The 57,671-nt window shown below is 60.1% G+C and carries 46 protein-coding genes (1 of these 46 only partly in view); 21 read left to right on the top strand and 25 right to left on the bottom strand.

The features are described from left to right. Positions 1–166: 166 nt before the first annotated feature. Genes EA797_RS05485 through EA797_RS05475 form a run of 3 tightly spaced genes read left to right on the top strand, consistent with a single transcriptional unit; the run spans position 167 to position 2,799 of the window. Complete coding sequence (locus tag EA797_RS05485) at positions 167–1,606, top strand: cytochrome ubiquinol oxidase subunit I (protein WP_122164130.1); 1,440 nt, start codon at positions 167–169, stop codon at positions 1,604–1,606. Positions 1,607–1,608: 2 nt separating this feature from the next. Next, positions 1,609–2,616 (top strand): cytochrome d ubiquinol oxidase subunit II, encoded by a 1,008-nt coding sequence (gene cydB, locus EA797_RS05480; RefSeq protein WP_122164129.1) that lies wholly within the window; start codon positions 1,609–1,611, stop codon positions 2,614–2,616. 24 nt (positions 2,617–2,640) lie between these two features. Next, positions 2,641–2,799 carry a DUF2474 domain-containing protein gene (locus tag EA797_RS05475; RefSeq protein ID WP_122164128.1) on the top strand — a complete coding sequence of 53 codons (159 nt, stop codon included), beginning with the start codon at positions 2,641–2,643 and terminating at the stop codon, positions 2,797–2,799. A gap of 281 nt (positions 2,800–3,080) precedes the next feature. Here the strand turns inward: EA797_RS05475 and EA797_RS05470 are convergent, their stop codons facing one another. Both EA797_RS05470 and EA797_RS05465 read right to left on the bottom strand, forming a co-directional pair. After that, positions 3,081–4,118: an AraC family transcriptional regulator gene (locus EA797_RS05470; protein WP_122164127.1), complete on the bottom strand. Its 1,038-nt coding sequence runs from the start codon at positions 4,116–4,118 to the stop codon at positions 3,081–3,083. Next, positions 4,115–5,119 (bottom strand): carbon-nitrogen hydrolase family protein, encoded by a 1,005-nt coding sequence (locus tag EA797_RS05465; protein ID WP_122164126.1) that lies wholly within the window; start codon positions 5,117–5,119, stop codon positions 4,115–4,117. Before EA797_RS05465 ends, EA797_RS05470 begins: the two co-directional genes overlap by 4 nt. Before the next feature lie 226 nt (positions 5,120–5,345). Here EA797_RS05465 and EA797_RS05460 point away from each other — a divergent pair, with 226 nt between their 5' ends. The 5 genes from EA797_RS05460 to EA797_RS05440 all read left to right on the top strand — a co-directional run bounded on the left by EA797_RS05460 (position 5,346) and on the right by EA797_RS05440 (position 11,493). After that, the gene (locus tag EA797_RS05460; protein WP_122164125.1) at positions 5,346–7,376 is read left to right on the top strand and encodes an NADPH-dependent 2,4-dienoyl-CoA reductase; all 2,031 of its coding nucleotides are present in this window, start codon (positions 5,346–5,348) and stop codon (positions 7,374–7,376) included. Between the two features lie 50 nt (positions 7,377–7,426). Next, positions 7,427–7,858 (top strand): nuclear transport factor 2 family protein, encoded by a 432-nt coding sequence (locus EA797_RS05455; protein ID WP_122164124.1) that lies wholly within the window; start codon positions 7,427–7,429, stop codon positions 7,856–7,858. Positions 7,859–8,040: 182 nt separating this feature from the next. Then, positions 8,041–9,405: a coiled-coil domain-containing protein gene (locus tag EA797_RS05450; RefSeq protein WP_122164702.1), complete on the top strand. Its 1,365-nt coding sequence runs from the start codon at positions 8,041–8,043 to the stop codon at positions 9,403–9,405. Continuing rightward, complete coding sequence (locus tag EA797_RS05445; RefSeq protein ID WP_122164123.1) at positions 9,402–10,364, top strand: 1-aminocyclopropane-1-carboxylate deaminase/D-cysteine desulfhydrase; 963 nt, start codon at positions 9,402–9,404, stop codon at positions 10,362–10,364. Before EA797_RS05450 ends, EA797_RS05445 begins: the two co-directional genes overlap by 4 nt. A gap of 25 nt (positions 10,365–10,389) precedes the next feature. Then, positions 10,390–11,493 carry a cyclic nucleotide-binding domain-containing protein gene (locus EA797_RS05440; protein ID WP_122164122.1) on the top strand — a complete coding sequence of 368 codons (1,104 nt, stop codon included), beginning with the start codon at positions 10,390–10,392 and terminating at the stop codon, positions 11,491–11,493. A 23-nt stretch (positions 11,494–11,516) separates the two neighbouring features. Here EA797_RS05440 and chrA read toward each other — a convergent pair whose 3' ends face one another. Both chrA and EA797_RS05430 read right to left on the bottom strand, forming a co-directional pair. Further along, entirely contained in the window at positions 11,517–12,737 is a 1,221-nt protein-coding gene (gene chrA, locus EA797_RS05435) for a chromate efflux transporter (RefSeq protein WP_122164121.1), read from the bottom strand. An 85-nt stretch (positions 12,738–12,822) separates the two neighbouring features. Next, on the bottom strand, positions 12,823–13,749 hold the full coding sequence (locus EA797_RS05430; protein WP_122164120.1) for a DUF1853 family protein: 927 nt from the start codon (positions 13,747–13,749) through the stop codon (positions 12,823–12,825). A 204-nt stretch (positions 13,750–13,953) separates the two neighbouring features. Here EA797_RS05430 and EA797_RS05425 point away from each other — a divergent pair, with 204 nt between their 5' ends. From EA797_RS05425 to EA797_RS05390, 8 genes are all read left to right on the top strand, one after another. Next, complete coding sequence (locus EA797_RS05425) at positions 13,954–14,841, top strand: NAD(+) kinase (RefSeq protein ID WP_122164119.1); 888 nt, start codon at positions 13,954–13,956, stop codon at positions 14,839–14,841. Next, complete coding sequence (locus EA797_RS05420; protein ID WP_122164118.1) at positions 14,842–15,801, top strand: metallophosphoesterase; 960 nt, start codon at positions 14,842–14,844, stop codon at positions 15,799–15,801. Beyond that, positions 15,802–16,668, top strand: coding sequence for a rhomboid family intramembrane serine protease (locus tag EA797_RS05415; RefSeq protein WP_122164117.1), 867 nt, complete (start codon positions 15,802–15,804; stop codon positions 16,666–16,668). It abuts the gene before it with no gap. Between the two features lie 79 nt (positions 16,669–16,747). Continuing rightward, on the top strand, positions 16,748–17,023 hold the full coding sequence (locus tag EA797_RS05410) for a YeaC family protein (protein ID WP_122164116.1): 276 nt from the start codon (positions 16,748–16,750) through the stop codon (positions 17,021–17,023). Then, complete coding sequence (locus EA797_RS05405) at positions 17,023–17,856, top strand: DUF2797 domain-containing protein (protein WP_122164115.1); 834 nt, start codon at positions 17,023–17,025, stop codon at positions 17,854–17,856. Before EA797_RS05410 ends, EA797_RS05405 begins: the two co-directional genes overlap by 1 nt. Positions 17,857–17,944: 88 nt before the next feature. Further along, positions 17,945–20,602, top strand: coding sequence for an aminopeptidase N (pepN, locus tag EA797_RS05400; RefSeq protein WP_122164114.1), 2,658 nt, complete (start codon positions 17,945–17,947; stop codon positions 20,600–20,602). Positions 20,603–20,873: 271 nt separating this feature from the next. Next, positions 20,874–21,965, top strand: coding sequence for a WD40/YVTN/BNR-like repeat-containing protein (locus EA797_RS05395; RefSeq protein ID WP_122164113.1), 1,092 nt, complete (start codon positions 20,874–20,876; stop codon positions 21,963–21,965). Between the two features lie 12 nt (positions 21,966–21,977). Further along, positions 21,978–24,332 (top strand): efflux RND transporter permease subunit, encoded by a 2,355-nt coding sequence (locus EA797_RS05390; RefSeq protein WP_122164112.1) that lies wholly within the window; start codon positions 21,978–21,980, stop codon positions 24,330–24,332. Between the two features lie 210 nt (positions 24,333–24,542). Here the strand turns inward: EA797_RS05390 and cobA are convergent, their stop codons facing one another. From cobA to nirB, 4 genes are all read right to left on the bottom strand, one after another. After that, positions 24,543–25,280 carry a uroporphyrinogen-III C-methyltransferase gene (cobA, locus tag EA797_RS05385; RefSeq protein WP_122164701.1) on the bottom strand — a complete coding sequence of 246 codons (738 nt, stop codon included), beginning with the start codon at positions 25,278–25,280 and terminating at the stop codon, positions 24,543–24,545. Positions 25,281–25,348: 68 nt separating this feature from the next. After that, positions 25,349–28,045: a nitrate reductase gene (locus tag EA797_RS05380; protein ID WP_122164700.1), complete on the bottom strand. Its 2,697-nt coding sequence runs from the start codon at positions 28,043–28,045 to the stop codon at positions 25,349–25,351. A 47-nt stretch (positions 28,046–28,092) separates the two neighbouring features. Further along, positions 28,093–28,419: a nitrite reductase small subunit NirD gene (gene nirD, locus EA797_RS05375; RefSeq protein ID WP_122164111.1), complete on the bottom strand. Its 327-nt coding sequence runs from the start codon at positions 28,417–28,419 to the stop codon at positions 28,093–28,095. A 64-nt stretch (positions 28,420–28,483) separates the two neighbouring features. Continuing rightward, entirely contained in the window at positions 28,484–30,934 is a 2,451-nt protein-coding gene (gene nirB, locus EA797_RS05370; protein ID WP_122164110.1) for a nitrite reductase large subunit NirB, read from the bottom strand. A gap of 485 nt (positions 30,935–31,419) precedes the next feature. Here nirB and EA797_RS05365 point away from each other — a divergent pair, with 485 nt between their 5' ends. After that, positions 31,420–31,740: a class I SAM-dependent methyltransferase gene (locus tag EA797_RS05365; protein WP_122164109.1), complete on the top strand. Its 321-nt coding sequence runs from the start codon at positions 31,420–31,422 to the stop codon at positions 31,738–31,740. A gap of 14 nt (positions 31,741–31,754) precedes the next feature. Here EA797_RS05365 and EA797_RS05360 read toward each other — a convergent pair whose 3' ends face one another. The 15 genes from EA797_RS05360 to EA797_RS05290 all read right to left on the bottom strand — a co-directional run bounded on the left by EA797_RS05360 (position 31,755) and on the right by EA797_RS05290 (position 48,956). Then, positions 31,755–33,428 carry a bifunctional protein-serine/threonine kinase/phosphatase gene (locus EA797_RS05360; RefSeq protein ID WP_122164108.1) on the bottom strand — a complete coding sequence of 558 codons (1,674 nt, stop codon included), beginning with the start codon at positions 33,426–33,428 and terminating at the stop codon, positions 31,755–31,757. A gap of 88 nt (positions 33,429–33,516) precedes the next feature. Continuing rightward, complete coding sequence (locus EA797_RS05355) at positions 33,517–34,728, bottom strand: nitrate/nitrite transporter (protein WP_122164107.1); 1,212 nt, start codon at positions 34,726–34,728, stop codon at positions 33,517–33,519. A 337-nt stretch (positions 34,729–35,065) separates the two neighbouring features. Then, a complete protein-coding gene (locus EA797_RS05350; protein ID WP_122164106.1) occupies positions 35,066–35,509 on the bottom strand; it encodes a thioesterase family protein in 444 nt (147 codons plus the stop codon). 129 nt (positions 35,510–35,638) lie between these two features. Continuing rightward, positions 35,639–36,334 (bottom strand): hypothetical protein, encoded by a 696-nt coding sequence (locus tag EA797_RS05345; RefSeq protein WP_122164105.1) that lies wholly within the window; start codon positions 36,332–36,334, stop codon positions 35,639–35,641. A 79-nt stretch (positions 36,335–36,413) separates the two neighbouring features. Next, positions 36,414–37,208 carry an ABC transporter ATP-binding protein gene (locus tag EA797_RS05340; protein WP_122164104.1) on the bottom strand — a complete coding sequence of 265 codons (795 nt, stop codon included), beginning with the start codon at positions 37,206–37,208 and terminating at the stop codon, positions 36,414–36,416. Positions 37,209–37,218: 10 nt separating this feature from the next. Further along, positions 37,219–38,208 carry an ABC transporter permease gene (locus EA797_RS05335; RefSeq protein WP_122164103.1) on the bottom strand — a complete coding sequence of 330 codons (990 nt, stop codon included), beginning with the start codon at positions 38,206–38,208 and terminating at the stop codon, positions 37,219–37,221. 52 nt (positions 38,209–38,260) lie between these two features. Further along, positions 38,261–39,634, bottom strand: coding sequence for a CmpA/NrtA family ABC transporter substrate-binding protein (locus EA797_RS05330; RefSeq protein ID WP_122164102.1), 1,374 nt, complete (start codon positions 39,632–39,634; stop codon positions 38,261–38,263). Positions 39,635–40,196: 562 nt separating this feature from the next. Further along, the gene (locus EA797_RS05325; protein ID WP_122164101.1) at positions 40,197–40,775 is read right to left on the bottom strand and encodes an ANTAR domain-containing response regulator; all 579 of its coding nucleotides are present in this window, start codon (positions 40,773–40,775) and stop codon (positions 40,197–40,199) included. Between the two features lie 11 nt (positions 40,776–40,786). Then, the gene (locus EA797_RS05320) at positions 40,787–42,010 is read right to left on the bottom strand and encodes a CmpA/NrtA family ABC transporter substrate-binding protein (RefSeq protein ID WP_122164100.1); all 1,224 of its coding nucleotides are present in this window, start codon (positions 42,008–42,010) and stop codon (positions 40,787–40,789) included. Positions 42,011–42,179: 169 nt separating this feature from the next. Beyond that, entirely contained in the window at positions 42,180–43,802 is a 1,623-nt protein-coding gene (locus EA797_RS05315) for a BatD family protein (protein ID WP_122164099.1), read from the bottom strand. Beyond that, complete coding sequence (locus EA797_RS05310) at positions 43,799–45,529, bottom strand: vWA domain-containing protein (RefSeq protein ID WP_122164098.1); 1,731 nt, start codon at positions 45,527–45,529, stop codon at positions 43,799–43,801. Before EA797_RS05310 ends, EA797_RS05315 begins: the two co-directional genes overlap by 4 nt. Continuing rightward, positions 45,526–46,542: a vWA domain-containing protein gene (locus EA797_RS05305; RefSeq protein WP_122164097.1), complete on the bottom strand. Its 1,017-nt coding sequence runs from the start codon at positions 46,540–46,542 to the stop codon at positions 45,526–45,528. The genes EA797_RS05310 and EA797_RS05305 overlap by 4 nt, the downstream gene beginning before the upstream one ends. Beyond that, entirely contained in the window at positions 46,535–47,032 is a 498-nt protein-coding gene (locus EA797_RS05300; RefSeq protein ID WP_122164096.1) for a DUF4381 domain-containing protein, read from the bottom strand. Before EA797_RS05300 ends, EA797_RS05305 begins: the two co-directional genes overlap by 8 nt. Further along, entirely contained in the window at positions 47,029–47,997 is a 969-nt protein-coding gene (locus tag EA797_RS05295) for a DUF58 domain-containing protein (RefSeq protein WP_122164095.1), read from the bottom strand. Before EA797_RS05295 ends, EA797_RS05300 begins: the two co-directional genes overlap by 4 nt. Further along, entirely contained in the window at positions 47,997–48,956 is a 960-nt protein-coding gene (locus tag EA797_RS05290; protein ID WP_122164094.1) for an AAA family ATPase, read from the bottom strand. Before EA797_RS05290 ends, EA797_RS05295 begins: the two co-directional genes overlap by 1 nt. Positions 48,957–49,359: 403 nt before the next feature. Here EA797_RS05290 and EA797_RS05285 point away from each other — a divergent pair, with 403 nt between their 5' ends. Then, positions 49,360–54,207, top strand: a complete 4,848-nt coding sequence (locus tag EA797_RS05285) for an NAD-glutamate dehydrogenase (RefSeq protein ID WP_122164093.1) — start codon at positions 49,360–49,362, stop codon at positions 54,205–54,207. Between the two features lie 125 nt (positions 54,208–54,332). Here EA797_RS05285 and EA797_RS05280 read toward each other — a convergent pair whose 3' ends face one another. After that, the gene (locus EA797_RS05280; protein ID WP_122164092.1) at positions 54,333–55,247 is read right to left on the bottom strand and encodes a DUF6685 family protein; all 915 of its coding nucleotides are present in this window, start codon (positions 55,245–55,247) and stop codon (positions 54,333–54,335) included. 167 nt (positions 55,248–55,414) lie between these two features. On the opposite strand from EA797_RS05280, the gene EA797_RS05275 reads away from it, so the two are divergent. Continuing rightward, complete coding sequence (locus EA797_RS05275; RefSeq protein ID WP_122164091.1) at positions 55,415–55,636, top strand: DUF2835 domain-containing protein; 222 nt, start codon at positions 55,415–55,417, stop codon at positions 55,634–55,636. A gap of 108 nt (positions 55,637–55,744) precedes the next feature. Then, positions 55,745–56,785, top strand: a complete 1,041-nt coding sequence (locus EA797_RS05270; RefSeq protein WP_122164090.1) for a quinone-dependent dihydroorotate dehydrogenase — start codon at positions 55,745–55,747, stop codon at positions 56,783–56,785. Between the two features lie 86 nt (positions 56,786–56,871). Here EA797_RS05270 and rmf read toward each other — a convergent pair whose 3' ends face one another. Next, positions 56,872–57,087 (bottom strand): ribosome modulation factor, encoded by a 216-nt coding sequence (gene rmf, locus EA797_RS05265; RefSeq protein WP_082082129.1) that lies wholly within the window; start codon positions 57,085–57,087, stop codon positions 56,872–56,874. A gap of 351 nt (positions 57,088–57,438) precedes the next feature. Between rmf and rlmKL the strand changes: the two genes are divergently transcribed. Further along, positions 57,439–57,671, top strand: the 5' end (the start) of a protein-coding gene (rlmKL, locus tag EA797_RS05260; protein ID WP_122164089.1) for a bifunctional 23S rRNA (guanine(2069)-N(7))-methyltransferase RlmK/23S rRNA (guanine(2445)-N(2))-methyltransferase RlmL. 1,960 nt of this gene lie beyond the right edge of the window; only the first 233 of its 2,193 coding nucleotides appear in the window; the start codon lies at positions 57,439–57,441; its stop codon lies beyond the right edge, outside the window.

Raw genomic sequence — 57,671 nt, 5'->3', positions numbered from 1 at the left:
CTCTGCCTGCCATCTGTAAGGTTTGCTGCCTGGCCGAAGCGATTTGTTAAAGCTGCCTGCGTCATCCTGTAGCGGCTGCCCGCTGCACCCTTGGGTTATCTTGCTGTCAGTAATGCGTGACTTAATGACAAGCCAGGTGCAGGCGCTAACAGACGAGGGGTTGTTAATGTTCGGTTTGGAAGCTCTCGAGCTTGCGCGGATCCAATTCGCTTTTACCATTTCCTTTCACATCATCTTTCCGGCGATCACCATCGGCCTGGCGAGCTTTCTCGCTGTGCTGGAAGGGTTGTGGCTAAAGACCAAGCGTCAGGTTTATCGCGATCTCTATCACTTCTGGTTGAAGATCTTTGCGGTCAACTTCGGCATGGGTGTGGTCTCCGGAATTGTCATGGCCTACCAGTTCGGTACCAACTGGAGCGCATTTTCCGAGTTTGCGGGCAGCGTGACAGGCCCCCTGCTGGCGTACGAAGTTCTAACCGCCTTCTTCCTTGAGGCCGGTTTTCTGGGCGTCATGTTGTTTGGTTGGAACCGTGTTGGTCCAGGATTGCACTTTTTCTCGACCTTGATGGTGGCAGTCGGAACCTTGATTTCGACGTTCTGGATCCTTGCATCCAACAGCTGGATGCATACGCCACAGGGCCACGAGATCATTGATGGGATTGTGGTGCCGGTCGATTGGTTTGCCATCGTGTTCAACCCATCTTTCCCTTACCGTCTGACTCACATGGCAATTGCTGCCTTCCTCGCGACGGCATTCATGGTCGGCGCTTCAGCTGCTTGGCATTTGCTCCGTGGGAATGACAACCCTGCCGTTCGAAAGATGCTTTCAATGGCGATGTGGATGGCACTGATAGTGGCGCCGCTTCAAGCAGTAGTCGGTGACTTCCACGGCCTGAATACTCTGGAGCATCAGCCTGCAAAGATTGCCGCGATGGAAGGGCATTGGGACAACTCCTCGGGTGAGCCTACGCCGCTGATACTTTTCGGCTGGCCTGACATGGAGCGTGAGGAAACTCGTTACAAGATCGAGATCCCTTACCTTGGAAGTCTTATCCTCAAGCACAGCCTGACTGAGCCCATTCCGGCTCTGAAAGATTTCCCGCCTGAGGACAGGCCCAATTCAACCATCGTGTTCTGGACGTTCCGGATCATGGTTGCGCTTGGATTCCTGATGATTTTTACCGGTCTCTGGAGCCTTTGGCTAAGGCGTGGAGGCAATCTTTTCACTTCGCGACCGTTCCTGAGTCTGGCATTGGTCATGGGGCCTTCGGGCATCATCGCGATTCTGGCAGGCTGGTTCACAACTGAAATCGGCCGTCAGCCTTGGGTGATCTACGGCCTGATGCGCACCTCGGACGCTGTTTCGAATCACGGTGCTGGCCAGCTGGGGCTGACGCTCGCGATGTTCGTACTCATCTACTTCGCGGTGTTTGGCATTGGCTTCGTATACGTGTTGCGGTTGATAGCCAAGGGGCCCGTGATTAACGAGGGTAATGAGAAGGGTGCAGGCGGGCCTGGTGAGAAACGTACGCCCATGCGGCCGCTTTCGGCCGCCGACGAGGCAATGCCCCATGACCATGGCGATCAACTGGGCGAGAGGAATTGAATATGGGTGTTGATCTTTCGCTGATCTGGGCCGTCATCATCATCTTCGGCATCATGATGTACGTCGTAATGGACGGCTTTGACCTGGGTATCGGCATTCTCTTCCCGTTTCTGGCCGATACGTCCGAGCGCGACGTTGCGATGAATACTGTTGCGCCTATCTGGGACGGCAACGAAACCTGGCTGGTGCTGGGGGGGGCGGGTCTTTTTGCCGCCTTCCCATTGGCCTATTCAGTCATTCTGTCTGCCTTGTACTTGCCCATCATCTTCATGTTGATGGGGCTGATCTTCAGAGGCGTAGCGTTCGAGTTCCGCTTCAAGGCCAGCGTTGCGCGTCAGCACATCTGGGATAAAGCCTTCGTCGGCGGTTCGCTAGCCGCGACCTTCTTCCAAGGCGTGGCGCTGGGAGCCTTCATCCACGGATTTCCGGTCGTTGACCGTGCTTACGCCGGCGGACCGCTGGACTGGCTGACGCCGTTCTCGGTCTTCTGCGGGCTCGCCCTGATCGTCGCTTATGCCTTGCTGGGATGCACCTGGCTGATCATGAAAACCGCTGGGGACCTGCAAAAGCGCATGCACGACATCGGCATCCCATTGGTATGGGCAGTGCTGGCGGTGACCGGCATCGTAAGCATCTGGACACCGTTGACGCACCCTGATATTGCCGAGCGCTGGTTCAGCACGCCAAACCTGTTCCTGTTCATGCCGGTACCGATTCTGGTCATCATATGTACTGTTGGCTTGCTCCGGTCGATCGCCCGTTATGCTCACTACTCGCCGTTCCTTTTTACCCTGGCACTGATCTTCCTTGGCTACAGCGGCCTGGGCATCAGTCTATGGCCAAACATCATTCCACCATCGGTCAGTATCTGGGAGGCGGCCGCGCCACCTCAAAGTCAGGGGTTCACTCTGGTCGGGGCACTGCTGATCATTCCACTGATTCTGATGTATACCGCGTGGAGCTATTACGTCTTTCGCGGCAAGGTCAGCGCAGAAGATGGCTACCACTGAGCCGTCTTCGCCATGGAGCCCTTTATGTCTGAAGAGCACGAAAGCAGTGCATCCAATACCAAGCCGCTGTGGAAACGCATGACTTGGCTAGTGTTTATCTGGTCTGCCAGTGTGCTGGCCCTGGGTGTGATCGCCTGGCTTCTTCGCCAGTTCATGACTGCCGCCGGGCTCGCTGCCCCATAGCCTCGGGAGGCCCTGGAATGCAGCACCTGGCACTGCGGCGTTTGGGCGCGTTGTGCTAGATCGAAGCTTGGTTTATCAAGGTTTTATCGCAATTGGCGCAGCGGGTCATGTTTTCTTCATGTGACCGAGTTAGCGTTCTTGGCATGGACCTTGTTTACCCTCGGTAGACCACAACATGAGGTACTTTCCCATGGATGAGTATCAAGACGAAATTCTCGAATGGCATGCCGCCGAACACGACTGCCCAGAACCTGCTGAAGACGCTTTCGAGCTTTAGTCGATCAATCGACCCGGCGCTGCGCTCTTCGATAGTCGCCGGGTGTTGAGTGATTCCAACGTTTGAAGGCGCGTTGAAATGCCTCTGCTGATGAGAAGCCCAGCAGCCAGGCGATTTCACCGAAGGCCAGTTCCGTATCTCGAATGTACGCGGTAGCCAGGTCGCGTCGAGTGTCGTTGAGAATCGTGCGGTAGCTGGTGCCTTCTTCAGTCAACTTGCGGCGCAAAGTCCAGGGAGGCAGCTGCAGTTTTGCAGCAATCTGCGTCAAGTCCGGCTCTTGCCCTTTGAGCAACGGGCCGAGCAGCTGGGTAACGCGCTCGCTTAGCCTATGTGTGCGGGTTCGCTGTTGCAGCTCCGCCTCACACAGTTCCAGCAATTGCCTCCACGTACCGGGACAGTGCTCCGGATTCCGTAGTGCCAGTGTGGCCTGGTTCAGCCTGAGCTGATTGTGCTCGGCGCCGAACTCCGGGGCTCGTTCGAAGACTGTCTCATAGCATGGCGCGTATTCGGGCCGGTCGAACTCGATCTGGACCGTGGCTGGATACAGCGGCTGAGCGGCGATAGCGCTCAACTGGGTGATCCAGCTGGCAAGCACCGTGTCTACTACGAACCGGTTATAGCTGTTGTAGGGGCTGATCGAATAGAACCGCAACCAAGCGCCATGGGCATCTTCAAGAAAGCTCGAGGCACCCCGGTAATTGGTTGCATACAGGGGCTCGAAGCGGATCAGGGTGCGAGCCGCCTCCCGTACTGTAGGGGCTTGGGCGGACGTCACGCCAACCAGACCCATATGGCCGGATTTGCGCAGTCGGCCCATTTCCAAGCCCAAACTTGGTTCGCCCGTCAGTTGGATTGCCGCGTGCCCAAGCCGCATATAGCGAGGTATGGACAGCCTGGCATGCGGCTCTGAAAGCCTAGCGAGATCGAGACCATAGCCTTCCAGAAGCGGGTGCGGGTCGATCTGGCGCTGCAACAGCGCACTGCTCAGGCTATGCACGAACCCAACCGATAGGTCGCCGAGGCGCACCCGCTGTCGAGTCATGGTCGCTCCGGCAACCAAAGGTTGTGCAGTCGAACCGGCGTGGTGTGGTGGTGATGCATCGGCCGGTGTGGCGATCCAATCAGATTCCATGGCAGTCCGAGCGTGCGCACCTCTACCCGCGGCAGACCCGAGACCAGCGTCTCAGCCCCGCATGCACTCGCTGGATCGTCGGGTGCGCCTACGATGGCGAGCAATTCTGCGTCGGGTGGGGGTGTAAGGCGGTAGCCATCACAGCCAATCATCACCGCTAACCGGCCAGCTGGCGTGGCTACCGCCAAAGGAGGCGATTGGATTGGAACGCTATAGCGGCGTTCGTAGTTGTTGAGCGTTGATTTGTAGTGCAGTGATCCAAACGGTTCGCCGCCAGGGCCAAAGCCAAGGCTGATCTGACGGAGAGAACCCTTTCGTGTTTTCAGTCGACCGTCCTCTAGACGAGGCTCGGGTAGAACTATGGTGCCTGCGACAAGCGTGATGCCGTATTCACGAGCGAGGTTGCCAAATATGAGCTGGTAATCCTCAGCCATTTGCTCACCCTTGAACCTCAGAGCCGCCTCTGTACGGCGGTCATCTCCCTTATTGCCCCGTAAAGCCCGTAAATAGTCCCAGGGATTGCTCAGCGCCATCCACTGCATGGCGTCACGGAGTGTGCGTGCCTGCTGGACCTCTGGTTTCTCACCCAGCGCGAAGAGGCCGGTGCCGACGTGCTCCGGCAGCACTACTACAGTGCGTGGGCTTAGCAGACCAGCATCACGGGCCTGATCAAGATATGTGGTGAACTTGAGGCTAAGACGCTCTCGGCTTTGATAATCGGCAGGCATGAGGCGGGTCTCGATAGCGAGCAGATTCCCGTGCTCACCGGCCTCTCCATGCATTTCGATAGGCAGTGTGCGCAGATCTGATAGCAACGGACCGCTTCGACGGTCAGCCGTCCAGTCCAGATATATGAGGAGGGCGGCCAGCGCGATGAGGATCAAGCCGATGTATTTACTATGGGTGCGCATGACCGAAGCGTAAGAGGATGGAGCTCAAAGACTAGCGATGGAGGAATCGCTAGCCAAGGACTTTTGCTCGATAAGGTCATTCAGTTGTAACTTTCGATCATTGAGCGTGCCGGTTAGGCTGTTTATCTTCGCTTCACCACGACCACGACCACAGCCCGCAGAGGCGTGGCGATACTACCGATGGCCGGCGTGTACGTTACACGTAGCGCCCGATTGAGGAACGAACATGACTGCTTTCCCGCATCTGCTTGCCCCGCTGGATCTCGGCTTCACTACCTTGCGCAACCGTACGCTGATGGGTTCCATGCACACCGGTCTGGAAGAAATGCCCAATGGTTTCGAACGCATGGCAGCTTTCTTTGCTGAGCGCGCCCGAGGTGGGGTCGGTCTGATCGTAACCGGGGGGGTAGGGCCGAACGAAGAAGGCTCGGTGCGCGCCGGGGCAGCCAAACTGTCGACCATCGAAGAAGCAGAAGAACACAGGATCGTTACTCAGGCGGTGCATGAAGCAGGTGGCAAGATCTGCATGCAGATCCTCCATGCGGGCCGTTATGCCTACAGCCCACAACTGGTTGCGCCCAGTGCCATCCAAGCTCCGATAAACCCCTTCACGCCGCGCGAGCTTGATGAAGAGGGTATCGAGAAACAGATTCGTGACTTCGTCAACTGCGCCAGCATGGCCCGAAAGGCTGGATATGACGGCGTTGAGATCATGGGCTCCGAAGGCTATTTCATCAACCAGTTCCTGGTGGCCCACACTAACCACCGCAGCGATCGCTGGGGCGGCAGCTACGAAAATCGCATGCGCCTCCCAGTAGAGATCGTTCGGCGGGTAAGAGAAGCGGTGGGGCCGGATTTCATCATCATCTATCGTCTGTCGATGCTCGACCTGATCGAGGGTGGCAGCAGCTGGGATGAGGTCGTGGTGCTGGCAAAGGCCATCGAGCAGGCTGGTGCAACGTTGATCAACACCGGAATCGGCTGGCATGAAGCGCGTATCCCGACGATCGCAACCAAGGTGCCTCGTGCAGCTTTCACCAAAGTCACGGCCAAGCTTCGTGGCGAAGTCGGCATTCCGCTGGTCACAACCAATCGCATCAACACACCTGAGGTTGCAGAGCAGGTTCTGGCAGAAGGCGACGCCGACATGGTGTCCATGGCGCGTCCTTTTCTCGCCGACCCGGACTTCGTCAACAAGGCCGCGGCTGATCGCAGCGATACCATCAATACCTGCATCGGTTGCAACCAAGCCTGCCTGGATCACACCTTCAGCGGTAAGCTGACCACTTGCCTGGTCAACCCTCGTGCCTGCTATGAGACCGAGCTGAATTACATCCCTACCGCTGCGATCAAAAAAATCGCTGTAGTAGGCGCCGGTCCAGCCGGGCTGGCGGCTGCTACCGTGGCGGCCGAGCGTGGACATCAGGTGACTCTTTTCGATTCGGCGAGCGAAATTGGTGGGCAGTTCAATGTCGCGAAACGCGTTCCTGGCAAGGAAGAGTTCTTCGAGACCCTGCGTTATTTCAACAGCAAGCTCAAGAGCACGGGCGTCGAGCTTCGCTTGAATACTCGTGTCAACGCTGCCGATCTTCTGGCCGGCGGTTATGACGAGATCATGTTGGCCACTGGCATCGCACCGCGCACGCCAGACATTCCAGGGATCTCCCATCCAATGGTGATCAGTTACCTCGATGCGATCCTCCAGCGTAAGCCGGTGGGCCAGCGAGTCGCGGTAATCGGCGCCGGTGGCATCGGGTTCGACGTTTCCGAGTTCATCACCCATCAAGGCGAGTCGACGAGTCTTGATCGCGAAGCCTTCTGGAAGGAGTGGGGAATCGACCTCGGTCTTCAGGCTCGTGGCGGAATCGCCGGAATTCAACCGGCACCGCACGCCCCGGCACGTCAGGTCTATCTGCTGCAGCGCAAGAAATCCAAGGTTGGCAATGGACTGGGCAAGACAACCGGGTGGATACATCGCACAGGGCTCAAGAACAAGCACGTACAGATGATCAGTGCCGTTGAGTATCTCAAGGTGGACGACGAGGGCCTGCACATTCGCGTGGCAGAGGGTGAGCCGCAAGTGCTGCCGGTCGATACCGTGATCGTCTGCGCTGGGCAGGACCCGCTGCGCGAACTACAGGCCGATCTGGAGGCAGGGGGTGCCAAGGTGCATCTGATCGGCGGCGCAGACATTGCTGCAGAGCTCGATGCCAAGCGTGCTATCAATCAGGGGTCGCGCCTCGCGGCTGAAATATGACTTGAAGGCCCCGCTTCAGGGGCCGTCTTCTGATTGCAAAGGAGCTGGATATGGAAGATTCCCTTTATTTGGCGCCGAAAGCCGCGGTCACGCTGCTGCATTGGCATCAGATGATTAAAACCCGTGATCTCAGCCGTCTGCCTGAACTTCTGCATACCCATGCGGTTTTTCGCTCACCCATGGCGTTCAAACCGTACGAGGGCGCGCAGGTGGTCAGCCTCATCCTCAGTACTGTGATTGAGGTGTTTGAAGATTTTGCCTACCACCGCGAGTTGGTCAGCGCCGATGGCTCGAACGTCGTACTCGAGTTCAGTGCCCGAGTGGGTGACCGACAGATCAAGGGCATCGACATGATCCGCTTCGATGACGCTGGCAAGATCACCGATTTCGAAGTGATGGTGCGTCCCATGAGCGGGCTGCAAGCACTCGGCGATGAGATGGGCCGGCGTCTGGCGCCTTTGCTTGCCGCGCTTAACTCCTGACCCTGTCACAGTTTCCCGGCTGTATGGCACCCGGAGGTGCAGGGCGGGACTCGCTGCCAACCCAGTCACATCGCCGATTTTGATTTTTCCCCTAAACTTGCGCGAACTACGGGATAGCGGCATGGAATAGGCCTTGAATCCCAAACCATAGATTGGCCGATCAAGCCGTTGAGGGTGCGAGCATGCAGATCAAACCGCAGACGGTGGAAGCCGTGCTGTTCTTCAATGATGGCGGCGTCTGCAAGGAAATGCTCTATCCGGAATTCGAAGCCATGCTCGACGGCGTAGTGAGCATGCCCGAGTTCGCCGATCAGCAGATGCGTGTCGCCTACGTGCTGGTCAACACTCGACTACAGATTCGTGCGGCAGTCTTCTTTTATCTCGACTTCAACGAAGACGGCTCAGCCGATAGCGGATGGAACATTCCGCTGCGCAACCTGGCTGAGCGTACCGGTCGTGGCCCGGATTTGGGTGCAGGGCCCATCCGCCTGGCTTGTCGCAGCCAATGCCCGGTTTCCTGGTATCAGATGCACCTTTGGGATCCAGAACTTGCTCAGGGCAACAATCACTTTGTGATGCTGCGTGACCGGATCAAACGCAATCAGCTTGGGTTGCTGATCGAAGAGGAAGCGCCTCAGGCTGTGCCGGCCGAACGCCTGCAAATGGTGGCTGAAGACACCTGGTACGCACCTGATCCAGCGAAGCAGCCCCCTGCGGCAGAGCCACCGGAGAAAGCGGAACAGGATCAACGCCTCAAGGCAGCGCAGCTGATCAAGCAGCAGCGGCTGCGTATCGCCAGCCTGGAACAGCAGAGGGAAGCGGATATCAGCAGGCTTCGTGAGTTGGCCACCCAGCAGCAGGCCAAGCTGCGCGAAGAGATCGCTCGATTATGCAATGCACTTACGACAAAGGAGCAACAGGTCGCCCAATTGCAGTCAGAGCTGGAGGCGCAGGCTGAGGGCTTTCAGAAGAATCGCGAGGAAATGAGCCGGCAATTGCGAGCGCTCGAACAGAACAGTCGTGTCGAAGCAGAGGCCGCGCGTGCGCAATTCGACGAGGAACTTCAGCGGCAGGTCGCAGCCGCCGTTGAGGAGTACAAGGAGCAGGTATCCATCCGGGACGTCGAGCTGGCCTATCGAAACGAATTGGACAGTCAGCTGCAGGAAGAGATCGAACAGCTGCAGAAACAGCGCGATGTGCTTTCAGAGCAGAGCGGCGAGCGGATGTTGGAGCGCTTGTCAGCACAGGGCATGACCTTCATGGCCTATCATCCGGGTGCCGGTCACTTGACTATTCCACTTTCTGACATGGCACGCTATCAGCAGAATCCGCTTGCTTACGCAGCTGCAAAATGCGGCGTATCGGAAGAGCAATACCAATTGTGGGTTCAGCATTACCGGCAGCCGGTGTGCGTCGCCACACTCACCAGTGGCGAACGATGCAACATGCCATTGGACAAGATCGAAGCGCCTGGCCGTTTTGTCATCGGTGAATCCAACTGCTGCGCCAGGCATAAATCGCAGGATCGGCTGCGTACGGGCAGTTGACGTCCTTGCCTTCGTCTTCGGCATTTTCCCCCGATCTCGCACTGGCTCCGCTGCATGTAGTCGATCTGCCTTGGTTGCGGGCTGCTGCGGTGCAGCTTGCAGTGTTGCGGTTGGATCTGATCGATCCGGCGTTATCTGGCAACAAATGGTTCAAGCTCGCTCATCACCTGGAGGCCGCAAGCGCAGAGCGTGCATCGGGTCTTATCAGTCTCGGCGGCCCCCACTCCAACCACCTTCACGCGCTAGCCGCCGCAGCGGCTCGCTACGGCTTCAGTAGCGTTGGCCTTTTGCGAGGCCATGCTCAGCGTACTCCGACGGTTGATGACCTCGAGTCTTACGGCATGCAGTTGCATTGGCTGGGGTACGGAGGATACCGGGAGCGTCACCAGCTGGGATTCTTCGACACCTGGCGTGAGCGTTATCCCAACCATTACTGCGTGCCTGAGGGGGGCAGTGGGCTTTCCGGGACATTGGGCTGCGCACCTCTAGTAGCGCATGTTCAAGAAAAGCTGGCGACCCTTGGCTGGACCGACCACGACGGCTGGTGGCTAGCCGCCGGGACCGGTACGACACTGGCAGGGCTGGTGATCGGTGAAGCTGGACAGTGCGCTCGGCGGGTTTATGGTGCGCTGGCTGGGCCACCGTCTCATGGCGTCTCGCATGAGGTCGAACGGTTGCTGATTCAGGCCGATATCGCTCATCCCAACTATCAATTGATCGATGCCAGCCGCGCCGGTTTCGGTCGTTTCGATGCAGAGGTTGCAGCATTCATCCTTGAAACCGAAGCGGCCACCGATGTGCCTCTGGACCCTGTCTATACCGCAAAAGCAATGATGGCATTGCGCTTTCACGTAGCGCGAGGGTATTTTCCTCGGGGCGCGCGGCTGGTCTTCGTGCACACCGGCGGTCTGCAAGGTCGGCGGGCTGCCCAGGCGCAGCTGAACGAACTGCTGCGCTGACCGCTCCGTATTCTGGAAACCATGGATGAACAGACCGCTGCTCCCTGCTCAGCTGAGCAGTTTAATCCCGCTCAATGCACTCTCTTCGCGTCGTTTACAAACGCTACGGGACCAGCTGATCCCACGACCCTTGCTCGCCGGTGAGCCGCTTTTTAAGGACGCTGATAGCGCATCCAGCTACTTTCTGCTTGCTGGTGCACTCTTGCTTCGGGCGCCAGATGGAGCACCGCAGCGCTTGGTCGCTGGCTCACCGGAAAGCTGCCATGCGTTCAGCGCCGGTCCCAGGTTCAATGAGGCCTGGGCATTGGAAGATTCCAGCGTGCTGGTAGTCGATAGTTGCCGCCTGGATCGTCTGTTGTCCTGGCAGCAGGCAAACGCCGATCTGCTACTGGAGCTGGCGACTAACGGCGAGCTGACCGACTGGCTCGAGGACCTATTGGAAAATCCGTTGTTCGCCAAGGTACCAACGGAAAATGTTCGCACGATGCTAAGCAGGCTCCAACCCATGGACCTACCCAGCGGCTACGTATTGCTCCGCGAAGGTGAGGCGGGTGACTGCTGTTACTTTCTAAAGAGCGGTCGTGCCGAGGTGATTGTTGGCAGCGACAGCGACCAACAAGTGGTTGCCGAGCTGGATGTGGGCGCCTGCTTCGGGGAAGAGGCTCTGCTCTCGGAGCGACCCCGCAACGCCACGGTCACCTTGATCGAGGACGCCCGTGTTCTGCGTCTGGCTCGGCAGGATTTCGTAACCTTGCTCAGGGCTCCGGTAGTCGATGAGCTGGATTTCGAGCACGCAAAGCAGCTGATCGGCGAAGGCGCGCAATGGCTTGATGTGCGGTTTCTCGACGAGTACCAGCGTGGTCATGCAGCCCAAGCACTGAACATGCCCCTTCATCTTTTACGCCTGAAGTCGCGTCTGCTGAAACCAGATAGGACTTACCTCTGCTATTGCGACAGTGGCAAGCGCAGCGCGAGCGCTGTTTTTCTTCTGACGCAACTGGGCTTTACCACTTTCGCACTGCGCGATGGGCTGGACGCGCTGCCGGCTGATACCTATGCCGGACTGATATCCGAGAAGGGATGCGGCTATCTCGCGCGCTCAGGTGGGCGTACCGAAGTCAGCGGCTGAGCTGAAGGCTAGCGCCGCGGTGATCAAATCAACGCGTCGAGCGCCCAGCCAGCGATGCCGCCCGCCAGCACCACCAGCCAGGGTGGTAGCTTCCACACCATCAGGGCGACAAGCGCGATCAGAGCCAGGGTGAAGTCTGCAGGGCCGAATATGGCGCTGGTCCAGACCGGATCGTAGAGCGCCGCTAGCAGCAGGCCTACCACCGCAGCATTCACCCCGGCCAGTGCCGCTTGGACACGGCTGTTGGTGCGCAGTCGATCCCAGAACGGCATGACTCCAAATACCAGCAAAAACGACGGAGCGAACACTGCGGTGAGGCTCAGGCCTGCACTCACCAGGCTTGCAGCGCCATCATTCATTGATGCGCCTAGAAATGCAGAAAAGGTGAAGAGTGGTCCCGGGACGGCCTGGGCAGCCCCGTACCCTGCGAGAAACGTGTCGTTACTGACCCAGCCGTTCGGTACAACTTCGGCCTGCAGCAGCGGCAACACTACGTGCCCCCCTCCAAATACCAAGGCGCCGGCGCGGTAGAAGGTGTCCAGCAGCGCCAGCCACTGGCTTGAAGAAGTCGCAGCGAGGGTCGGCAGCGCTATTAGCAGCGCGAAGAACGTCATCAGAAAAAAGCTTGCTGTCAGGCGTCTGCTCGGCGCCGTCGAGATGGCCGGGCTCTGCGTGATCGATGAGCGAAAGAGCATCAGCCCGCTCAGGCCAGCCAAAGCGATCACACAAAGCTGAGCCCAAGCGTTTGCCAGCAGCAATACAGCGCAAGCTGCGATCAGCGCAATTGTTATGCGCGTTCCGTCTGTACATAGATTTCGCGCCATCCCCCACACCGCTTGAGCCACCACCGCCACCGCGACGATCTTCAAGCCGTGGAGTAGCCCGCCTGGCACGGCATCGCCCCAACCGGCGATACCCAATGCGAACAAGGTCAGTGCGATGGCCGAAGGGAGGGTAAAGCCGGCCCACGCGGCCAGGGAGCCACCGTAGCCACCACGCATAAGGCCAATGGCAATGCCCACCTGGCTGCTGGCGGGGCCTGGCAGAAACTGACAGAGCGCAACCAGATCGGCAAAACGCCCCTCATCGAGCCAGCGGCGGCGGTTGACGAACTCCTCGCGGAAATATCCCAGGTGCGCCACCGGGCCACCGAAAGAGGTCAAACCCAGGCGAAGGAATACCATGAAGATCGCCCAGACGCTGGAGCGCTGCGGGTGTTCTGGATCGTTTGGTGCTGGGGGCATCTTGTAACCGTGTTGTTTGCCGATGCGCGGCTGACGCCCAAGTGTGCAGCATGATAATGACGGTTTGGTGTGCGGAGCCTATGGATCAACCGGGCCAGCTGTCGGGGACCACGAACATGCGCTCGCGCTCGACCCAGTGGCCACGAATTCCCGGCTCTACGCGTGCCAGTAGCCGTGCGTGTTTTCCGTCGGCTTCGTTGACCCAGCGCGCGACGTCATCGGGCTGCCAGACCTGGCTGCTCTCCAGTTGAGCCGGCGCGAGCCACGCGTCCCGAGGAAGGGGCTGCCAGCGTGTCTCGTTTCGCGGGAAGATGCGTGCCCACGCATGTTGTCGTAGCCATCCCCCACCGAGGTGATGCGGGTTGGCGCCGACAGGCGATTCGCACCCGGATGGCCACGGCTGACATAGATACCCACCGAGCCAGAGTGCGCTGTCGATCTGCCTGCAGGTCAACTCATTCAGAAGCGCCTTGGCGTGATCGGTAGAGGAGAGCTGCAACTGATGTTCACACAGTCGCTTGAGCTTGATGTCCAGCCGGTCATGGCTGCCGGGCCCCAGCCAGTGATCGTGACGGCGCCGGTCGCCGGTTTCCAGCCCAAGGTAAAATTTCACGGCCAGCTCGACGTGGTGTACGCCCTCAGCATCGAGCAATATCAGATCAAGCTCACCTAGCGTATGGCCTCCGTTACGGATCGGCAGATTGGCGACCAGCAGATCGACATCGGGCGCCTGCCCCAGGGCGAACTGCCATAGGCGTTCATAGTAAAGGCCCAGCCGGCGGGTGCTGTGTTGCGTCAGCCATGTCTCGAGCACTGTTGGCTGGCTGTCGTGCGACAGCAACCAGTCGGCCAGTATGCCTGGACGTGATCCCCACTTGCTGGCCGCGAGTGGGTGACGCTGAGGCGACGGCGTTTCGCTCAACATCGGCGGAGATAAAAGAACCCAGGCTAGATCGCGCACTTTAGGGTGCAGCAGTCTGGGCAGCAATTCGGCAAGCAAAGGTAGGGTCATGCAACAAGCATAGACGCGATGGTTTGCTGCTACTTCGGCGTTTCACCCATAATCCGGGCGCTGTACCGCAACGGGATTCCAGGTCGCGTGAGCCATTGAACTCAAACAAGCCCGCGCGACACCAATCTAGTGCCTGCTACGCACCGGCTAGGCTGTGATCCCCGACGCCCGCCCGTTACCAGCCCAAGCTATCAGGGAGCTTCAATGGACCAGTTCCGCAACATCGGCATCATCGGCCGCCTGGGCAGTTCCCAGGTGCTGGATACCATTCGGCGGTTGAAGAAATTCCTCGTAGAGCGCCACTTGCATGTGATCCTCGAGGAAAACATCGCTGAAGTGTTGCCCGGCCATGGCATGCAAACATCATCGCGCCAGCGATTGGGTGATTCGTGCGATCTGGTGATAGTGGTTGGTGGAGACGGCAGCTTGCTGGGTGCGGCGCGTGCGCTGGCCAAGCACCGGGTACCGGTTCTGGGCATCAACCGTGGCAGTTTGGGCTTCCTCACCGACATCCGTCCCGATGAACTGGAGGAAAAGGTCGCCGAGGTGCTCAGCGGCCAGTACACGCTGGAGAACCGCTTTCTCCTCGAGGCGCAGGTGCGCCGCTTCGAAGAATCCATCGGCGAGGGCGACGCACTCAATGACGTGGTGCTGCATCCCGGTAAATCCACACGGATGATCGAGTTCGAGCTGTACATCGATGGCCAGTTCGTCTGTAGCCAGAAGGCTGACGGCCTGATCATCGCGACTCCCACGGGATCGACTGCGTATTCACTGTCCGCGGGCGGACCGATCATGCACCCGCGGCTGGATGCAATCGTGGTCGTGCCAATGTATCCGCATACACTTTCGAGTCGGCCTATCGTGGTTGACGGCAACAGCGAGCTGAAAATCGTTGTCTCACCAAACATGCAGATCTATCCGCAAGTGTCCTGCGACGGCCAGAACCATTTCACCTGCGCGCCAGGCGATACCGTCACGGTGCGCAAAAAGCCGCAGAAGCTCCACCTGATCCACCCGCTCGACCATAACTATTACGAGGTATGCCGCACCAAGCTTGGCTGGGGTAGCCGCCTCGGTGGGGGGGAATAAGTGATCATCGATCCGGAGCGCAGCTACGACCTCATCGGGGACGTGCATGGTTGCGCCCACACACTGACGCGTCTGCTCGATCAGCTCGGCTACAGCCAGCACGGTGAGGTGTGGCGACATCCGCGCCGGCAGGTCATCTTTCTCGGTGACATCATCGACCGCGGACCGCGTATACGGGAGTCGTTGCACCTGGTGCACGCCATGGTGGACGCAGGTCAAGCGCACTGCATCATGGGCAACCACGAATTCAATGCGCTTGGCTGGTACACCCCGGCTCCGCCGGAGAGTGGCAAGGCGTTCGTCCGCGATCACACGCCGCGTTACGCCATGCTGCTGCAACAGACCTTTCAGCAGTTCGAGCAGTATCCGCAGGAATGGCAGGCTTTTCGGGAGTGGCTTATGGAGCTTCCGCTGTTCCTTGAAAACGAGCGATTTCGCGTGGTGCATGCCTGCTGGGACAATGCCGTGATCGACCAACTGCGCCAGCGTTTGACAGATGGCCGTGTCGATGCGGAGTTTCTGCGCGATGCGGCCTTTCCCGATGGCTTCGCGGCGAAGGCGCTGGACCGATTGCTGCGTGGCACCGACATGCCGCTGCCAGAAGGGCTGACGCTGACCAGCGCCGAGGGTTTCACTCGCAGCTTTTTCCGCACCAAGTTCTGGGAAGAAAATCCCCAGACTTACGGCGATATCGTCTTCCAGCCGGATGGCCTGCCCGAAAAAGCAGCCCGCCTGCCGCTCAGCGAGAGCCAGAAGAGCCGGCTATTCCTTTATGGCCCGTCCGATCCGTTGTTGTTCGTCGGCCATTACTGGCGCAGCGGCGAACCTGCACCCATCCGCCACAACCTCGCCTGTCTGGATTACAGCGCAGTTAAATATGGCAAGCTGGTGGCCTATCGGCTTGATCAGGAAACCCGACTCGACCCAGCGAAGTTCGTCTGGGTAAACGTGGAGCGCTAGATGGCCGTTGTTGAGGCGTTACGTCTGCCGTTGTCGGAAGATCTGAGCGGCTTTGTTGCCCTGTTGCGGCGCCTGCAGGTGCCTTGTCGAGTATCGGAGGAGGCTGGCGAGCAGGTCTTGCGGGTGCCGGCGGAAACGGCCGAACAGGTCCGCGAGCTTTACCAGCGTTTCCCCAATGGCGATGGAACCGTGGTCGCCGAGCAGCCTGTGCGCCGCGGAGGTGGGTTCGTCGCCAGCTTGCGTCGTAGCCCGTTAACGGCGGCGGTCTTGTTGCTGACGCTGATCGCAGCGGCCATCACCATGCTGGGCGACAACTTTGAGACCATCCGCTGGTTCAGCTTCAGCGATTTTCGCGTCGATGGCGAATACGCCTATTTCGCTACGCTCGAGCAAACTCTCGCAGCAGGGGAGTGGTGGCGGTTGATAACGCCGATCTTCGTGCACTTCGGGTTTCTACACCTGGCGATGAACTCGATGTGGTACTGGGAGCTTGGTCGGCGCATCGAATATCGTCAGGGTGCACTGATGTTGCTCGGGCTGACGCTGGTGTTCGGCGTGGTGTCCAATGTGGCGCAATACACCTACGGTGGTCCTGGAATATTCGGCGGGCTATCCGGCGTGCTCTATGGGCTGCTTGGTCATTGCTGGCTCTTCCAGAAACTGTCGCCCGACGAGGCGTACCGCCTGCCGTCCGGTGTCGTGGTGTTGATGCTTATATGGCTGGTGATCTGCCTGACAGGCGTGATCGAAATGGTGAGCTTCGGCGCATTGGCGATTGCCAACGCTGCTCACGTGGGTGGGCTGGTGGTCGGCTGCTTGACCGGCATCATCGGTGGGCTGCTGTCGCGCCACAGGGCCTCCGCCTAGCGCCGCGGAAAGGCCGATCGGTTTTCCCTAAAACAGCGCCGCTCGGTAGAATGCGCGCTTGTTTCCCCGGGAGCCGGCCATGTCGTCCTTTATCGAAGCCATCGAAAACATCACCCCCGAAATCTACGAGAACCTGAAAACCGCCGTCGAGCTGGGCAAGTGGAGCGACGGCCGCAAGCTGACGGCCGAGCAGAAAGAAACCTGCCTCGGCGCGATGATCGCCTGGGAGATGAAGAATCTGCCCGAAGAACAACGCACCGGCTACATGGGCGGCCAGGAGTGCGCCTCAAAGAGCAAGAGCAAGGCGCCCATCGACACCAGCCTGTTTTCGCCTGCCTCCGGGACGCGGCACTAATGCTGGAGCTGGGACGCGGCGCCCTTAACAAGATGTCGATTCAGCTGGGTGCGCAGGCACAGTATTCGTTCCGCCTGAATGACCAGCTGGTGCCGGTCAACCCTTTGATCGGCAAGACGTTGCGGCTTGAGTACCTGGGCGCCATCAACTGTACGCACTGCGGCCGCAAGACCAACAAGAGTTTCAGCCAGGGCTACTGCTATCCCTGTTTCAAGAAGCTCCCGCAGTGCGACATCTGCATCATGAGCCCGGAGAAATGCCACCACGATTTCGGCACCTGCCGCGATCCTCAGTGGGGCATGGACTTTTGCATGACCGATCACGTGGTCTACCTGGCCAATTCGTCGGGTATCAAGGTCGGAATCACCCGCGCTACACAACTGCCAACACGTTGGCTCGATCAGGGTGCCAGCCAGGCATTGCCGATCATGCGAGTCGCTACTCGCCAGCAGTCGGGCATGGTTGAAGACCTTCTGCGTAGCCAGGTGGCCGACCGCACCAATTGGCGCGCTCTGCTCAAAGGCGATGCCGAGCCTATCGATCTGATCGCGATGCGCGAGCAGATATTCGACGCCTGCGCCAGTGGCGTGCGAGACCTTCAACAGCGCTATGGCTTGCAGGCGATCCAGCCGATGGCCGACGCCGAGGTGCTGGAGATTCGCTATCCCGTCGAGGCCTACCCGACCAAGGTTGTCAGTCTAGACTTGGAGAAGACCCCCGTCGTAGAAGGCACCCTGCGCGGCATCAAGGGTCAATATCTGATACTCGATACGGGCGTTATCAACATTCGCAAGTTCACGGCTTATCAGGTTGCGGCCAGCTACGCCGCCTAAGCAGCCGTTTACCGAAGCGTCCCGATCATCACCGACAAATCGCAGCTTCAAGCCCGCAGCTTGTCGCTGCCCCCAAGAGGCTTAGCCGATGCGCACCGAACAACCGAAAGTCATTCATCTCAAGGACTATCAGGTCCCGGATTACCTGATCGATGAAACCCACCTGACCTTCGAGCTGTACGAAGACCGCAGCCTTGTCCATGCGCAGCTGGTCATGCGCCGCAACCCGGAAGCCGGTGCCGGTTTGCCTCCTTTGCAGCTGCATGGTCAGGATCTCGAACTGATCTCTCTGGCCCTGAATGATCGCCAGCTCGGCCTGGGTGACTACGAGGTCGCCGAGGAAAGCCTGACCCTGCAACCTGATGCGGCCAGCTTTACCCTCGACAGCACCGTAGTGATCCATCCGGAAAGCAACACGGCGCTGGAAGGTCTCTACAAGTCCGGCAGCATGTTCTGCACCCAGTGCGAGGCGGAAGGCTTTCGCAAGATTACCTATTACCTCGACCGCCCGGACGTGATGAGCAAATTCACCACCACCGTCAGCGCCGAGAAGCATGCCTATCCAATTTTGCTCTCCAACGGCAACCCGATCGCCAGTGGCGAGGAAGACGATGGACGACATTGGACGACTTGGGAAGACCCGTTCAAGAAGCCCGCGTACTTGTTTGCCCTGGTGGCCGGGGATCTCTGGTGTGTCGAGGACAGCTTCACCACGATGAGCGGTCGCGATGTGGCGCTTCGCATTTATGTCGAGCCAGAAAACATCGACAAATGCCAGCACGCCATGGACAGCTTGAAGAAGTCTATGAAATGGGACGAGGACGCCTACGGTCGCGAATACGATCTGGACATCTTCATGATCGTCGCGGTCAACGACTTCAACATGGGTGCCATGGAGAACAAGGGCCTCAACATCTTCAACTCCAGCGCTGTGCTGGCGCGTGCTGAAACCGCCACCGATGCCGCTCACCAGCGCGTCGAGGCGATCGTTGCCCACGAATATTTCCACAACTGGACCGGCAACCGGGTGACGTGCCGCGACTGGTTCCAGCTTTCATTGAAGGAAGGTTTCACCGTCTTCCGCGATGCGCAGTTCAGCGCTGACATGAACTCACCGACCGTCAAGCGCGTCGAGGACGTCTCTTATCTGCGTACGCACCAGTTCGCCGAAGATGCCGGCCCCATGGCTCATTCGGTACGCCCGGAATCCTTCATCGAGATTTCCAACTTTTACACCCTGACGGTGTATGAGAAGGGCGCTGAAGTGGTGCGCATGATCCAGACGCTGCTGGGCGAGGAGGGCTTCCGCAAGGGCAGCGACCTCTACTTCGAGCGGCATGACGGACAGGCGGTGACCGTCGATGATTTCGTCAAAGCCATGGAAGATGCCAATGGTGCCGACCTTACCCAGTTCAAGCGCTGGTACAGCCAGGCGGGCACACCGCGGCTGTCGGTCAGCGAACAGTACGATGCAGCAGCCAAAACCTATAGCCTGACGTTCCGCCAGAGCTGCCCGCCGACGCCTGGGCAGAGCGAGAAGCTGGCCTTCGTGATTCCCGTGTCGATGGGCCTGCTGGATGGGCAGGGCAATGAGATAGCGCTGCGCCTGCAAGGCGAGGATGCGTCTGTCGGCACCACCCGTGTTCTGGCAGTCGATCAGCCTGAGCAGACTTTCACATTCGTGGGCGTGTCGGAGCAGCCATTGCCGTCGCTGCTGCGCGGATTCTCGGCGCCAGTAAAGCTCGAGTTCCCTTACAGCCGTGATCAGCTGATGTTCCTCATGCAACACGATTCCGATGGCTTCAACCGCTGGGAAGCGGGGCAGCAGCTGTCGGTGCAGGTGCTGCAAGACATGATCGGCCAGCATCAGCGCGGCGAAGCGCTGCAGCTTGATCAGCGCCTTGTCGAAGCGCTGCGCAGCCAACTGGAAGACGAAAGCCTCGATCAGGCGATGGTTGCCGAAATGCTTTCGCTGCCGAGCGAGGCGTACCTCACTGAGATCAGCGAAGTGGCGGATGTCGATGCCATTCATCAGGCGCGTGAATTTGCTCGCCAAGGCATCTCCAGCGCTTTGTTCGACCTGTTCTGGAAGCGCTACCAAGCCAACCGTGAGATTTCGCGGCAAACGCCTTATGTCGCTCAAGCGGAACACTTTGCCCGTCGTGCCCTGCAGAACATTGCGCTGTCGTACCTGATGCTCAGCGGCAAGCCCGAAGTGGTCGCAGCCTGTGTCGATCAGTTCGAAGAAGCTGACAACATGACCGAGCGCCTGACCGCGCTCGCGGTGTTGGTCAACTCAGGCTTCGAGGCCGAGCGCGACAAAGCCCTGGCTTCGTTCGCCGAGCACTTCAAGGACAACCCCTTGGTCATGGATCAATGGTTCAGCGTGCAGGCCGGCAACACTCAGCCGGGCGGTCTGGAACGCGTCCAGCAACTGATGCAGCATCCTGCGTTCACGCTAAAGAACCCGAACAAGGTCCGGGCGCTGATCGGTGCCTTCGCCAATCAGAACCTGGTCAACTACCATCGTGCCGATGGGGCAGGTTATCGATTCCTGGCCGATCAGGTCATCGTGCTGAACAAGCTGAACCCGCAGATTGCCTCTCGCCTGCTGGCGCCGCTGACTCGCTGGCGTAAGTACGATGCTGGTCGCCAAGGACTGATGAAAGCCGAGCTGGAGCGAATTCTGGCGTCCGGTGAGCTTTCCAGTGACGTTTACGAGGTGGTCAGCAAAAGCCTTGCTTGAAGCATCGAACGGCGTCCGCTAGGTAACGAGAAAATCCCGCGAATCTTCGCGGGATTTTTCTTTTGCAACGGCCGGATGGTGGGGTCGAGAAGCATGTCACGATAGGGTTCGAATACCCGTGCCATAAGGCGTACCTATCAAGCAACATCAATCAACCATGTTTAACAAAACATAACGTCCAGGCAATTGCCGCCACTTTCGAAAGCCCTATAGCATGGCCTCGCCTGTCTCCATACGCAGGCCCTACCTAATAAGAATAAAGGGGGTATGTATGAGTGAGCCCGTCATGTGGCGCACACCGGTTGGCCGCGCGGAAAAAATGTCCCGTACGCCGATTTTCAGCAGTCAATCGCCGCTGGCAAGAACGCTCTCGCTCTGCAGTGTTCTATCCATTTTTCTTTTCGCAGCCGCTCCAGCTCAGGCCCAAAGCGCTAACGAGCCAGGCGTGCGCCATTCACTCGAATCGCAAAAAGCCGCATCCACCTTGCTCCTCGACATTGCCTACGCAGGCAAGCGTCTGGTTGCCGTTGGCGATCGCGGCCACATCCTTTATTCCGACGATGGCGGCGGCAGCTGGACTCAGGCCAAGGTGCCGACCCGGCAGTTGCTTACGGCGGTGACCTTCGCCGATGACCAGCACGGCTGGGCTGTCGGGCACGACGCGTTGATTCTGGCCACTAGCGACGGTGGTCAAACCTGGACGCAGCAGTACGAGAATCGTGACGGTGAAGTACCGCTGCTCGATGTCTGGTTCGAAGATGCCCAACATGGCTTTGCCACAGGTGCTTACGGCGTGCTGCTGGAAACCACCGACGGCCAGAACTGGGAAGATGTCGCTGACCGTCTCGACAATGAAGATGGCACCCACCTGAATGCCATCACCGAGATCGAAGGTTCCGGCCTGTTCATCGTCGGCGAAATGGGCGGCATATTCCGCTCCGCTGACATGGGCGAGAACTGGGAACGCGTCGAGTCACCCTATCAGGGCTCGTTTTTTGGCGTTGTAGGCGGGGACAAGCCAGGTGTTGTCGTCGCTTTTGGCTTGCGCGGCCATCTGTTCCGCTCCGATGACTTTGGCGACAGCTGGCAGGCGATCGAATTGCTTGACGATGGAGATGCCGTCGAAGCGGGGCTGGCCGACGGCAATCGACTCCCCGATGGGCGCATCGTTGTGGTGGGTCATGGAGGCACGGTGCTCAGCAGCACGGATGACGGGCAGTCGTTCAAGCTGTTCAGCCGTCCCGACCGGCGTTCCCTTTCAGGCGTGGTAGGTAGCGCCGATGGCAATCTGGTGCTGGTGGGGCAAAGCGGCGTCAGGGTCGTTTCGCCAGACGGCGCCAACATGCCCGTACAACAACAATAAGCCGGAGCCAACATGACAAAGCATCAGCAGAAGCCGGCATCCTTTCTGGAGCGCCTGATTTTCAACAATCGACCGGCAGTGATCGTCATCTGCCTGTTGATCAGCGTCTTTCTCTTCTACCAGGCTGCTCAGGTTCGTCCCTCGACCAGCTTTGAAAAGATGATCCCGCTCGGGCATCCCTACATTCAGAACATGCTCCAGCACCGCGATGACCTAGCGAACCTGGGCAACACGGTGCGTATCTCCGTTGCGGCGAAAGACGGCGATATCTTTTCCAAGGAATACATGGAGACGCTGCGTCAGATCCATGACGAGGTCTTCTACATTCAGGGTGTCGATCGCTCCAACATGAAGTCACTGTGGAGTCCGAGTGTTCGCTGGACCGAGGTGACGGAGCAGGGCTTTGCCGGCGGCGAAGTGATTCCGCAGACATACGACGGCTCTCCGGAAAGCCTTGATGACCTGCGCAGCAACATCCTCAAGTCAGGCCAGATTGGCCGTCTGGTGGCCAACGACTTCAAGTCCAGCATCATCGACGTCCCGCTCATGGAGTCCTATTCAGATCCTGAGGACCGTGGCAGGCAGATTACTCTCGACTACCAGAAGTTCTCCCACGAACTGGAAGAGAAAATCCGCGAAAAGTATGAGGCGCAGAACCCGAACGTGGACATCCACATCATCGGGTTTGCCAAGAAAGTGGGTGATCTGATCGATGGCCTGGTCGGCGTCGCGCTGTTCTTCTTCGTGGCGATCGGCATCACTCTGGCTCTGTTGCTGTGGTTTACCCGCTGCATCAAGAGCACTGTCGCCGTCGTCGTTACAACGCTGATTGCAGTGGCCTGGCAGCTAGGGTTGCTGCATACCCTGGGCTTTGGTCTTGATCCCTACTCGATGCTGGTGCCATTTCTGGTCTTCGCCATCGGCATCTCCCATGGCGTGCAGAAGATCAACGGCATCGCCATGGCGTCGGGACACACAGACGACCCGCTGGCTGCGGCACGCATGGCGTTCCGTCAGTTGTTCATCCCCGGGATGGTGGCGTTGGCGTCCGATGCCGTAGGTTTCGTGACCCTGCTGCTGATCGATATCGGCGTGATCCGGGAGCTGGCCATTGGCGCCTCGCTCGGGGTTGCAGTGATCATCCTGACCAACCTGATTCTGTTGCCGGTGGCCATTTCCTACATGGGCATCAGCCAGCGCGCGGTCAAGCAGGCGCGCGAGGAAGCTTCGCGCGATCATCCGTTCTGGCGAGCACTTTCCAACTTCGCCAGCCCGACCGTGGCGCCGATTTCCATCGTCATTGCCTTGCTCGCTGTGGGCGGCGGCCTGTGGTACGGCCAGAACCTGAAGATCGGTGACCTCGACCAGGGCGCGCCGGAGCTGCATCCGGACTCGCGTTACAACCTCGATAATGACTTCGTCATTCGCAACTATTCGACCAGTTCTGACGTACTGGTGGTGATGGTCAAGACGGCCCCGGAAGGCTGCGCCCACTACGACACGCTCGCCGCCATGGACGAGCTGATGTGGAAGATGGAAAACACTGCTGGCGTGCAGTCGGCTGTGTCGATGGTCACCGTGGCACGGCAAAGCATCAAGGGGATGAACGAGGGCAGCCTGAAATGGGAAACGCTGTCGCGTAACCAGTTCGTGCTCAACAGCTCCATCGCCCGCGCCGAGGGCATGTACAACGGCGACTGCTCGCTGGCGCCTGTGCTGGTGTTCCTCAACGACCACAAGGCCGAAACGCTGGAACACGTCGTGGCGGCGGCCCGTGAGTTCGCCGAGGAGAACAACCGTGAAGGGCTGGAGTTCGTCCTCGCTGCCGGTAACGCCGGTATCGAAGCGGCCACCAACGAAGTGATTGCGGCGTCGGAAACCACCATGCTGATCGCTGTTTATGCAGCGGTCAGCTTCATGTGTCTGCTGACTTTCCGCTCACTCACCGCGACCCTGTGCATCGTGCTTCCGCTGGTCTTGACCTCGATACTCGGCAACGCCTTGATGGCTTTCATGGGTATTGGGGTGAAAGTGGCGACGTTGCCAGTGATCGCGCTGGGAGTGGGGATCGGTGTTGACTACGGCATCTATATCTACAGCCGACTCGAGTCTTACCTGCGCCAAGGCTTGACGCTGCAGGAGGCTTACTACCAGACCCTGAAATCCACCGGTAAGGCGGTGATCTTCACCGGCATCTGCCTGGCGATTGGTGTCTTCACCTGGGTGTTCTCGGCAATCAAGTTCCAGGCCGATATGGGCTTGATGCTGACCTTCATGTTCCTCTGGAACATGGTTGGGGCGATCTGGCTGCTGCCTGCGCTGGCGCGCTTCTTGATCAAACCGGAGAAGCTGCGGCAGACGGCGTGACACAACCCACGCACTTAACTCAAAACCCCGCAAAGCGGGGTTTTGAGTTTTTGCGCTAAATACGCGGGTCTGCCATCTCATCGCTCTACACCGTGGGCTTTCTGGTGGGTTGAAGCCCGCCGCTGCCCCGGTAGTACTGTTCGGTAATATGAATTTCTACGCACTGAACGTCAGCACCGGCCCTCGGAACTACGTATCAGCTCCTACCTATCAAGCAATCTGGCTCAGCACCTGCGAACCGGCTTTCGCGGCCACTTCGCCGATCACTAGAATTGCCGGGCTTTTGAGTTGGAACCGAGCGGCGTCGGTGCACATGGCGCCAAGATCGGAGCGGCATTCGCGCTGTTGGGGGAGGGACGCGTTTTCGATCATCGCCACTGGGGTGTTGACCGGTAGGCCGCCCTCCATGAGCCCGGCCTGCACCTGCTGCAAGCTGCTTACACCCATGTAGACGACCAGGGTAGTGCCGGTTTTCGCCAATGCATGCCACTCAGGGCTGCTACCATCCAGAGTATGTGCCGTGACCAGCGTGACGCCCCGTGCCACGCCGCGTTGGGTGAGTGAGATACCGCATTGGGTTGCGCCGGCAAGGCCTGCGGTGATGCCGTTGACCAGCTCTACCTCGATGCCGCGCTCCGCCAGCCATTCAGCTTCCTCGCCCCCGCGGCCGAAGATGCAGGGGTCGCCACCTTTGAGGCGCACCACGCATTTGCCCTGACGTGCATAACGCAGCATCAGCCGATGGATGAATGCCTGAGGGGTAGAGCGGCAGCCGCCGCGCTTGCCCACCGCAATTACCTGTGCATTCGGGCAGTGTTCGAGCACGGCGGGATTGACCAGATCGTCGATCAGCACGACCTGTGCCTCGCCCATGGCGCGCACGGCCTTGAGTGTCAGCAGCTCCGGGTCACCAGGACCTGCACCTACCAGCCAGACTTTTGCGCTCATGTTGCCACCTCTCGTGTTGCTGTAATCAATAGGCAACGCCTTGTGCATTGCCTGCTCACTTGACGGCGTCAGGCCACTGCCGGTTGTTTCACCAGCAATCGCTTGATCTCCGGTACGCAGGAGCCGCAGCTGGTGCCGCAGCCCAATTCCCGCTTCAAGCCATTGAGATCAAGGCCGCGGTCGATGCCTGCGCAGATTGCGTCCTGGCTGACGTTCATGCAGTTGCAGAGAGTCTTGGCTGCACGGACACCTCCACCTGGCGGTGTGCTCAGCGGTGCCAGCAGCCAGCGGCGCAGCGCCTGATCTGCCGTGCCGTCGTGCCAGAGCTGTTTCAGCCAGTCGCGCGCGGCGGTTTCGCCGGACAGGCAAAGGGCAATGATGCGGCCTTCTTCGATGCGTACACGCTTGCCGACACCGCGCCGCGGATCTTCGTAAGCCACCACCGGACCTGTATCCAGCCCAAGCAACAGCTCGATTTGTGCCAGTTGCGTCGCATCCGGAGCCTCGTTACAGGCGGCACGGATGACCAGCGCCGATCGATCTCGCCCGGTCAGGCTGAAGCTCGCATAGGCGAAGCCCTCGAATAATGGCCGCAGTGTCTCGAAGCGCTTCTGCACTTGGCCTTCGACCATGGCGAAGAATTGCCAGGGCAGCTCTACCTTTTCCACCTCGATACCGGCGTGCTTGAGCTCCGGCTGTTTGGATACCGGATCGAAATCGGGCAGGGTTAGCACATTCACGCCCATGCCCTTGAGGAACCGATCACCCCAATGCATCGGCATGAATGCCTGGCCGTGCCGAAGGCTGTCGTCCTTTTGCACTGGTAAAAGCAGCTCGCCGCGGCGACTGCGCAGCTTCACCAGCTGGCCGTCGAGCAGACGGCGACGGCGCATGTCGTCGGCGTTCATGCTGAGCAGCGCTTGCTCGACGTGACCGAACAGCCGCGCTGCCGTACCGGTGCGGCTCATCCCGTGCCAGTGGTCGCGCAGGCGGCCGGTGTTAAGCGTGAGCGGAAAGCGCGCCTCGCGCCTTTCCTTCGGCGCCTGGTACTGCTCGGCAAGGAAACGTGCGCGCCCGTTTTCTGTGGGGAATACCCGATCACCATAGAGGCGCACGGTGCCCTGGGTGCTGCCGGCCGGGAAGGGCCACTGCTGCGGTCCGAGCCGGTCGATCAGCGCATGGCTGAGGCCGGACAGATCGAGGTCGCGGCCGTGGGTCAGCAGCTTGTATTCCTCGAATATTGCGGACGGCGTATCGAATGCGAACAGGCTGGCCTGGCCGGGGCGCATCAGCATTTCCAGCCGCCGGGCGAAGTCGCAGGTGATCGACCAATCGGCCCGTGCTTCGCCCGGGGCGGCGACGGCAGGGCGCACATGGCTGACACGGCGCTCAGAGTTTGTCACGGTGCCTTCCTTTTCCCCCCAGCTGGCAGCGGGCAGAAGGAGGTCGGCGTAGTGGCAGGTTTCGGTGGTAAAGAAAGCTTCCTGCACCACTACGAATGGGCAGGCCGCTAGCGCCTCGTGGATCTTTTGCTGATCAGGCATGGACTGAGCAGGGTTGGTGCAGGCGATCCACAATGCTTTGACCTTACCGCTGCGCACCGCTTCGAACAGCTCGATGGCGGACAAACCTGACGCTTCCGGCAGTGCCTGCACACCCCAGTAGTCCGCCACTTCGGCGCGATGCGCCGCGTTGCCCGCCTCGCGATGACCAGGCAGCAGATTGGACAGGCTGCCGGTTTCGCGCCCGCCCATGGCGTTGGGCTGACCCGTCAGTGAGAAGGGGCCGGCGCCGGGCTTGCCAATCTGACCGGTGGCCAGGTGCAGGTTGATCAGCGCGCTGTTCTTGGCGCTACCGGCGGTGGACTGGTTGATGCCCATGCACCAGAGAGAGAGGAAACTGGTCGACGTACCAATGAGGCGGGCCGTGGTCTGCAATTCATCGATGTCTATGCCGCAGAGGTCCGCCACCATGGCCGGATTGTAGTCGCGCACCATCCGCTTGAGCTCGTCGAAGCCATCGGTGTGGGCCTCGATGAAATCGCGGTCGATCCAGCCTTCCCACAGCAGGATGTGCAGTATCCCGTGGAACAGCGCAACGTCGGTCCCCGGCAGGATCGCCAGGTGCAGATCCGCCAGGTCGCAGGTGTCGGTACGCCGCGGATCGACGACGATAACCTTCATCTCTGGGCGCTTGGCCTTGGCCTCTTCCAGGCGGCGGAATAGCACCGGATGGGCATAGGCCATGTTGCTGCCAACGATCAGCAGGCAGTCGCTCTGCTCGATGTCCTCGTAGCTGCAGGGCGGGGCATCGGCGCCGAGGCTGCGCTTGTAGCCGACCACGGCGGACGACATGCACAGCCGCGAGTTGGAATCGATGTTGTTGGTGCCGACCAGCGCGCGGGCGAGCTTGTTGAAGGCGTAGTAATCCTCAGTCAGCAACTGGCCGGAGATGTAGAAGGCGACGCTGTCCGGACCGTGCTCGGCGATGGTCTTGGCAAATACGTTGGCGGCGTGGTCCAGCGCAGTGTCCCAATCCGAGCGCGCACGAACCAGGCCCTTGCCCAGCCGCAATTCGGGGTATAGCGCGCGGGCGTCCAGGTCACCGGTCAGGTGCAGGGTCGCGCCCTTGCTGCACAGCTTGCCGAAATTCGCGGGATGATTCGGGTCGCCGGCGACATTGAGGATGCGCTCGCCGTCGTGCTCGATCAGCACCCCGCACCCCACGCCGCAATAGCAGCAGGTCGAAGCGGTTGTCCGGCGCATGGCATCGTCTCCTGGCAATACGTTCATCTGGCTGGCTCTCCGTGCGCTCAGGCGCACTCGGTGGCGTCGATCAGCGAAAGCAACACGCGGCCATTCTCGATCCGCGCTTCGTGCCGATGTGCGCAGCCAACATCCGGCGCCACGGCTTCGCCGCTGTCGAGGTTGATCTGCCAGTTGTGCAGCGGGCAGGCGACCTGCTTGCCGAAGACGATGCCCTGAGAAAGCGGGCCGCCTTTGTGCGGACAGCGGTCGTCCAGCGCGAACACCTGATCGTCCGCAGTGCGAAAGACCGCGATGTCTCCTTTCGGGCCGGCGACGATACGTGCACCGAGTGGGTTGATCTCATCCAGGGAGCAGATATCGAACCATTTCATGGCTTTTTCCTCGTAATTCGGTTGATCGAGCAGCAGTTCCGTTGGGGCGAATTCACCCTACAGGTCACGCAGGCTCGATCTGGGCCAGCTGGATGGTTTCGTATTCTTTCTTCCGTGACTGCTCGGCAATGACTCGCTTCCAGCCGTCACCCTCAAAGCTCAGGGAGAACATCAGGCGCTGGGCCAGCGCCTTGCGCCGGGCTTCGTCTTCCAGAACGATTTTCTTGATGTAGTCCAGGCCGACGCGCTGCATGTAGTGCACGGTGCGTTCGAGGTAGAAGGCTTCTTCGCGATAGAGCTGGAGAAAGGCGAAGCTGTATTCGGCGACTTCCTCGGCTGTTTTGACCTTGACGAAAAACTCGCCGGCTTCGGTCTTGATGCCGCCGTTGCCACCCACGTAAAGCTCCCACCCGGAATCGACACCGATGATGCCGACGTCCTTGATGCCGGATTCTGCGCAGTTGCGTGGGCAGGCGGAGACGGCCAGCTTGACCTTGTGCGGCGAGTACATGCCGAACAGGGCCTTTTCCAGATCGATGCCCAGGCCGGTCGAGTTCTGAGTGCCAAAACGACAGAACTCCTTGCCGACGCAGGTCTTCACCGTGCGTATGGATTTTCCGTAGGCGTGGCCGTCGGGCATGTCCAGGTCCTTCCAGACGTTTGGCAGGTCGTCTTTCTTGATGCCCAGCAGGTCGATGCGCTGACCGCCGGTGACTTTCACCATCGGCACCTTGTACTTGTCGGCAACGTCAGCGATGCGGCGCAGTTCGGCGGCATTGGTGACCCCGCCGAACATTCTCGGGACCACAGAGTAGGTTCCGTCCTTCTGGATATTGGCGTGGGCGCGCTCGTTGATGAATCGCGACTGCGGGTCGTCCTTGGCTTCGCCGGGCCATGAGGAAATCAGGTAGTAGTTCAAGGCCGGACGGCAGGTGGCGCAGCCGTTGGGTGTGCGCCAATTCAGGTAGCTCATCACCGCCGGTATGCTGATCAGGTGCTCGTCGACGATAGCCTTGCGTACCTGGCCGTGGTTGAGATCGCTACAGCCGCAGATGGCTTTTTCGCTCTTCGGCTTGACGTCTGCGGCCCCGCCGACGGTGCTCATCAGAATCTGCTCCACCAGCCCGGCGCACGAGCCGCAGGAGCTGGCGGCCTTGGTGTGCTTTTTCACATCGTCGACCGAGAACAGCCCATGCTCCTGGATCGCCTTGACGATGGTGCCTTTGCACACGCCATTGCAGCCGCAGACTTCCATGGTGTCGGGCATGGCCATGGCCTTGTTCTGGCCCTGGTGACCGGTATCGCCGATGGCCCCCTCTCCAAACATGAGCTGGTCGCGAATTTCACTGACGTTGTGGCCCTCGCGCACCTGGCGGAAGTACCAGCCACCGTCGGCGGTATCGCCATACAGGCAGGCGCCGACGAGGATGTTGTCCTTGATCACCAGCTTCTTGTACACGCCTCCGATAGGGTCAGACAGGGTGATGGTTTCGGTGCCTTCACCGCCCATGAAGTCGCCGGCGGAGAACAGGTCGATGCCCGTGACCTTGAGCTTGGTCGAAGTCACCGAACCCAGGTAGCGGGAGAAGCCCAGCATTGCCAGGTGGTTGGCGCAGACCTTCGCCTGCTCGAACAGCGGAGCCACCAGGCCATAGGCGGTGCCGCGATGGTTGGCACATTCTCCGACCGCATAGATGCGCGGATCGTAGGTCTGCAGGGTATCGTTGACCAGGATGCCGCGTTTGCAAGGAATGCCGGATTTCTCTGCCAGCTCACTGTTGGGGCGGATGCCGGCGGCCATCACCACCAGATCGGCGTCAATCACCTCGCCATCAGCAAAGCGCACCGCGCGCACTCGACCCTGGTCGTTGCCGATCAGCTCGGTGGTCTGCCTCTGCATCTTGAACTGGAGCCCGCGAGCTTCCAGGGCCTGTTGCAGCAGGGTGCCGGCAGTCTTGTCGAGCTGGCGCTCCATCGGCCACTCGCCGATATGGACTACCGTGACCGCCATGCCGCGCAGCTTGAGGCCGTTAGCCGCCTCTAGCCCGAGCAACCCACCGCCGATGACCACGGCGTGCTTGTGAGTCATGGCGGTGTCCATCATTTTCTGGGTATCGGCGATGTCGCGATAGCCGATCACGCCGTCGAGCTGGTTGCCCGGGACCGGCAGGATGAAAGGATTCGAGCCCGTAGCGATCAGCAGTCGGTCGTACTCGGCCTCGCTGCCGTCTTCGGCGATCACGCGGCGGCTGGCGCGGTCGATTTTGACCACCTTGCGGTTGAGCATCAGACGAATGTTGTTCTCGGCGTACCAGTCGAGGTCGTTGAGCACGATTTCCTCGAAGGTCTGCTCACCGGCCAGCACGGGGGAGAGCAGGATGCGGTTGTAGTTCGGATGGGGTTCGGCGCCGAATACGGTGATGTCGTAAAGCTCGGGGGCGAGCTTGATTAGCTCTTCGAGGGTGCGAACCCCGGCCATGCCGTTGCCAATCATCACCAGCTTGAGTTTCTTCATGCCGTTCTCCGTGCCGTGCCGGGCCGCTTGATGCGGCCGCGCCATGCCTCTTGAAAGATCCAACAACGAAAAAGGCGTCCCACTGGTTTCCCAGTGAGGACGCCTTTGTCCTTGTCTCCCGTATTCGGAGCCCGGCCCTCCACGTTGAAGGCCCGGCTAGATGTAAGCCTGACAATGCAGAGCCTGTGCCAACCGGGCAAAGCCTTTATTTTCAATTGGTTAGTGACATGGATAGATTCGAGGTCGCTGTATCCCTGCACCCATATGAAGCGTGCCGCGCAGCGCTGGTGCAGTCGGCGGGCATGAACGCCGGAATTTGGCGTTGACAGGCCGCGTTCCGCTTTTCTATTGTTTCGCCCATGCGCCGATTTAGTCAGCTACTTGCGGGGCGCCTGGAGCTACGGCTTCGAAATACCGCTAAAGCGCTGGTTCGGTGTCGCCTCCCACCGCTGCCCAGCGGAATTCATGAGGCGGGACTTCTCCCAATGAATGCACTGCAACGCGCCCCTTTACGTTTGGCCCCTATCACAAGTGGGCTGGCCCGCAGCAATCCGAAAATCCTCCTTGGCGGAAGCCATCGACCTTCGCTGTTACGTTATCTCGACGGGTGGCCTAAACGCTGGGGCAAGCCGCGCGCCTTCCAGGTTCAATTCACCGGTGCGGATGAGTCGCTGGGGCACTTTGCTTCTAACAGTTTCGACCTGGCCGTAATTCAGGCGCCGAGTGCGGTGCGTCTCGAGGACTGTGTGCGGCAACTGGTCCGCGTTGCGCGGCAGGGTCTGATTGTCCGTCGCACGTCGACCTGAGCGTATCCGATCGCTCAACTGCCCTTTGCCAACCACACCAGCAGCACAAGATTGAGCAGCAGTGATAGCAGCGCAAGGCCGCGCCAGACTTTCAATGGCTCACGTTCAAGGAGTGGCAGGGTTGCCGTGTTGCTGGCCAGGTGCTCACCCTTTTCCAGCGTCAGCAGCCATTCCTCCGCAGTTTCGAAACGCTGCGACGGGTCGGCAGATACGGCACGCCTGAGCATGTCATCCAGCCACTGGGGCAGGTCGGGTCGGTAGCGACTGGCCGGTACAGGCAACCCGAAACGGGGGCGCTGAAAGGCCTCGACTTCGCCAAAGGGGAAATGGCCGGTCAGCAGGAAGTATAAGGTGACACCTGCCGCATAGAGGTCCTGCTCTCGGCTTGGCGCTTCGCCGCCGAAGGCTTCCGGGGCGATATAGCTTGGCGTACCCGGAAGGTGATGCGGTAAGTCCCGGGACAGGCCCGGGCAGTAGGCGAGGCCGAAATCCAGCAGGCGCAACTCGCCATCATCGCTCAGATGCAGATTTTCCGGCTTGATGTCGCGGTGCAGGATATTGCGCCGGTGCAGCATGCCCAGTGCCCGGATCAGCCGTGGAGCCAATTGCAGCCAGTCGGTCAGCGCCATCGGCCCCTGCTCGTTGAATTGCTGGGCAAGGGTCTGGCCAATGTACTCTCGCTGCACGTAATACAGATGCTGGCGTTGGGGCAGTCCATGGACTTCGGGAAAGGCACGGCCTGCAACGCGGCGCAGAAACCACTCCTCCTGCAACAGGGCAGGGCCGGCTTCGGGTTCGTCGTTGCGACTGGCCGGCAGGGTTTTCAGCAGCCAGGGCTGGCCCTGATGATCGTGCACCCGGTAGATCAACGACTGACGTGACTCGGCCAGCAGCGATTCGACGGTCCAGCTTTCGAACACCTGACCGGGGCGCAATCTCGGCGGCATTGGCCAGTCCGCCAGTTGCGCGAGCGAATCGGCCAGTTCCGCGTCCGGCAGCTCGTCGACCCGCAGCAACAGCGCGCTGGCGTTGTCCTGGCTGCCCGTCTGATGCGCAAGATTGACCAGCGCGCTGGCTGCGTTAGCCAGATCAGGTTCGGCCCTCAGTACATTCTGGATATCGCCTTCGGTGATGCTTGCCCACACGCCATCACTGAGCAGCAAAAAGGATTCGCCGAAACGCAGTTCGCCGTCCAGGTAATCCACTACCAGATGCTGGTCCAGACCCATGGCACGCTTGAGCACGTGCTGCATGTTCGGTTGCTCCCACACATGGTCTTCGCTGAGCCGTTGCAGCTCGCCGTCAAGCCAGCGATAGGCGCGGCAGTCGCCGACATGGGCGAGGGTGAAGCGACGGCCGCGCAGCACCAGTGCGGTCAACGTGGTCAGTAGCGGCTGCCCGCCACCGTTGGCCTGCAGCCAGCGATTATGGGCAACCAGGAGCCGATCGAGGGACTGTGCGACGGTCCAGGTTTCGGGGGTGGCGTAGTAATCGGTCGCCAGTGCCTGCAACGTCGCGCGTGCCGCTAGGCCGCCATCGGCGCATTGGCTGACGCCGTCGGCGATGGCAAACAGCGCACCCTTGCTTGCGGCGAGGCCCGGCGTTGGTGTGACGATCCGAAGCGCGTCCTGATTTTCCACACGCGGCCCGGTTGCAGTGGCTTCGCCAAACGACAGCTGCAAAGGCATGAAGGCAACACTCCGGATGGCGCGAGAGGGTGATTGAATGGCAAAGGCAGGCCCGATGGCCTGCCCTCTGGCGGTAGCGTATTCGAACTCAGACGCGCGCGGCGGTCATCGCAGCGGAACCCCAGGTGGTTCTCCAGCGGCGCTTGACGCCATAGAGGCCGAACCAGGCCAGCGCCCCCAGGCTGGCAAACAGCCAGAGGCCTATCTGGTAGTCGCCGGTAGCCTGTTTAACGGCGCCCAGGCCAGCCGTCAGCAGGAAGCCACCGATGCCGCCGGCCATCCCCACCAGCCCAGTCATCACGCCAATCTCCTTGTTGAAGCGCTGCGGCACCAGCTGGAAGACCGCGCCGTTACCTGCGCCGAGGCTGAGCATGGCGACGACGAACAGCGCCAGCGCCGCCGTCGAGCTTGGCAGGTTGAAGCCAACCACGAACAGGCAGATAGCTGCGACGGTGTACATCACCAGCAGCGAGCGAATACCACCAATGCGATCCGCCAGGGCACCGCCCAGTGGGCGCAGCAGACTGCCGGCAAATACGCAGGCGGCGGTGTAATACCCGGCCTTGACCGGATCGAACGCGTATTGGTCGTGGAAGTAACCCGGCAGCGTGCTGGCCAGGCCAAGGAAACCGCCGAAGGTCACGCTGTAAAAAAACATGAACCACCAGCTGTCGCGATCGCCCAGGGCTTTCATGTAGTCAGCAAATGACTTAGGGGCAGGGCGGTTGGGTGCATTCTTGGCGAACGTGGTGAAAATGATCAGTGTCAGCACCAGTGGGATCAGCGCCAGGCCGAACACATTGCTCCAACCAAAGGTCGAGGCCAGCACAGGTGCGAACAGTGCCGCGAGCACCGTGCCGGAGTTGCCTGCACCGGCAATGCCCATGGCTTTGCCCTGATGCTGCGGCGGATACCACTGTGAGGCCAGCGGAAGTGCGACGGCGAAGGAGGCGCCCGCCATACCTAGGAACAGGCCGAGCAGCAGTGCTTGTTCGTAGTTGTGAATGCCATGCAGCCAGGCGATGAATAATGCAGCAATCACCACGACTTGGCCGAACAGCCCGGCGGTCTTTGGCGAGGTGCGATCGGCGAGCATTCCCAACACCAGGCGCAGCACTGCGCCGGACAGAATGGGCGTGGCGACCATGAAGGCACGCTGTTGCGTGGTCAGCCCCAGGTCGGCGGCGATCTGGACACCCATGGGGCCCAGCACGTACCAGACCATGAAACTCAAATCGAAATAGAGAAAGGCGGAGAACAGCGTCGGCGTGTGGCCGGATTTCCAGAAACTCGTATTCATCGAACACCTCACTAGACAGGTTATGCCGGCGCGCCTGACGGGCGTCGGGGAATGCCGCGCCGCCAGGTGGCAGCCTCTAATCCGTGCGGGCGATGCCCGCGCCCCTGTTCGTTGGGGCCAACGAAAAAGGCGCCGCGCGCCACCGTTAGTCTCAACGGGGCAACGCGACGCCTTTGTCATGTCTGTGAGTAACCGCCTTTGGCTACCTGTCCTGCATTAAGCAGAACCTGTGCCAAGAGCAAAGCACTGTCAATCTCGCGGCCTCTGAGGCAATCGTTACACCTCTATCGACCTTGCGACGCTCGGCGCTGGTGCGCACTGCTTCGAAACGGGGCGCTCAGTCGATGCGATTAACCTTCGGAAACTTCGCTTCGAACTCAGCGGGCATCGGGACCACACGGGTCTCCAGATAGTTGTAGAAAACGAAGCCGGATTTGGCCATGGCAATCAGGGTGTCGTCAGCGGGTCGGGTAATGCGGAACGTGATGTCGCCGCCGTACTTGTTGAAGTCCATCACACCAACTTCGAACTGCAACACGTCCCGTGCATGGGCTTCGGCTTTGTAGGTTGTGGCCAGGTCAGTGACGATAATTCCACCACCGTCCTTGCTGGTCTCGGCAATGCCGTAGGCGAACAGAAAGCGCGCACGGGCTTCAGAGATCATCGAGATCATCGAGTCGTTCGCCAGGTGATTACCTGCGTTGATGTCCGTGATGCGTACGGTCAGCTGAGTGGTGAAGCAGAACTGATCTTCGGGAAACTGCAGGGTCAGGCGGGCCATGGTGCTCTCGTAAGCTGGGTGCGTCGCGCCGGTGCGCTACGTGCGGGACGCGGATTGTACGCGTCCGCACGTCTGGCCCTAGTCCGACGATCGTCGGAGATAGCGCCTGCATCCGTTGCCTCGTGGCTGTCAGGCAATGCTATGGCGGATACCTTGCAGGCGCTCATCGATGATCGGTGTGATCAGTGCGTAACATTCGGCCGGTGCCAGGCTGATGCGCGGGGCATCGATGAGATTGCGCTCCAGGTGCTCAATGAGGTTGGTCAGCGTTTTGCCGCCAATCGGGTCGGCCAGTCGCTGGCAAAGTTGGCGCATCTGGATCTGCATATTCAACGGGCATGTTTCAAAGTTCGCCGCACGCACCGCCAGGCCGCGTAGACGGCCCAGATCCTCCAGCGCTCGGCACGCTTCGCAGATGCCGGTTACCTGTGGGTTGCCCTGACAGGTCAGACGCAACTCCAGTACGTGAATGCTCTCAAGCACCTGTTCGATAAGTATGCAGTGTGGCTCGAAGTCGACCGGGTTCTGGTGAACCTGCTGCCACAGCGCGCGCATCGCTGGGCGATTTTCGTCGCCTTTCCAGTCCTCCCAGAGCTGCACGAGCCGATCTGCGACCGCTATTCGCTGAGCGCTCGCTTCAGCGTCGCGCTGGCCACCTAGGCCGCGGTGCTTCTGCAAGAGTTGCAGAACCTCCAGTGCCTGCTGCAGCGACCGTACATCGGTGGCACTGATGCGCTTGCGGTGTCGGTCGGCCGCGATGCGATTGAGATGGTTGCCTAGCAGGACCACGCAGGCTGCCAGGGTCAGGGCGATCATTACTTCCATGGTCAGTATTCCGTTCGGCAGAGACGTGTGATGTAGAGGGTCGCGCGGTGCAGCGCTTCGGCCTGGACGCGTTTTGTATTCATGCTGCCGGCCGTTGCTGACGCTGGTACAGAAACTCGAGAACTCGCGCGCGGTAGGCGTGGTAACTGGCGTCATGGGCAAGCGTCATGCGATCACGCGGACGCGGGAGTTCGACGCGCATGATTTCGCCGACTGTGGCCGAAGGGCCGTTAGTCATCATCACGATGCGGTCCGAGAGCAGCACGGCCTCGTCGACATCGTGGGTGATCATGATCACCGTGTTACCAAGGTCTGCTTGGATCTCCATCAGCGAGTCTTGCAGGTGCGCGCGGGTCAGCGCGTCGAGGGCTCCGAAGGGCTCGTCCATCAGCAGCACCTTGGGTTGCATGGCCAAAGCACGGGCGATGCCGATGCGCTGCTTCATTCCGCCGGATATCTCGCTGGGTCGTTTGTCCCGAGCATGGGACATGTGCACGAGTTCGAGGTTGTGCTCGATCCAGTCGCGCATTTCGCGTCTGCTTTTCAGGCCCTTGAAGACCTGACGTACCGCCAGTTCGACGTTTTCGTAACAGGACAGCCACGGCAGCAGGCTGTGGTTCTGGAACACCACGGCGCGCTCCGGACCGGGTGCGTTGACCTCACGCCCGTCGAGGATGACGCCTCCGGTCGTTGCCTGATAAAGCCCGGCGACGATGTTCAGTACCGTCGACTTGCCGCAGCCGGAGTGACCAATCAGCGAGACGAATTCCCCCTTGGCGATGCGCAGGTTGACGTTCTGCAGCGCGCTATAAAGGCCCTTGTCGGTGGGAAAGCTGATACCGACGCCAGTGAGCTCGAGATGGGTATGGTTCATCGTTGTTTCCTCAGCGCAGGTCTGCGTTCTTGTCCCAGCTCACGCGGCGCTGGAGCATCAGCATGATGCGATCCAGGGCGAAGCCGATAAGGCCGATGACGATCACCGCGACCATGATCCGGCCAAGTGAGTTTGAGCTGCCGTTCTGGAACTCATCCCAGATGAATTTGCCGAGGCCGGGGTTCTGCGCCAGCATTTCCGCGGCGATCAGTACCATCCAGCCAGTCGCCAGCGACAGCCGCAGGCCGGTGAATATCATCGGAATGGCGGCGGGCAGGACGATGCGTCGCACATGGCTGAGCGGGGACAAACGCAGCACGCGGCTGACGTTTTGCAGGTCCTTGTCGAGGTTGGCTACGCCTACGGTGGTGTTGATCACCGTAGGCCACAGGCAGCACAGGGCGACGGTCAGCGCCGAGGTCACAAAGGACTTCGCCATCAGCGGGTCTTCGCTGATATAGACTGCGCTGACCACCATGGTCACCAGCGGCAGCCAGGCCAGCGGCGACACCGGCTTGAAGATCTGGATCAGCGGATTGACGGCGCTGTACACCGTCTTGCTCAGGCCGCAGACAATGCCCAGCGGCACCGCTATGAGCGAGGCGATGGCGAAGCCGGTCATCACCGTGTAGAGGCTGGTGATGATCTGCTCGAAGAAGGTCGGCTTGCCGGTGTATGGGCGGACCTTGACCTGGGCGTCCGGGTTCTTTGCCAGCGTGGCGGCGTTACGTTCCGCCTGGCGCTGGTGAAAGGCTTCGGCCTTCTCGCGCGACTGAAGATGCGCATCGAGCAATCCATTGAACTGTTCGGCGACCTGGCTGGGGCCGGGGAACTGCCCGAGGCTGGTCTGGATGTTGGTCGCCACCAATTGCCAGAACAGCAGGAAGGCGAGAATGCCCACCAATGGCATGATCACTTGTGGCAGCCACCGCTTGAGGCGTGCCTGGCGACCGGCCTCGAGCGTTTGCTTGATGCTTTTTGCGACGGCTGGATTGCTCATCGACGTGTCCTCTCCGGTATCGGGAGCCGGTACGGCTCAACAGGGGTCAGGATCAGAGGGTGGTACCGCCTTTCAGGCCGATCTCGAACTGTTCGAGGTAGGCGTTTGGCGCATGTCCGTCATAGGTGATGCCATCGATGGTGTCGGCCAGCGGGGCGCGAATGCCGTCTTCATCGGCCGCAGGAAAGTCACCGGCGCTGAGCAGGCCATCTTCGATCAGCGCGGCTGCGGCTTCGCGGTAGATGTCCGGGCGGTAGACCTGCTTGGCGGTCTCCAGATACCAGCTGTCCGGCTTGGCTTCGGCGATCTGCCCCCAGCGGCGCATCTGCGTCAGGTACCAGATCGCGTCGGAGTAGTAGGGGTAGGTGGCGTGGTAACGGAAGAAGACGTTGAAGTCCGGCACCTCGCGCTTGTCGCTCTTCTCGAACTCGAAGGTCCCGGTCATGGAATTGGCGATGACCTTGGCGTCGGCGCCGACGTACTCGGGCCGCGAGAGGATTTCCACCGCTTCCTGGCGGTTGGCGTTGTTGTCTTCATCGAGCCATTTGCCGGCGCGGATCAGCGCTTTGACCAGCCGCTTGTGGGTTTCAGGGTTGGCTTCGGCCCAGGCCTTGGAAACGCCGAAGACCTTTTCTGACATGTTCTTGCGAATCGCATAGTCGGCCACCACTGGCACGCCGATTCCCTTGAAGACCGCCTGTTGGTTCCAAGGCTCGCCAACGCTATAGCCATGGATGGTGCCGGCTTCCATGGTAGAAGGCATTTGCGGCGGCGGCGTTACCGAGAGCAATGCCTGAGCATCGATCTGGCCGCTGATGTCGCCCTTGTTCGGCGCGTAGTAGCCAGGATGAATACCGCCAGCAGCGAGCCAGTAGCGCAGCTCGTAGTTGTGAGTGGACACCGGGAACACCATGCCCAGGTTGAATGACTTGCCGCTGGCGTTGAGTTGCTCGATCACCGGCTTTAGCGCGTCGGCCTTGATCGGATGCTGCGGTTTGCCATCAACCATTGGCACGTTGGGCTTCATCTGTTCCCAGATGGCGTTGGACATGGTGATGGCGTTGCCGTTGAGGTCCATGGTGAACGCGGTGATGATCTCGGCCTTGGTACCAAAACCGATGGTGGCGCCGATCGGCTGGCCGGAGAGCATGTGGGCGCCGTCCAGTTCGCCATCGATCACGCGGTCGAGCAGTACCTTCCAATTGGCCTGGGCCTCAAGCGTGACATAGAGGCCTTCGTCTTCGAAAAAGCCTTTCTCGTAGGCGATTGCCAAGGGCGCCATGTCGGTAAGTTTAATGAAGCCAAGCTTCAGTTCTTCTTTCTCCGGTTCGGCAGCCCAGGCGGTCATGGGTACCAGTTGCAGCAGGGCAGAGCATCCAAGACTGGCAACCAGCGTTTTCAGCAGCGTACGGCGGGTCTTGCGCATGATTTTTCCCTCAATCGCGAAACGAAAAAAGGCGTAACGGAGGCACCTCTGCAAGAACAGAGCGAGCACCGTTGACGCCTTTGTCAATTCGTCCCGATCACCGCCGTTGGCGACCCGAAGACGTGGTGAAAGAGCCATAGCAAGGGGCAGGCCAGGTCGTCACAAGTCGGGACTGCGGCCGGCGAGAATTTTGGAAATTCATGCGAATACAACGGGTTGCGACAGCGAATCAATCTGGGTACGGCGCGTTGCTCTGGCGCTCCTGGCATGCTTGTCTTCAGGTCGGCGCAATAGCCGTGCAGCTTTCGCAGCCACTGGCTCCGTTTTGGTTCGTCCGAAGGTGGAGGACCGGTGGGCCGCTAGCGGCCTTGGGATGGCAACGCGGCAGGTAATGCGGGGAAGGGCGGGCAGTCGAGCTCAGTACCGCCGCGCTTGTTGGGCGAACAAGCTCGATTTCACTGTAGGCGCCGCGCTGGGCAGCATCCGGCTGGCGATAGTATTTCTAGGGCCGAATCATCGCCCATTTGACGCGCATCTCTACGCGTAGCACCAGATAGGTGTGTCACTGACCCAGCAGGTCGTTCATTGCGATGATCTGCTCTGCCACCTGAATCAGCTTCTGCTGGCGGCTCATGGCCTGGCGGCGCATCAGCGTGTAGGCCTCTTCTTCATTGCAGCTGCGCATTTTCATCAACATACCCTTGGCCAGTTCGATGCGCTTGCGCTCGACCAGCTGCTGGTCGCGGGCATGCAGTTGTGCGCGAATGGCCTGGTCACTTTCGAAACGGGCCATGGCCACCTCGAGGATAGGCTTCAGGCGTTGGGCCTGGATGCCTTCCACGATATAGGCGCTGACGCCGGCGCGAATGGCCTGGCGCATGGCGTCCGGGTTGCTGTCATCGGTGAACAGGACGATGGGCCGCGGCTGGTCACGGCTGACCATCACTACCTGCTCCATCACGTCTCGGCCTGGGGAGTCGGTATCGATCAACACGACGTCCGGGCGAACCGCCTCGACGCGCTCCGGCAGGTCGATGGTCAGGCCCGACTCATCGATCACCTCAAACCCTGCCTCGATCAGCGCCGAGCGCAATCGGCCAACCTTGCGTGGTGTGTCATCAATCAGGAGGACGCGAAGCATGGCTGTCTCCGTCAGTTAGGCACAGAGGATACGGGTGCATCCGCCAGCGCGTGCAGGGCGAAACTGCGGGCGTATGCAGCGGGATCGCTGCCGTCCCAGCGGCTACCGTCCATCAGCAGTGCGCTGCGGTTGAATGAATCAGGTACTGGAATATCCAGTGCAGAAGCCGCGTCGCGATAAAGGCTGGTTTGCTGCACGCTCTGCGCGACGGCGAGGTAGTCGGGGTCATTGCGCAACAGGCCCCAGCGTCTGAGCTGGGTCATGAACCAGAGGCCGTCAGAGTGGTACGGCATGTTCACTGCGCCATCGCCGAAGAATCGCAGTGGGTGCTTGTCCAACCAGGCATGGCCTAGACCATCTTCATACTGCCCAAGAAAGCGGGGCTCTATGGCGGCCACAGGCGCATTCACATAATCGCTGCCGGCGATCAGCTGCGCCGTGCTGCGCCGGTTCTCCTGGCTCTGATCGATGAAGCGGCTAGCCTCCAGAACGGCCATGACCAGCGCGCGTGCGGTGTTCGGGTATTGCTCGACGAATGCGCGGGTGCAACCAAGCACTTTCTCCGGATGATCCGCCCAGATGGATTGGCTGGTAGCCAGGGTGAACCCCATGTCCTCCTGGATCGCCTGTGCGCCCCAGGGCTCACCTGCGCAGAAGCCGTCGATGCGACGCGCCTTGAGATGAGCAACCATCTGAGAAGGCGGCACTACCAAGGTGCGCACGTCGTTCAATGGATGTATGCCGTAGGCCGCAAGATAGTAATAAAGCCATAGGGCATGGGTACCCGTAGGAAACGTTTGGGCGAGGGTGATTTTTGCCCCACTTTGGCGCACACAGCGACCCAGCGCCTCCGGATCGGTCACGCCTGCTGCCTTGAGCGAGCTGGAAAGGCTGATGCTCTGGCCGTTCTGCGCCAATCCCATGAGGACGGCCATGTCGACCGGTGTGCTGCCGCCGATGCCCAGATGCACCGCGTAGATCAGACCATAGAGGCCATGGGCGGCGTCCAGCTCACCTTCGATCAGCTTGTCGCGGATGTTTGACCATGAGTTCTGCCGGTGCAGGTTCAGGGTCAGGCCGTACGGCTGCGCAAACCCTTGCGTCGCTGCGACGATCAGAGAGGCCGCGTCGGTCAGAGCCATGAACCCGAGGTTGACGACGTGCTTCTCGGGCGCGTCACTGCCAGCGACCCACGCCTGCGGATCGGGGCGGGGAGGGTTGTGGAGATCGGACATGGAAACAGACCTTGTCATGCGGCGCGCGCTTAGCGAGGGGCTGCGCTTGTTGATGATGGACGGGGCTGACAAAGCAAGCCACATGCCAAAGGGTTGCGACTCTCACTATGTCTGATGCGGCTCAGGCAGCCGTCAGGCCGCATTCATTGAGCGGCAATCATTGAAAGGTTCAGCGGGGGTAGAGCGGAGGAAGCGTGGTAGCGTCCTGCTCGGTTTCGTCTGTCTGACGAGGCGGCAGGCTCTGAATGGCTTGCCACAACGCCTCACCTTGCCAGCGTTGGCCGGTTTCGCTGTATAGCGCACCGTTCAGCCCGTCCAGGGCATCGGATAAAGGAACGAAGCGCGCGGCCATGTCGGCCAGCGTTTCAGGCTGTTGCCGCGCCCAGGCGTCGAGCGCATGCCGGGTCGTCTGAGTATCGTTGGCAAGACAGGCGCGCTTGAGATCTTCCAGCAGGCTTCGAGGTGTTGGCCCGGCCTGAATCGCCTTGATCACCGCGGGCTGGCTTCGCGCGCGTAACCACAGGCCGAAGCCGAGCAGTGTCGTCAGCGCGAGCAGGGCGGTGCTCAATTGCCATGGCCATAGCAAGCGCTGTTCGATCTGCGGCAGGGCGATGTCGGGTTCTTCTCCTACCGGGGGCGCCAGGTCGGGATTGTCCGCCACTTGCAACGCCCGTTCGGGCAGCGTGCTACGCTCCAAACGGTCTTCCAAAGTGTTCCACCACACCAGCTCTACAGCCGGCAGCATGTAGTCACCAGCCTGAGTCGCCACTAACGCGTCCCGCTGTTCGCGACTACCGCTTACGCCCGTCTCCGACGCAGCATCGTTCAGGCTCGGTTGATCGGGATAGCGGCGCAGGCCGGGCACGGTTGGCACTTCCAAGGGCGGCAGCTGCGTGCTGGTGAGCCCGTCGGCCTTGACCATGAGGCTGCGGGTAAGGGCCTCGCCCAATTGCGCATCGTTGGGCTGGGGACTCCAGGCTTCCACAAGCGTCACGTTCGTCGCCGGTAGCCAAGGTGCATCTGGGGGATAGTCGGACGGCTTGGGCTTGACCTGTAAAGGGATTTCGGGCGACTTGACCTGAGTGGACTTGCCGAAGCGCGATCCATAGTAGTCGCCGTTACCCGCCACGGTTGTAGCGCTGAACAACTGAGCCGGGATCGTCAGCGCGCCGCTCTTTTGCGGAAAGAGTGCATAACGGATCTCGATCACACCGTGGCGTATGCCGTTAATGTCCTTTTCGTAAGTGCGTGGCTCACCCAGCCGCTCGACCAGCGCGTCACTCATCTGCAAAGGCGACAGCGTGCTGTCGTCGTAGAGCGAAACGGAATGATAGATGCGCAGCGTCAGGACAACCTGCGCTTGCACGTAGACGCTTTCATGATCGATGTTCGAGTCGATGAAGATTGGCGCCAGCTTGTCTCCACCGTCGGTGCGGGGTTCGCTGACATTCAAGGTGATCGGCTCACTGCGCCAATCGCCTAGCTGCAAGGGAGGTATCACTACGTAACCGGTCTGTCTTGGCTGAAGCGTTATCAACCATCGGGTAATTGCTCGCGCCTCGCCATTTGCGCCCGAAAGCTGGTTCGTCTGCCGGGTATCGAACACCTTGAACAAACTATCGAGCGGCTGCAGGTCTGGTTTGCCGAAGGCTGTCGTGTCGCCCGTCTCGAGCGTCAACTCGACGGTTTCGTTAAGGCTCAGCTGTGTACGGTCGACCCGCGCTGTCAGCGTAGCGGCGTTTGCCTGAAAGCCGAGCAGGAACAGCAAAACCACAGCCATCAGCCGCATCATCGATTCAATTCCTGGCGCTTGCGTTGTTCATAAAGAAATTTGCGGCGAAGCAGTTCGCCGGGGTTGTCGGGGATCTTGCGCAGCCATTGGTTCATTGCCTGATCCTGCTCGGGATCGAAGCCTGCCTGCTGGGGCAGGCTGCCCGTGTCCTCGGTTTCAGGTTGTTGTTCGTCGTCCACCGCTGCGGGCATTTGCGCGCTGGCGTTCGCATCGGCCATGGGTTCCTGCTGACTTGAAGCCTCGGGGTCCTGTTGCTGTTCAGCCGCCGAATCGTTGCTTGCTGCGCGTGACTCGGAAGGTTTGGCGTCGGTCGGTGCATCCTGGGCTTCGGGCTCGTCCGACTGCGATTCTTGCGCCGCCTGTTGCTTTCGCTGGCGCAGAATATCCTCGACTATGGCCTTGTTACGCTGGGCTGGCTCCAGATCTGGATCGAGCTCCAGCGCCTGCTCGTAGGCCTCGATGGCCGCTTCGAGCTCTTCGGTGCGTGCCAGCGCATTCCCTCGATTGTAGTGATCGGCGGCGGTATCACCCTTTGCGAACTGCTCGGCGGCTTGATCGAAGTTTCCAGCCAGGTAGTGGGCATAGCCGCGCCAACGAGCGTTGTCGAAACGCTCGGCGGCCTCAGCAGGACGTTGAGCTTCCAGCAGGCGGATGCCCTGCTGATCGCCCCGTCTCCAGAGATCCTCCATGCTCACTGCGCTGGCCGGTTGTGGCAGGGCGACGAGCAGTGGCAGGCAGAACAACCAGCCACGGCGGCCGGCAAGCGCTGCGAGCAACAGCAGCGGCAGCAGCAACCAGTGCCCCTGATCCAGTCGGCTGTCGAGCCGGGTCGAATCGTCTTGAGTGATCAGCTCGCCACTGCTCTCCAATAGGCCTAGATTGCGCAAGTCTGTATCGTCTATTCGGGCTCGCTGATAACGCCCTTGGATGCTGCTGGCGAAACGCCGAAGCGATGCGTCGTCCAGTCGAGGGATCAGAATGGCACCGCTGTCGTCTTTCAGAAAGCTTCCATCTTCCCTGGCTATAGGAGCCCCCTCCGCCGTTCCCACGCCCATTATCAATAGACGGTGGCCTTCAGCTTCCAACAACGTGCGGATGGCGCTGCGCTCGTCAGCAGTCAGGCTGCTGCCGATCAACAGCAATCGGCCTCGCCCGTTCGCTCCCCGCTGGAGCAATTCGATGCCGTGCGACACGGCCAAGTCGGCTCGATGGCCGGCTTCCGGCATCAGGTCGGGCTGCAACGCATCGAGTAGATTCCGGGTGGTATCTACATCGTTGGTCAACGGCACAAGCGTATGCGCGCTACCGGCAAAGGCAACCACGGCCGTCTGCGCATCCTGACGTGCCTGCAGCAGGTCGAGAACTTTTCGCTTGGCCTGCTCCAGTCGATTGGGGCGAGCATCCGTCGCGAGCATTGCGGGCGTGGTCTCGAGCAGGACAACCAGTGGGTCGGCACGTGACTGGCTGGGTTGCTCGACCAACTGCCAACTCGGCCCCAGCAGAGCCAATGCCGCCACTAGCCAGGCCATACAGAGCAGCAACCAGGGGCGTCTGCTGTTGCGCAGCTTGCCGCGGGTCAACAACAGGCTATGGAAAGCCTCGGGCAACAGTCTTTGCCAGCGGCCAATCTGTCGCTGACGATGCCAAAGGCGCCAGAGCAGCCAGATCGGCAATGGCAGAACCAGCAGCCAGAAAGGCCTCAGCAGATGCGGCAGCCACTCAGTCATCTGCGCTCACCACGGGAGGCCAGGCGCTGCAGCCTGGGGTGCCAGAGATTGTTCGCGACCAGTAGCAGACTGATCAGAAACGCGGCGGACAGGGGCCAGACATAAAGCGCGTCGGCAATACGCGCCTGAGTCGGTTGCTGGGCGGCCGGTTCAAGCTCGTCGAGCATGGCGCCAATGGCCTCCAGCTCGCCGCTTGAGCGCGCCCGGAAGTACTTGCCTCCCGTTTGATCGGCGATCCCCCTCAGCGTCGTCTCGTCCAGCTCCGCACCTGCGCTGAAGCCGAAGCGCTGAAGCACGCTTTCCGAGCCAGCATCGGCGCCGATACCGATGGTATGGATCTTGATCTTCTCTTCGGCGGCGAGGCGCGCGGCCAACAGTGGCTCGATTTCGCCTCCGTTGTTGGCACCGTCCGTAATCAGTACCAGAACCCGGCTCTCCGCAGGGCGGTCGCGCAGGCGTTTGACGGCGAGTCCGATTGCATCGCCGATAGCGGTGTTGCTCCCCGCGATGCCGACCACCGCTTCTTCCAGCCAGATCCGAACGGTCTGCCGATCGAAGGTTAGCGGTGCCTGCAGATAGGCCTTGCTACCGAACAGAATCAGTCCGACACGATCACCGCGACGCTCGGTGATAAAGTCGCCCAGCAGGTGTTTGACCAGCTCAAGGCGACTGATTTCGTCGCCATTCCACCGCATGTCCGGGTAATCCATGGACCCCGACACATCCACTGCCAGCAGCAGATCCCGGCCACTGACTGGCAGCGGCAGCGGTTCGCCAAGCCATTGCGGTCGCGCAGCGGCAAACAACAGAAGTAACCAGATCACCAGAAACGGAAGTTGTTGGCGCCAGGCGGGAAGGGCCACCGCTGCACGGCGGCCGACCAGCGTTTCCAATTCGCCGAGAAAACTGACCTTCAAGGCGGAATCACCGCTATCGGCAGCGGGTAGTGCCCAACGCAACAGCCAGGGCAATGGCAGCAATAGGAAAACCCAGGGCCATGCCAACTCAAACATGTTTGCGAATCCATATTTGCACGGATTGCTCGAGCCCCTGAATCGCTTTGTCATCGAGCCTGCACTCGGCGCGATAAACGCCCTCGACCAGCACCATCCAGCGTGTCAGGCCGGCAGCCGGGCAACGGCTGTCGAGAAAGGCCAGCCAGGCACGACCGCTGAGCGTGTGGGGGTTATCGGTTGGGTAACGGGTGCGACAGAGGCGCTTGAGCAAGGCATTCAATTGCTGCAGCCACTGGTTCGCCGGTTGGCCCCCGTAAGGTTTGCTCAGCTGGGCCAGCTCGTCCAATGCGGCCTGCCGTTGCGGATCGATTACCGCTTCAGTCGGTTGCCGAGCAGATTCCCGACGCAATCGCCGCCAGGGCTTCAAGCGCAGCAGGAGCACAAAAGTCAGGATCAGCGCGGCAAGGAACCACCAACCCGGGGCCGGAGGCCACGCACTGATTGGAGGGGGAGCAATCAGGGGATCGAGTTGATCGAGCGAGCTCATCGAGTCGCTCCGGGGTGCTGGACATTGAGATGTTCACGCAGCTGATCGACAAGGTCGCGCTGGGTATCGAGCGCCATCAAGGGCAGCCTCAGGCGGTCAGCCAGACGACGCCAGCGGGCGGTGCGTGCTTCGGCCTGCTGGCGGTAGCTCTGACGGACTGAAGGATCGTGACTGTCAAGCTCGAGCCTCGCGCCGAACTGGGCAAAGCGCAGCAGGCCCGCGGCGGGCAACGCGCGGTCTAGGGGGTCGTGAACCGGCACCAGCAAAAGATCAACGTGTCGAGCGAGCAGCGTCAGCTGTTGCTCTGCAGCATCGCCCAACGCGCGCTCGTCGCAGATCACAACGGCCAGGCTGCCCGGACGTAGTGCCTCGCGGGCACGTCTGAGTGCCAGCCCGAAGGCGTCCGAATCGGTATTCTGCTCAGTATTCAGGCCGGCACTTGCGCGAGCCAGACGGTCAAGCAACTGCAGAAGGCTTTGCTTGCTGCGGCGAGGTTTAATCTCTTGCAGTTCGCCATGCCCGAAAACAAGCCCGCCGACTCGGTCGTTGTGGCTCAGCGCGGCCCAGCCGACCAGGCTGGCAACCCGGGCGGCAACTACAGACTTGAATGCCAGCCCGCTGCCAAAGAAAAGGCGGGGACTCTGTTCCACGAGGATATAGATCGGCCGCTCGCGCTCTTCGTGGAACAGTTTGGTGTGGGGTTCCTGAGTACGCGCCGTCACTCGCCAATCGATGGTACGCACGTCGTCACCGGCCTGGTAGATACGCACCTGATCGAAATCTACGCCTCGCCCTCGAAGCTTCGAGTGATGCAGGCCAACCAGTGGGCTGCGGCGGTTCGGGCTGGAGAAAAGCGGGACTTCGCGGACTCGATGACGCATATCGATCAGTTCAGCCAGGCTCACCTGAACGCCGTCGCCGCGTGCAGGCGCCGTCTGGCCGACGGCCGTCGAAGTAGGGGCCATCAGGCCACCGCCACCACATCGAGAATACGTTGCAGAACACGATCCTGGTCGATACCAGCGGCCTCCGCTTCGAACGACAGGATCAGACGATGGCGCAGTACATCGAAAAGCATCGCCTGAATATCTTCCGGGCTGACGAAGTCGCGGCCAGCGAGCCAGGCATGGGCGCGGGCGCAGCGATCCAGAGAGATCGACCCCCGCGGGCTGGCGCCATAAGCGATCCACCCAGCCAGCTCGGGGTCGAACTTGGCGGGCGTGCGTGTTGCCATGACCAGTTGGACCAGATACTCCTCGACGGCATCCGCCATGTACAGGCCGAGGATCTCCTTGCGTGCGGCGAAAATCGCCTGCTGTGAGACGCGATGTTCGGGCGGCGTTTCGCCGTTGATGGCCTCACCACGTGCCTGCTGAAGAATGCGTCTCTCCACGGATGCATCCGGAAATCCAAGCTTCACATGTAACAAGAACCGATCGAGCTGCGCTTCGGGAAGTGGGTAGGTACCTTCCTGCTCGATAGGGTTTTGTGTCGCCATGACCAGGAACAGCGGGGATAGATCATAGGTGCTGCGCCCTACGCTGACCTGGCGCTCGGCCATGGCCTCAAGCAGTGCAGACTGCACCTTCGCCGGCGCGCGGTTGATCTCGTCAGCGAGGACCAGATTATGAAAGATCGGACCTTGCTGAAAAACGAAGCTGCCTGTTTCCGGGCGGTAGATTTCCGTACCAGTGATGTCTGCCGGCAGTAGATCAGGCGTGAACTGGATACGGTGAAACTCTGCCTCGATGCCGCCGGCCAGCTCCTTGATTGCGCGAGTCTTCGCAAGGCCTGGAGCACCTTCAACCAGCAGATGCCCGTCCGCCAGCAGTGCGATAAGCAAGCGCTCGATCAGGCGTTCCTGGCCAAGGATCTGGGTTGATAGAAACTGTCGTAGCGCGACTATCGCTTCACGGTGGTCCATCGCTGAGCTCTTCTGAAGGGGCGTGTCGAGGCGGGTGCTCGACGGGCGTGACTTTAATTCATTTGCCGATGCACAGGCTATGAGGGGGTCTGCAAAGCCATGAGATTTGGCGGTTTCGGCAGGCCATTCTGAGCGCTCGACCAGGCCAGATATCACGGTGCGCAGCGGGCACCCGTACGGCTTGAGCTAGAGTCTTGGCAGGGCTATCTGATCGCGCGGACAAATCTTCGCAATCTTCCTCAAGTTAAATGTGACTGCCAGCTCTCTGAGGGCGCCAGATAATCGTAGGGTCGCGTTCATGCAATCGGTGATCTGCTTAACTGACGTGGAACTTCCGCGTTGCGTTGCCAGTCAGCTGCCGCGACTGCCTTAGTCGAATTCCAAGCCAGAATGGAGCGAAAAAATGGCGTTCTTTACAGCTGCCAGCAAAGCCGACTTTCAGCAACAACTGCAAGCGGCACTAGCGCAGCATGTCGACGAGAAACTTCTGCCACAAGTGGGACTTTTCGCCGAGCAATTCTTCGGAATCGTGGCTCTTCCCGAGCTCACCGAACGACGCATGACCGACCTCGTAGGCTCGACGCTAGCCAGCTGGCGTCTCTTGGAGCGCTTCGACCCGGGCAGTCCTGAAGTCCACGTATTCAACCCCGATTACGAAAAGCATGGCTGGCAGTCGACCCACAGTGTGGTTGAGGTGCTGCATCCTGACATGCCATTTCTGGTTGACTCGGTTCGTATGGAGTTGACCCGTCGCGGTTACGCGATCCACACGCTGCAGAACAGCGTGCTGCAGGTTCGGCGTGATGCAGACGGCAGTTTGGTCGAACTGCTGCCCAAAGGAAGCTCCGCCGCTGATAGCAAGGCCGAGTCGCTGATCTTCGTCGAAATCGACCGCTGCGCCAGTGCCTCAGCCTTGCGTGAGCTTGAACAATCACTGCACGGGGTTCTGGCCGAAGTGCGCCTGGCCGTGACAGATTTTCCGGCAATGCGGGCCAAGGCCGAAGAGCACCATGCTCGTCTGGGCACGCTACAGGGGAGCGACGACGCACAGGTTGCCGAAAGCATGGACTTCATGCGCTGGCTCGCGGACGATCATTTCACCTTTCTGGGCTACGAAGAGTTCACCGTCGTCGATCAAGGCGAGGGCGGTCGAATCATCTATGACGAGGCCTCGCTGCTCGGCCTGTCGCGCATTTTGCGCACAGGGCTTGAAGAAGACGACCAACTCATCATCGCGCCGGCTCTTGCCTACCTGCGTGAGCCTTTGCTCTTGTCCTTTGCCAAGGCGGCGACGCCGAGCCGGGTGCATCGTCCGGCCTATCCTGATTTCGTCTCCATACGTCAATTCGACGAACAGGGTCGGGTCGTCAGGGAATGCCGTTTCCTCGGCCTGTTCACCTCTTCGGTGTATACCCAGAGCGTACGTCGGATTCCCTATATCCGCAGCAAGGTTGCGGAGGTGGTCCAGCGTTCGCAGTTCGGCGATTCGGCGCACCTGGCGAAGGAGCTGACCCAGGTTCTCGAGGTGTTGCCGCGCGACGAGCTGTTCCAGATGACGCTTGACCAGTTGTTCAGCACTGCCATCGCCATCGTCCAGATTCAGGAACGCAACAAGCTGCGGTTGTTCATGCGTACCGACCCCTACGGCCGCTTCTGCTATTGCCTGGCATACGTGCCGCGTGACAGCTACTCGACCGAAACCCGCCTGCGTATCCAGCAGGTACTGGTCGATCGCCTGGAAGCCAGTGGCTGCGAATTCTCGACCTACTTCTCCGAGTCGGTGCTCATCCGGGTGCAGTTCATCTTGCGTCTGGATCCGAACAAGCAGGTCCTGTTCGATCCAGTGCAACTTGAAAATGAAGTGGTGCAGGCCTGCCGGACTTGGCAGGACGACTACTCGAGCGTGGTCATCGAGCGCTTCGGTGAAGGGCAGGGCACCGGCATTCTTGCGGACTTCCCGAAAGGCTTCCCCGCTGGATACCGCGAGCGATTCGCGCCCCATTCTGCTGCAGTAGATATGCAGCACGTGCTCAGCCTGAGTGAGGAGCGCCCGCTCGTGATGAGTTTCTACCAGCCGATCACGGCGGTAGAAAACAGGTTGCACTGCAAGCTTTACCACATGAACACGCCGTTGCCCCTTTCGGACATGTTGCCGATCCTGGAGAACCTCGGGTTGCGCGTGCTTGGGGAATTCCCATTCTCCTTGCGCCGCAAGGACGGCTGCGAGTACTGGATCCACGATTTCGCCTTCACTTATGCAGAGGGGCTTGAAATCGATCTGATGGAGATCAACGAGCCGCTGCAGGATGCCTTCATTGCCATCCACAACGGCCAGGCGGAAAACGACGCCTTCAACCGGCTGGTGCTGACGGCAGGCCTGACCTGGCGCGAAGTTGCGCTGCTGCGGGCCTATGGCCGCTACCTCAAGCAGATTCGCATGGGCTTCGATCTGGGCTATATCGCCAGCGCGCTGCTCAACCACACCGATATTGCCCGCGAGCTGGTCCGCTTGTTCAAGATGCGCTTCTACCTCGCCCGCAAACTTGGCGAGGAAGATCTGGCTGACAAGCAGACGCGACTTGAGCAAGCGATCATCAATGCACTGGATGACGTCGCGGTGCTCAATGAAGATCGGATCCTGCGACGCTATCTGGCGCTGATCAAGGCAACCCTGCGTACTAACTTCTATCAGACCGATGCCAGCGGCAAGCTCAAAAGCTACTTCAGCTTCAAGCTCGACCCACGCTCGATTCCTGAAATGCCACGCCCGGCGCCGAAGTTCGAAATCTTCGTCTACTCGCCTCGTGTCGAGGGCGTTCATCTTCGCGGCGGAAAAGTCGCCCGGGGCGGCTTGCGCTGGTCCGATCGTGAAGAGGATTACCGTACCGAGGTGCTGGGCCTGGTCAAGGCGCAGCAGGTCAAGAACGCCATTATCGTGCCTGGCGGTGCAAAAGGCGGCTTCGTACCGCGTCGGCTGCCAACCAGCGGTTCGCGCGATGAAGTATTGGCTGAGGGAATCGCCTGCTATCGGATCTTCATCAGCGGCCTGCTGGACATCACGGACAACCTGAAAGAAGGTCAGGTTGTGCCACCGACGAACGTGCTGCGTTATGACGAGGATGATCCCTATCTGGTGGTTGCTGCCGACAAGGGCACGGCAACCTTTTCCGACATCGCCAACGGTATCGCGGCCGAGTATGACTTCTGGCTCGGCGATGCCTTCGCGTCAGGTGGATCTGCTGGCTACGATCACAAGAAGATGGGTATTACGGCCAAGGGCGCTTGGGTATCGGTGCAGCGCCACTTCCGCGAGCGTGGCATTGACGTGCAGCGCGACACCATCAGCGTAATCGGCATTGGTGACATGGCCGGTGACGTGTTCGGCAATGGACTGCTGATGTCCGAGACCCTTCAGCTGGTCGCGGCCTTCAACCATATGCACATCTTCATCGACCCGAACCCGGATGCCGCCCGGAGCTTCGTCGAGCGCAGGCGCTTGTTCGAACTGCCGCGTTCGTCCTGGACCGATTACGACTCGTCGTTGATCTCTGCCGGTGGTGGCGTCTTCCCACGCTCGGCCAAGCGCATCTCGATCACGCCGCAGATGAAGGAGCGGTTCGACATCGAGGCCGATCACCTGACTCCTGCAGAGCTGATACATGCGCTGCTCAAGGCGCCGGTTGACCTGCTGTGGAATGGCGGCATTGGCACCTATGTCAAGAGCACCTCGGAAAGCCATGCGGACGTCGGCGACAAGGCCAACGACATCCTGCGGGTCAACGGCAACGAGTTGCGGGCGAAAGTCATCGGAGAGGGCGGCAACCTCGGGATCACCCAGCTGGGTCGGGTCGAGTACTGCCTGCACGGCGGCGCGGCCAACACGGACTTCATCGACAACGCCGGCGGGGTGAACTGCTCCGACCATGAGGTCAACATCAAGATCCTGCTCAACGAGATCGTCAGCGCAGGCGACATGACTGGCAAGCAGCGGGACCAGTTGCTGTTCGACATGACCGATGCTGTTGGCGAGCTGGTGCTGCACGACAACTACAAGCAGACCCAGGCGCTTTCCCAGGCCGAACATCGCGCGCGCGAAGGCGGTGCCGAATACAAGCGGCTGATAAGTTCGTTGGAGTCCGTGGGTCTGCTGGATCGGGCGCTGGAATTTCTGCCGAGTGATGACGCGCTGGCCGAGCGCGCGAATCTGGGCAAGGGGTTGACCCGTGCTGAGCTGTCGGTACTGATTTCGTATAGCAAGATCGATCTGAAGGAAGCGCTGCTGCAGTCCCGCGTGCCTGATGACGATTATCTTGCTCGCGAAATGGAGAGTGCGTTCCCGCAGTTGCTCGCTGAACAGTATCGCTCGGCCATGTTGCAGCATCGCCTCAAGCGCGAGATCGTCAGCACTCAGATCGCGAACGATCTGATCAACAATATGGGCATCACTTTTGTGCAGCGGCTCAGAGAAGCGACTGGGCTGAGTGCGGCTAACGTTGCCGGTGCCTACGTGATCGTCCGAGACATCTTCCATCTGCCTCACTGGTTCCGTCAGATCGAGGCGCTGGACTACAAGGTGCCCGCTGAACTGCAGCTCAACTTGATGAATGAGCTGATGCGTCTGGGCCGCCGTGCGACCCGCTGGTTCTTGCGCAATCGCCGTAGCGAGTTGGATGCCGCGCGTGACGTGGGGCATTTCGGGCCGCGTGTTGCCGCGCTCGGCTTGAAGCTCGACTCGCTACTGCAAGGTGGGACGCGTGAGCTATGGCAGGCGCGTTATGAGCGCTACACCGAAGCTGGTGTGCCGGAGTTGCTGGCGCGCATGGTCGCCGGGACCAATCACCTGTACACCCTGTTGCCGATCCTGGAGGCAGCTGACGAAACCGGTCAGCCTCCAGCCGATGTCGCTGCCGCTTATTTCGCAGTAGGCGGCGCGCTGGAATTGCCGTGGTATCTCCAGCAGGTCACTGGCCTTCCGGTGGATAACAACTGGCAGGCCCTGGCACGTGAGAGTTTCCGTGATGACCTAGACAGTCAGCAACGGGCCATCACCGTGTCTGTGCTGCAGATGAGCGACGCGCCTGATGATCTGGATGCTCGTGTTCAGCTGTGGCTGGAACAACGGGAATACCAGGTGGAGCGCTGGCGCAAAATGCTGGTCGAACTGCGCGGCGCAAGCGGTGTGGACTACGCGATGTACGCAGTCGCCGGTCGTGAGCTGCAAGACCTGGCAATGGAAAGCGCGCGGAGGTAATGGAGTCGGCCGTCGGGGCTCCGGCGGCTGCTTCCTTGAACAAAAACGCCGGTGCGGATGCGCCGGCGTATTTCTTTGTGTGGTGTTGCTCAGTGCAGGCGGGTCGACGCCAAGGCTGCAGTCACTTACAGGGTTTTATTGCCAAGGCGAAAGCGAGTGATGTGTGGCAAACCGCGCAGGTATCGAACCAGGTCTGGCGCTCCTGCGAGCTTCAGCCCTTCACCTAGTGAGTTGGCAGCTGGCTGGCGCTTATCCAAAAGAAGCAGTTCGGAATTGTTGGCGTTACGCAGGAGCGTAAGACGGGCATAAGGGATTTTCGCTTCAAGCAGCAACCCCATGAACTGGCGATCACTCCAGGCTTGCGCCGGCATCGTAACGGCGTGGTACTCGTTGTCCAACGCTTGCAGACCCGCTGCATCGAGGCGGTAATCGGTAAGTTCGCACGGCAGGTTGACTTCGAGCCCCCGCAGGCGCGCATAGGCGATCGCGCAGGCGAATGCTTCGGCATGGTGCTCCCCGGACCAATAAAGCCGCTCGCCCAACCAACTGGCCTGACGCACGTCGATTGGGGGCTGGGACTGAAAATCGGGCAGCGCTGAGGTGATAGTGCGTACGAAATCTTTGTAGCTGATCACGCGCAGCTGTCGGCAAGCAGGCGTGGCGGCAAAGGATTCGAAGGTGGGGTAGGTGGCTCCATCAGCGCTCTGACCGCCGAGGCCATCGATCTGCCGCAGATCGAGTGCAGCGTGAGTACTCTGTTCCTGACGTACGAGCCGGGTCAGTGCGGCGCGGGCTCTTGCCTTGTCTTCCTGGATCGGGCCAGATAGCGCGCTCCGTGGAAGATCGACGAATCGCTGCAGGCAGGGCCCGTCCTGCCAGTAGATACTTGGCGCGGGCTCAGAGAGCGGCGCGAACGGCAATCTGATCTGGCTGGCATCCTCAAGGACCTGACGCGCGGATTTACCGGTCAGTCCAAGGCGCTGAGCAAATCTGGCGATTCGGGAGGTCACGAGTGGCATCGGCTCGGGCAGGCTCATCATAATGAGTGAGCACGTTGAACAACGAACGAAGTGTGGCAGAGCCGAGGATACTGCGCATTGTATTTGCCTGGCTTTTGTCTACAGGTCACAGGTCGGTGTGCCGGTGATCGATCATCGGCTTCAGACCGATATGGCAAAATCGCTGCGCTGATCATTGAGGAGCCTCCATGCCAAGCCTCGTATTGGATATTGCACTGCCCGCCGAGAAACTACTGGCGGTTTATCAAGGGCGCGCTAATCGTATCCTGATCAAGAGCCGGGAAGGGACGAGCGTCAGCCTGCCGGCACATCATCTGCGACCCTTTCTGACAACCGCCGGTGTGTTTGGTTCATTCGAGCTGGAATTCGCGCTGGAGGGCAAGTTGATTGGATTGCGCCGCCTCGGTTGAGCGCCAGCTCTCCGCTGTGCAGAGAGCTGGAATACGTTTGTTCAACGCTGAGAATATCGCTCGCCTGCTATACTCCCGCGCCACACTTTCCCAGGATCTAGGCTGCGTATGTATAACCTGGCCCGCCAGTTGCTTTTCAAGTTCACGCCCGAGACTTCTCACGAACTGTCGATTGATCTTATTGGTGCCGGCGGCCGCCTTGGAGTCAATGCACTGCTGGGTAAACCTCCAGCTAGCCTGCCGGTGCGCGTGATGGGGCTGGAGTTTCCCAACCCGGTGGGCCTGGCCGCAGGCTTGGATAAGAATGGCGAAGCGATCCGCGGCATGTCCCAGCTGGGGTTCGGCTTCGTTGAGGTCGGAACCGTGACGCCAAGGCCACAGCCGGGTAACCCCAAGCCACGCATCTTCCGTCTTCCTGAAGCCGAAGCCATCATCAATCGCATGGGTTTCAACAACCATGGCGTCGATGCATTGCTCGAGCGAGTGGATGCGGCTCGGTTCAAGGGAATTCTTGGGATCAATATCGGAAAGAACTTTGACACGCCGGTCGAGCGTGCTCAGGACGACTATCTGCTTTGCCTCGATAAGGTCTACCACCAGGCCAGTTACGTTACGGTCAACGTCAGCTCGCCCAATACCCCTGGGCTGCGCAGCTTGCAGTTCGGCGACTCGCTCAAGCAATTGCTCGGTGCGATCGGCCAGCGTAGGGAAGATCTCGAAGTGCTGCACGGCAAACGAGTCCCGCTTGCCATCAAGATTGCACCGGACATGACGGATGAAGAAACCGCGCTTGTGGCCGAAGCAGTATTTCAGGCAGGTATGGATGCCATCATTGCCACTAATACGACGCTTGGGCGTGAAGGGGTGGCGGGCCTTGCCAATGCGGACGAAGCAGGGGGGCTATCAGGTGCGCCAGTTCGCGAGAAAAGCACTCATACGGTCAGGGTGCTTGCTCAGACCTTGAACGGTCGCCTCCCTATCATTGCCGTTGGCGGCATCACTGAAGGGCGGCATGCAGCGGAAAAAATCGAGGCTGGGGCAAGTCTGGTGCAGCTGTATACCGGGTTCATTTACAAAGGCCCGGCTTTGATTCGCGAGGCAGTGGATGCCATCGCTGCGCTGCAGTCTCGCAAAGGTGCAGTTGTTTGATTGCCCGGAGGGGCTCCCTTTAGGAGCCCCGGGCGTCAAGCCCGCCGCCCGGGTGGGGCGTGCCATATGAAGTCGGTTAGATTGTGTCAGCCGACCGCGTGAAGTTCGTTTAATCGATGAATACCGGCCGCGCCGGTCAGGCCGTCCCAATTGTCGCCGCGGCCCTCGCGCCACCCGTTAATCCAGGCTTGGCGTACTTCGGGATGAGAAAAAGGACATAGATCGCGAGATTTACCGTGTATGCCATGCTGATAACCGCGTAGAAATGCTCGTTCCATCGGATCACGCTTGAGTCTTCTCATTGGGTATTGCCCTCAGTGGTTGACTGGTGTTCCCGTTGACCTCAAATAGAGGTCGGCAGATAGACTGCCAACGAAGCCCGCTGCCGGCGTGGCGGGTTCTACCAGACATCATTGCGATGTCGGCTGAGTCGAGTTCTAACTCAAATACTTCCGGCGCGGGAATGACCGTTTTGTAATAAGCAAGTAACCGAACTGTGATGCTGCCCATAAGGCGCGCTAGGCGCGCTTTTCAAGTAGCCTGCTGCTACGCCGCCGGGTCAGGTTCTCGACGAAACAGTCGGAACCGCTCCAACTCAAAATAGATCCAGAGTGGATTGTCCGCCGGATCCAATACTATTTTCTGGACACGCCATGATCGATCGCCATGAACTCATTCTCACCTGCCCCAAAGGGTTGGAAGGCCTATTGCTGGATGAAGCCATTGGGCTGGGGCTGGGTGAGGCACGGGAGCAGACCGCTGCGATTCGCGGCTTTGCCAACATGGAAGTTGCCTATCGGTTGTGTCTTTGGTCACGCCTGGCCAATCGAGTTCTGCTCGTAATCAATCGGTTCTCCACGGTAAACGCTGAAACCCTGTACGAGGG

Origin of the sequence: Stutzerimonas zhaodongensis, from assembly GCF_003696365.1 — a bacterium.
Taxonomy (GTDB): Bacteria; Pseudomonadota; Gammaproteobacteria; order Pseudomonadales; family Pseudomonadaceae; genus Stutzerimonas; species Stutzerimonas zhaodongensis.
This window is presented reverse-complemented; position numbering and strand designations above follow the sequence as displayed.

Coding starts and splice junctions, on each gene's coding strand:
- EA797_RS05485 (WP_122164130.1), top strand. CDS start 167: ATGTTCGGTTTGGAAGCTCTCGAGCTTGCGCGGATCCAATTCGCTTTT.
- cydB (WP_122164129.1), top strand. CDS start 1,609: ATGGGTGTTGATCTTTCGCTGATCTGGGCCGTCATCATCATCTTCGGC.
- EA797_RS05475 (WP_122164128.1), top strand. CDS start 2,641: ATGTCTGAAGAGCACGAAAGCAGTGCATCCAATACCAAGCCGCTGTGG.
- EA797_RS05470 (WP_122164127.1), bottom strand. CDS start 4,118: ATGACTCGACAGCGGGTGCGCCTCGGCGACCTATCGGTTGGGTTCGTG.
- EA797_RS05465 (WP_122164126.1), bottom strand. CDS start 5,119: ATGCGCACCCATAGTAAATACATCGGCTTGATCCTCATCGCGCTGGCC.
- EA797_RS05460 (WP_122164125.1), top strand. CDS start 5,346: ATGACTGCTTTCCCGCATCTGCTTGCCCCGCTGGATCTCGGCTTCACT.
- EA797_RS05455 (WP_122164124.1), top strand. CDS start 7,427: ATGGAAGATTCCCTTTATTTGGCGCCGAAAGCCGCGGTCACGCTGCTG.
- EA797_RS05450 (WP_122164702.1), top strand. CDS start 8,041: ATGCAGATCAAACCGCAGACGGTGGAAGCCGTGCTGTTCTTCAATGAT.
- EA797_RS05440 (WP_122164122.1), top strand. CDS start 10,390: ATGAACAGACCGCTGCTCCCTGCTCAGCTGAGCAGTTTAATCCCGCTC.
- chrA (WP_122164121.1), bottom strand. CDS start 12,737: ATGCCCCCAGCACCAAACGATCCAGAACACCCGCAGCGCTCCAGCGTC.
- EA797_RS05430 (WP_122164120.1), bottom strand. CDS start 13,749: ATGACCCTACCTTTGCTTGCCGAATTGCTGCCCAGACTGCTGCACCCT.
- EA797_RS05425 (WP_122164119.1), top strand. CDS start 13,954: ATGGACCAGTTCCGCAACATCGGCATCATCGGCCGCCTGGGCAGTTCC.
- EA797_RS05415 (WP_122164117.1), top strand. CDS start 15,802: ATGGCCGTTGTTGAGGCGTTACGTCTGCCGTTGTCGGAAGATCTGAGC.
- EA797_RS05410 (WP_122164116.1), top strand. CDS start 16,748: ATGTCGTCCTTTATCGAAGCCATCGAAAACATCACCCCCGAAATCTAC.
- EA797_RS05405 (WP_122164115.1), top strand. CDS start 17,023: ATGCTGGAGCTGGGACGCGGCGCCCTTAACAAGATGTCGATTCAGCTG.
- pepN (WP_122164114.1), top strand. CDS start 17,945: ATGCGCACCGAACAACCGAAAGTCATTCATCTCAAGGACTATCAGGTC.
- EA797_RS05395 (WP_122164113.1), top strand. CDS start 20,874: ATGAGTGAGCCCGTCATGTGGCGCACACCGGTTGGCCGCGCGGAAAAA.
- EA797_RS05390 (WP_122164112.1), top strand. CDS start 21,978: ATGACAAAGCATCAGCAGAAGCCGGCATCCTTTCTGGAGCGCCTGATT.
- cobA (WP_122164701.1), bottom strand. CDS start 25,280: ATGAGCGCAAAAGTCTGGCTGGTAGGTGCAGGTCCTGGTGACCCGGAG.
- EA797_RS05380 (WP_122164700.1), bottom strand. CDS start 28,045: ATGCGCCGGACAACCGCTTCGACCTGCTGCTATTGCGGCGTGGGGTGC.
- nirD (WP_122164111.1), bottom strand. CDS start 28,419: ATGAAATGGTTCGATATCTGCTCCCTGGATGAGATCAACCCACTCGGT.
- nirB (WP_122164110.1), bottom strand. CDS start 30,934: ATGAAGAAACTCAAGCTGGTGATGATTGGCAACGGCATGGCCGGGGTT.
- EA797_RS05365 (WP_122164109.1), top strand. CDS start 31,420: ATGAATGCACTGCAACGCGCCCCTTTACGTTTGGCCCCTATCACAAGT.
- EA797_RS05360 (WP_122164108.1), bottom strand. CDS start 33,428: ATGCCTTTGCAGCTGTCGTTTGGCGAAGCCACTGCAACCGGGCCGCGT.
- EA797_RS05355 (WP_122164107.1), bottom strand. CDS start 34,728: ATGAATACGAGTTTCTGGAAATCCGGCCACACGCCGACGCTGTTCTCC.
- EA797_RS05350 (WP_122164106.1), bottom strand. CDS start 35,509: ATGGCCCGCCTGACCCTGCAGTTTCCCGAAGATCAGTTCTGCTTCACC.
- EA797_RS05345 (WP_122164105.1), bottom strand. CDS start 36,334: ATGGAAGTAATGATCGCCCTGACCCTGGCAGCCTGCGTGGTCCTGCTA.
- EA797_RS05340 (WP_122164104.1), bottom strand. CDS start 37,208: ATGAACCATACCCATCTCGAGCTCACTGGCGTCGGTATCAGCTTTCCC.
- EA797_RS05335 (WP_122164103.1), bottom strand. CDS start 38,208: ATGAGCAATCCAGCCGTCGCAAAAAGCATCAAGCAAACGCTCGAGGCC.
- EA797_RS05330 (WP_122164102.1), bottom strand. CDS start 39,634: ATGCGCAAGACCCGCCGTACGCTGCTGAAAACGCTGGTTGCCAGTCTT.
- EA797_RS05325 (WP_122164101.1), bottom strand. CDS start 40,775: ATGCTTCGCGTCCTCCTGATTGATGACACACCACGCAAGGTTGGCCGA.
- EA797_RS05320 (WP_122164100.1), bottom strand. CDS start 42,010: ATGTCCGATCTCCACAACCCTCCCCGCCCCGATCCGCAGGCGTGGGTC.
- EA797_RS05315 (WP_122164099.1), bottom strand. CDS start 43,802: ATGATGCGGCTGATGGCTGTGGTTTTGCTGTTCCTGCTCGGCTTTCAG.
- EA797_RS05310 (WP_122164098.1), bottom strand. CDS start 45,529: ATGACTGAGTGGCTGCCGCATCTGCTGAGGCCTTTCTGGCTGCTGGTT.
- EA797_RS05305 (WP_122164097.1), bottom strand. CDS start 46,542: ATGTTTGAGTTGGCATGGCCCTGGGTTTTCCTATTGCTGCCATTGCCC.
- EA797_RS05300 (WP_122164096.1), bottom strand. CDS start 47,032: ATGAGCTCGCTCGATCAACTCGATCCCCTGATTGCTCCCCCTCCAATC.
- EA797_RS05295 (WP_122164095.1), bottom strand. CDS start 47,997: ATGGCCCCTACTTCGACGGCCGTCGGCCAGACGGCGCCTGCACGCGGC.
- EA797_RS05290 (WP_122164094.1), bottom strand. CDS start 48,956: ATGGACCACCGTGAAGCGATAGTCGCGCTACGACAGTTTCTATCAACC.
- EA797_RS05285 (WP_122164093.1), top strand. CDS start 49,360: ATGGCGTTCTTTACAGCTGCCAGCAAAGCCGACTTTCAGCAACAACTG.
- EA797_RS05280 (WP_122164092.1), bottom strand. CDS start 55,247: ATGATGAGCCTGCCCGAGCCGATGCCACTCGTGACCTCCCGAATCGCC.
- EA797_RS05275 (WP_122164091.1), top strand. CDS start 55,415: ATGCCAAGCCTCGTATTGGATATTGCACTGCCCGCCGAGAAACTACTG.
- EA797_RS05270 (WP_122164090.1), top strand. CDS start 55,745: ATGTATAACCTGGCCCGCCAGTTGCTTTTCAAGTTCACGCCCGAGACT.
- rmf (WP_082082129.1), bottom strand. CDS start 57,087: ATGAGAAGACTCAAGCGTGATCCGATGGAACGAGCATTTCTACGCGGT.